This window comes from Mycobacterium hubeiense, from assembly GCF_002838065.1.
GTDB classification, from domain to species: Bacteria; Actinomycetota; Actinomycetes; order Mycobacteriales; family Mycobacteriaceae; genus Mycobacterium; species Mycobacterium hubeiense.
In genome coordinates this window covers 1-49632 of sequence record NZ_PIZU01000036.1, presented here as the reverse complement: position 1 = coordinate 49632, position 49632 = coordinate 1, and the positions used below count along the sequence as shown (strand labels likewise).

52 protein-coding genes and 4 pseudogenes are annotated in these 49632 nt (G+C 68.1%); 17 read left to right on the top strand and 39 right to left on the bottom strand.

The annotated features are described in order from the left end of the window. Positions 1 to 16: 16 nt before the first annotated feature. A pseudogene (locus CWS39_RS22480) lies at positions 17 to 828 on the bottom strand (alpha/beta fold hydrolase). Here CWS39_RS22480 and CWS39_RS29275 point away from each other — a divergent pair. From CWS39_RS29275 to CWS39_RS22470, 3 genes are all read left to right on the top strand, one after another. Further along, on the top strand, positions 739 to 933 hold the full coding sequence (locus CWS39_RS29275) for a hypothetical protein (protein WP_199178258.1): 195 nt from the start codon (positions 739 to 741) through the stop codon (positions 931 to 933). The pseudogene CWS39_RS22480 and the gene CWS39_RS29275 sit on opposite strands and share 90 nt — an antisense overlap. A gap of 384 nt (positions 934 to 1317) precedes the next feature. Continuing rightward, positions 1318 to 1701 carry an ABC transporter permease gene (locus tag CWS39_RS22475; RefSeq protein ID WP_348535342.1) on the top strand — a complete coding sequence of 128 codons (384 nt, stop codon included), beginning with the start codon at positions 1318 to 1320 and terminating at the stop codon, positions 1699 to 1701. Next, positions 1698 to 2546, top strand: a complete 849-nt coding sequence (locus CWS39_RS22470; protein ID WP_102145112.1) for an ABC transporter permease — start codon at positions 1698 to 1700, stop codon at positions 2544 to 2546. The genes CWS39_RS22475 and CWS39_RS22470 overlap by 4 nt, the downstream gene beginning before the upstream one ends. On the opposite strand, the gene CWS39_RS22465 is transcribed toward CWS39_RS22470, so the two are convergent. From CWS39_RS22465 to CWS39_RS22455, 3 genes are all read right to left on the bottom strand, one after another. Then, the gene (locus CWS39_RS22465; RefSeq protein ID WP_102145111.1) at positions 2543 to 2893 is read right to left on the bottom strand and encodes a hypothetical protein; all 351 of its coding nucleotides are present in this window, start codon (positions 2891 to 2893) and stop codon (positions 2543 to 2545) included. The two genes, CWS39_RS22470 and CWS39_RS22465, sit on opposite strands and share 4 nt — an antisense overlap. A 55-nt stretch (positions 2894 to 2948) precedes the next feature. Then, complete coding sequence (locus CWS39_RS22460; RefSeq protein WP_199178256.1) at positions 2949 to 3812, bottom strand: EamA family transporter; 864 nt, start codon at positions 3810 to 3812, stop codon at positions 2949 to 2951. Between the two features lie 75 nt (positions 3813 to 3887). Further along, positions 3888 to 4718, bottom strand: a complete 831-nt coding sequence (locus tag CWS39_RS22455; protein ID WP_102145117.1) for an acyl-CoA thioesterase domain-containing protein — start codon at positions 4716 to 4718, stop codon at positions 3888 to 3890. Between the two features lie 30 nt (positions 4719 to 4748). On the opposite strand from CWS39_RS22455, the gene CWS39_RS22450 reads away from it, so the two are divergent. After that, entirely contained in the window at positions 4749 to 5660 is a 912-nt protein-coding gene (locus tag CWS39_RS22450) for a LysR family transcriptional regulator (protein WP_102145109.1), read from the top strand. Between the two features lie 203 nt (positions 5661 to 5863). On the opposite strand, the gene CWS39_RS22440 is transcribed toward CWS39_RS22450, so the two are convergent. The 3 genes from CWS39_RS22440 to xylB all read right to left on the bottom strand — a co-directional run bounded on the left by CWS39_RS22440 (position 5864) and on the right by xylB (position 8237). Further along, complete coding sequence (locus CWS39_RS22440; protein ID WP_102145107.1) at positions 5864 to 6094, bottom strand: DUF6400 family protein; 231 nt, start codon at positions 6092 to 6094, stop codon at positions 5864 to 5866. A 68-nt stretch (positions 6095 to 6162) separates the two neighbouring features. Beyond that, positions 6163 to 6843 (bottom strand): MBL fold metallo-hydrolase, encoded by a 681-nt coding sequence (locus CWS39_RS22435; protein ID WP_102145106.1) that lies wholly within the window; start codon positions 6841 to 6843, stop codon positions 6163 to 6165. After that, a complete protein-coding gene (xylB, locus tag CWS39_RS22430) occupies positions 6840 to 8237 on the bottom strand; it encodes a xylulokinase (protein WP_102145105.1) in 1398 nt (465 codons plus the stop codon). Before xylB ends, CWS39_RS22435 begins: the two co-directional genes overlap by 4 nt. Before the next feature lie 105 nt (positions 8238 to 8342). Here xylB and CWS39_RS22425 point away from each other — a divergent pair. Further along, positions 8343 to 8546, top strand: a pseudogene (locus CWS39_RS22425) (DUF6328 family protein); the annotation flags it as partial. A gap of 40 nt (positions 8547 to 8586) precedes the next feature. Here CWS39_RS22425 and CWS39_RS22420 read toward each other — a convergent pair. Continuing rightward, on the bottom strand, positions 8587 to 9294 hold the full coding sequence (locus CWS39_RS22420; protein ID WP_102145104.1) for a FadR/GntR family transcriptional regulator: 708 nt from the start codon (positions 9292 to 9294) through the stop codon (positions 8587 to 8589). Positions 9295 to 9418: 124 nt separating this feature from the next. On the opposite strand from CWS39_RS22420, the gene CWS39_RS22415 reads away from it, so the two are divergent. Further along, on the top strand, positions 9419 to 9928 hold the full coding sequence (locus tag CWS39_RS22415; RefSeq protein WP_102145103.1) for a gluconokinase: 510 nt from the start codon (positions 9419 to 9421) through the stop codon (positions 9926 to 9928). Between the two features lie 33 nt (positions 9929 to 9961). Then, on the top strand, positions 9962 to 11398 hold the full coding sequence (locus CWS39_RS22410; RefSeq protein ID WP_102145102.1) for a GntP family permease: 1437 nt from the start codon (positions 9962 to 9964) through the stop codon (positions 11396 to 11398). 7 nt (positions 11399 to 11405) lie between these two features. Here CWS39_RS22410 and CWS39_RS22405 read toward each other — a convergent pair whose 3' ends face one another. From CWS39_RS22405 to CWS39_RS22380, 7 genes and pseudogenes are all read right to left on the bottom strand, one after another. Then, positions 11406 to 11903 carry an RDD family protein gene (locus CWS39_RS22405; protein ID WP_102145101.1) on the bottom strand — a complete coding sequence of 166 codons (498 nt, stop codon included), beginning with the start codon at positions 11901 to 11903 and terminating at the stop codon, positions 11406 to 11408. 32 nt (positions 11904 to 11935) lie between these two features. Continuing rightward, the gene (locus CWS39_RS29750; protein WP_233213630.1) at positions 11936 to 12463 is read right to left on the bottom strand and encodes a hypothetical protein; all 528 of its coding nucleotides are present in this window, start codon (positions 12461 to 12463) and stop codon (positions 11936 to 11938) included. Continuing rightward, positions 12450 to 12722, bottom strand: coding sequence for a DoxX family membrane protein (locus CWS39_RS29745; RefSeq protein WP_233213629.1), 273 nt, complete (start codon positions 12720 to 12722; stop codon positions 12450 to 12452). Before CWS39_RS29745 ends, CWS39_RS29750 begins: the two co-directional genes overlap by 14 nt. Before the next feature lie 66 nt (positions 12723 to 12788). Then, the gene (locus CWS39_RS29740) at positions 12789 to 13028 is read right to left on the bottom strand and encodes a DUF6328 family protein (RefSeq protein ID WP_233213632.1); all 240 of its coding nucleotides are present in this window, start codon (positions 13026 to 13028) and stop codon (positions 12789 to 12791) included. 55 nt (positions 13029 to 13083) lie between these two features. After that, positions 13084 to 14445 (bottom strand): annotated as a pseudogene (locus CWS39_RS22390) (DUF7064 domain-containing protein); the annotation flags it as partial. Further along, on the bottom strand, positions 14432 to 16351 hold the full coding sequence (locus CWS39_RS22385; protein ID WP_102145099.1) for a primary-amine oxidase: 1920 nt from the start codon (positions 16349 to 16351) through the stop codon (positions 14432 to 14434). The pseudogene CWS39_RS22390 and the gene CWS39_RS22385, both read right to left, overlap by 14 nt. A gap of 47 nt (positions 16352 to 16398) precedes the next feature. Next, positions 16399 to 17907, bottom strand: coding sequence for a carboxylesterase/lipase family protein (locus CWS39_RS22380; protein ID WP_102145098.1), 1509 nt, complete (start codon positions 17905 to 17907; stop codon positions 16399 to 16401). A gap of 88 nt (positions 17908 to 17995) precedes the next feature. On the opposite strand from CWS39_RS22380, the gene CWS39_RS22375 reads away from it, so the two are divergent. Beyond that, positions 17996 to 18676, top strand: a complete 681-nt coding sequence (locus CWS39_RS22375; protein WP_102145097.1) for a hypothetical protein — start codon at positions 17996 to 17998, stop codon at positions 18674 to 18676. Here the strand turns inward: CWS39_RS22375 and CWS39_RS22370 are convergent. The 6 genes and pseudogenes from CWS39_RS22370 to CWS39_RS22345 form a co-directional block, all read right to left on the bottom strand. After that, positions 18666 to 19568: a cation diffusion facilitator family transporter gene (locus tag CWS39_RS22370; protein ID WP_102145096.1), complete on the bottom strand. Its 903-nt coding sequence runs from the start codon at positions 19566 to 19568 to the stop codon at positions 18666 to 18668. The two genes, CWS39_RS22375 and CWS39_RS22370, sit on opposite strands and share 11 nt — an antisense overlap. After that, positions 19568 to 19951, bottom strand: a complete 384-nt coding sequence (locus CWS39_RS22365) for an ArsR/SmtB family transcription factor (RefSeq protein ID WP_102145095.1) — start codon at positions 19949 to 19951, stop codon at positions 19568 to 19570. Before CWS39_RS22365 ends, CWS39_RS22370 begins: the two co-directional genes overlap by 1 nt. Positions 19952 to 19965: 14 nt before the next feature. Continuing rightward, positions 19966 to 20319: pseudogene (locus CWS39_RS22360) on the bottom strand (LLM class flavin-dependent oxidoreductase); the annotation flags it as partial. 163 nt (positions 20320 to 20482) lie between these two features. Next, positions 20483 to 21184, bottom strand: a complete 702-nt coding sequence (locus tag CWS39_RS22355) for a hypothetical protein (protein WP_102145094.1) — start codon at positions 21182 to 21184, stop codon at positions 20483 to 20485. 77 nt (positions 21185 to 21261) lie between these two features. Then, positions 21262 to 22455, bottom strand: a complete 1194-nt coding sequence (locus CWS39_RS22350; protein ID WP_199178255.1) for an alpha/beta hydrolase — start codon at positions 22453 to 22455, stop codon at positions 21262 to 21264. Positions 22456 to 22470: 15 nt separating this feature from the next. Next, on the bottom strand, positions 22471 to 22800 hold the full coding sequence (locus CWS39_RS22345) for a hypothetical protein (protein ID WP_102145093.1): 330 nt from the start codon (positions 22798 to 22800) through the stop codon (positions 22471 to 22473). 121 nt (positions 22801 to 22921) lie between these two features. Between CWS39_RS22345 and rbpA the strand changes: the two genes are divergently transcribed. After that, a complete protein-coding gene (gene rbpA, locus CWS39_RS22340) occupies positions 22922 to 23260 on the top strand; it encodes an RNA polymerase-binding protein RbpA (RefSeq protein WP_102145092.1) in 339 nt (112 codons plus the stop codon). Between the two features lie 4 nt (positions 23261 to 23264). Here rbpA and CWS39_RS22335 read toward each other — a convergent pair whose 3' ends face one another. The 6 genes from CWS39_RS22335 to cobN form a co-directional block, all read right to left on the bottom strand. Then, entirely contained in the window at positions 23265 to 24014 is a 750-nt protein-coding gene (locus CWS39_RS22335) for a polyprenol monophosphomannose synthase (protein ID WP_102145091.1), read from the bottom strand. Continuing rightward, positions 24011 to 25732, bottom strand: a complete 1722-nt coding sequence (lnt, locus tag CWS39_RS22330; RefSeq protein ID WP_102145090.1) for an apolipoprotein N-acyltransferase — start codon at positions 25730 to 25732, stop codon at positions 24011 to 24013. Before lnt ends, CWS39_RS22335 begins: the two co-directional genes overlap by 4 nt. Further along, the gene (locus CWS39_RS22325; protein WP_102145089.1) at positions 25725 to 27326 is read right to left on the bottom strand and encodes an amidohydrolase; all 1602 of its coding nucleotides are present in this window, start codon (positions 27324 to 27326) and stop codon (positions 25725 to 25727) included. The genes lnt and CWS39_RS22325 overlap by 8 nt, the downstream gene beginning before the upstream one ends. Then, positions 27323 to 27811, bottom strand: a complete 489-nt coding sequence (locus tag CWS39_RS22320) for an FxsA family protein (protein ID WP_102145088.1) — start codon at positions 27809 to 27811, stop codon at positions 27323 to 27325. The genes CWS39_RS22325 and CWS39_RS22320 overlap by 4 nt, the downstream gene beginning before the upstream one ends. Before the next feature lie 79 nt (positions 27812 to 27890). Continuing rightward, positions 27891 to 28274, bottom strand: a complete 384-nt coding sequence (locus tag CWS39_RS22315) for a PPOX class F420-dependent oxidoreductase (RefSeq protein ID WP_102145087.1) — start codon at positions 28272 to 28274, stop codon at positions 27891 to 27893. A gap of 83 nt (positions 28275 to 28357) precedes the next feature. After that, the gene (gene cobN / locus CWS39_RS22310; protein ID WP_102145115.1) at positions 28358 to 31924 is read right to left on the bottom strand and encodes a cobaltochelatase subunit CobN; all 3567 of its coding nucleotides are present in this window, start codon (positions 31922 to 31924) and stop codon (positions 28358 to 28360) included. A gap of 51 nt (positions 31925 to 31975) precedes the next feature. On the opposite strand from cobN, the gene CWS39_RS22305 reads away from it, so the two are divergent. After that, positions 31976 to 32800: an AraC family transcriptional regulator gene (locus tag CWS39_RS22305; RefSeq protein WP_142386908.1), complete on the top strand. Its 825-nt coding sequence runs from the start codon at positions 31976 to 31978 to the stop codon at positions 32798 to 32800. 10 nt (positions 32801 to 32810) lie between these two features. Then, a complete protein-coding gene (locus tag CWS39_RS22300; RefSeq protein ID WP_199178254.1) occupies positions 32811 to 33215 on the top strand; it encodes a VOC family protein in 405 nt (134 codons plus the stop codon). Positions 33216 to 33454: 239 nt separating this feature from the next. Here the strand turns inward: CWS39_RS22300 and CWS39_RS22295 are convergent, their stop codons facing one another. The 7 genes from CWS39_RS22295 to CWS39_RS22265 all read right to left on the bottom strand — a co-directional run bounded on the left by CWS39_RS22295 (position 33455) and on the right by CWS39_RS22265 (position 39466). Continuing rightward, positions 33455 to 33889 (bottom strand): hypothetical protein, encoded by a 435-nt coding sequence (locus tag CWS39_RS22295; protein WP_102145085.1) that lies wholly within the window; start codon positions 33887 to 33889, stop codon positions 33455 to 33457. After that, positions 33886 to 35148, bottom strand: a complete 1263-nt coding sequence (locus CWS39_RS22290) for a DUF58 domain-containing protein (RefSeq protein WP_102145084.1) — start codon at positions 35146 to 35148, stop codon at positions 33886 to 33888. The genes CWS39_RS22295 and CWS39_RS22290 overlap by 4 nt, the downstream gene beginning before the upstream one ends. Beyond that, positions 35145 to 36107 carry an AAA family ATPase gene (locus tag CWS39_RS22285; protein WP_102145083.1) on the bottom strand — a complete coding sequence of 321 codons (963 nt, stop codon included), beginning with the start codon at positions 36105 to 36107 and terminating at the stop codon, positions 35145 to 35147. Before CWS39_RS22285 ends, CWS39_RS22290 begins: the two co-directional genes overlap by 4 nt. A 2-nt stretch (positions 36108 to 36109) precedes the next feature. Then, complete coding sequence (locus CWS39_RS22280; protein ID WP_102145082.1) at positions 36110 to 36595, bottom strand: hypothetical protein; 486 nt, start codon at positions 36593 to 36595, stop codon at positions 36110 to 36112. Next, complete coding sequence (locus CWS39_RS22275; protein ID WP_102145081.1) at positions 36592 to 37542, bottom strand: DUF4129 domain-containing protein; 951 nt, start codon at positions 37540 to 37542, stop codon at positions 36592 to 36594. Before CWS39_RS22275 ends, CWS39_RS22280 begins: the two co-directional genes overlap by 4 nt. Before the next feature lie 150 nt (positions 37543 to 37692). Then, positions 37693 to 39156, bottom strand: coding sequence for a flavin-containing monooxygenase (locus CWS39_RS22270; protein WP_431306169.1), 1464 nt, complete (start codon positions 39154 to 39156; stop codon positions 37693 to 37695). A 16-nt stretch (positions 39157 to 39172) separates the two neighbouring features. Next, positions 39173 to 39466, bottom strand: a complete 294-nt coding sequence (locus CWS39_RS22265) for a hypothetical protein (protein WP_102145079.1) — start codon at positions 39464 to 39466, stop codon at positions 39173 to 39175. 224 nt (positions 39467 to 39690) lie between these two features. On the opposite strand from CWS39_RS22265, the gene cobG reads away from it, so the two are divergent. The 5 genes from cobG (at position 39691) to CWS39_RS22240 (ending at position 44641) form a co-directional block, all read left to right on the top strand. Next, positions 39691 to 40812: a precorrin-3B synthase gene (gene cobG / locus CWS39_RS22260; protein WP_102145078.1), complete on the top strand. Its 1122-nt coding sequence runs from the start codon at positions 39691 to 39693 to the stop codon at positions 40810 to 40812. A 9-nt stretch (positions 40813 to 40821) separates the two neighbouring features. Continuing rightward, entirely contained in the window at positions 40822 to 41448 is a 627-nt protein-coding gene (locus CWS39_RS22255; RefSeq protein WP_102145077.1) for a precorrin-8X methylmutase, read from the top strand. Then, complete coding sequence (locus CWS39_RS22250) at positions 41445 to 42911, top strand: precorrin-2 C(20)-methyltransferase (RefSeq protein ID WP_102145076.1); 1467 nt, start codon at positions 41445 to 41447, stop codon at positions 42909 to 42911. Before CWS39_RS22255 ends, CWS39_RS22250 begins: the two co-directional genes overlap by 4 nt. Before the next feature lie 66 nt (positions 42912 to 42977). Then, complete coding sequence (locus CWS39_RS22245; RefSeq protein WP_102145113.1) at positions 42978 to 43595, top strand: TetR/AcrR family transcriptional regulator; 618 nt, start codon at positions 42978 to 42980, stop codon at positions 43593 to 43595. Then, a complete protein-coding gene (locus CWS39_RS22240; protein ID WP_102145075.1) occupies positions 43592 to 44641 on the top strand; it encodes a phosphotransferase family protein in 1050 nt (349 codons plus the stop codon). The genes CWS39_RS22245 and CWS39_RS22240 overlap by 4 nt, the downstream gene beginning before the upstream one ends. On the opposite strand, the gene CWS39_RS22235 is transcribed toward CWS39_RS22240, so the two are convergent. Genes CWS39_RS22235 through dprE2 form a run of 4 tightly spaced genes read right to left on the bottom strand, consistent with a single transcriptional unit; the run spans position 44604 to position 48035 of the window. Beyond that, positions 44604 to 45350: a cobalt-precorrin-6A reductase gene (locus tag CWS39_RS22235; protein ID WP_102145074.1), complete on the bottom strand. Its 747-nt coding sequence runs from the start codon at positions 45348 to 45350 to the stop codon at positions 44604 to 44606. The two genes, CWS39_RS22240 and CWS39_RS22235, sit on opposite strands and share 38 nt — an antisense overlap. Next, positions 45350 to 46105, bottom strand: coding sequence for a precorrin-4 C(11)-methyltransferase (gene cobM, locus CWS39_RS22230; RefSeq protein WP_102145073.1), 756 nt, complete (start codon positions 46103 to 46105; stop codon positions 45350 to 45352). Before cobM ends, CWS39_RS22235 begins: the two co-directional genes overlap by 1 nt. Next, positions 46102 to 47289: a precorrin-6y C5,15-methyltransferase (decarboxylating) subunit CbiE gene (cbiE, locus tag CWS39_RS22225; protein ID WP_102145072.1), complete on the bottom strand. Its 1188-nt coding sequence runs from the start codon at positions 47287 to 47289 to the stop codon at positions 46102 to 46104. The genes cobM and cbiE overlap by 4 nt, the downstream gene beginning before the upstream one ends. Then, positions 47286 to 48035, bottom strand: a complete 750-nt coding sequence (dprE2, locus tag CWS39_RS22220) for a decaprenylphospho-beta-D-erythro-pentofuranosid-2-ulose 2-reductase (RefSeq protein WP_102145071.1) — start codon at positions 48033 to 48035, stop codon at positions 47286 to 47288. The genes cbiE and dprE2 overlap by 4 nt, the downstream gene beginning before the upstream one ends. 35 nt (positions 48036 to 48070) lie before the next feature. Between dprE2 and CWS39_RS22215 the strand changes: the two genes are divergently transcribed. Further along, positions 48071 to 48484, top strand: a complete 414-nt coding sequence (locus tag CWS39_RS22215; protein ID WP_102145070.1) for a F420-dependent biliverdin reductase — start codon at positions 48071 to 48073, stop codon at positions 48482 to 48484. Here the strand turns inward: CWS39_RS22215 and CWS39_RS22210 are convergent. After that, the gene (locus CWS39_RS22210; RefSeq protein ID WP_102145069.1) at positions 48481 to 49599 is read right to left on the bottom strand and encodes a M24 family metallopeptidase; all 1119 of its coding nucleotides are present in this window, start codon (positions 49597 to 49599) and stop codon (positions 48481 to 48483) included. The two genes, CWS39_RS22215 and CWS39_RS22210, sit on opposite strands and share 4 nt — an antisense overlap. Positions 49600 to 49632: the final 33 nt, after the last annotated feature.

Here is a 49632-nt window from a genome sequence, read left to right as displayed (position 1 = left end):
AACGCCGCCATCATGCTCATCCTGAGTGCCGGTCAACAGTGTCGGGTTGCTCATCGGGCATCCAGTGCGATACACCGTGGAGGGCCTCGAAGCGATATTCGCCGCTGACGTAACGTTCGCAGCTTTGGGCGGCCTTGCGAAGGATGTACTTGTCGGCGTCGCTCCACACAAACATCGTCGGAACAGTCACGTGCCCAACTCGGCCTGACAAAAGGACAGCCCGATACCAGTTGAGCGCTGCTGCATACGCTCCCGGTTGCGCCATGGCGTGGGCGTCGCGGTCAGCACGCTCTATCGTCTGACCGCCGGCTTGCAACATTCTGGACAACCTCGTGCCGTTGCCGTCTCGGCCCAGATAGAACAGCTCGGGAAGGACCGGCAGTTGATAGAAATACAGGTACCACGACGCCAATGCTTGCCGGCTTGTCAGCATTGATCTTTGCAGCGCGCTGGGATGCGGACCCGACAGCGCCGAGAGCGTCCTGAGACGGTCGCCACGACTGGCCGCGAAACTCCATGCCACCAACGCACCCAGTCGTGCCCGACAAGATGGACCCGCTCTGCGCCGCTTTCGTCGATCAGGGCGTCGACATCGGCTACGAGCTCAGACATTCGATAGTCCCAGCGACGCGCCGGGCGGGCGCCGGGTGAGTGGCCGCGCTGGTTTGGGGCCAAGCAACGATACCCATGCTCTGTTAGACGAGGGATGACGGCGTCCCAGGCCGAATTGCTCTGTGGGTGCCCATGCAACAGGACGACCACCTGCCCATCGGCTGGCCCGGCGTCGCTCACCTCGAACACGTGCTGGCCGTGTCGGAACTGCTCCACGGCTTCATCATCGGTCACACGCCCCGCCGCTGGCGCGGATTGGTCGTCGGCGCCCGATTTGCGCAGGTGATGGGCCGGCGGGAAGCCGGCGCGCCGATAAGGTGACCGTATCGTCCCGTTCCACGGGATAGACGTCGGCGCCGCTTCAGCGCGGACTGCTAACCAACACGCATCTGTTGAACACGCACCGTTACCAGTTGAAGGTAGCGAGTGGTATTTGATGAGAGAACCTGCACCCCTTGGCGATTGGCTGATTTTCTCGGCGGATCTGCTGCCGCTGCAACCCGCCGGGCCAGCACAGAGCAGCATAGCTGAGGAAGGATACGAGAGATCCTGCCGGGAGGTGAAACCTTGAGCGAACCATGGCTTTCTGACCAATGCGTTGAGTGGACCGTTAGGTCCCCAACGGATCCGAAGGCGCCCGCTGGCTGGCCTTTGGAACCACCCACCCCTCTCGTCCCGGACCCCGATAATACGTCACAGTGACGAATTGCACTGAGTTGCAAGGGCTATTCATTAGCACGTCAGGCGCTCTACGTCAGCCTGGAGAAGATCGACCCGCGGCTGATCGAGGCGTCCAAAGACCTCTACTCCTCCAATACGCGCAGCTTCACGAAAGTGATTCTGCCGCTGTCGATGCCCGGCGTGCTGGCGGGCAGCCTGCTGGTGTTCATCCCGGCATCCGGCGATTTCATCAACGCCGAGTATCTCGGAAGTACGCAGACCACGATGATCGGCAACGTGATTCAGCAGCAGTTCCTGGTGGTGAAGGACTATCCGGCCGCCGCAGCGCTAAGCCTGGTGTTGATGGCGATCATCCTCGTCGGCGTGCTGCTCTACACGCGGGCCCTGGGCACGGAGGACCTGGTATGACGACCCAGGCCATGATCGAGACGGCGATCGAGCCCACGAAACCCAAGCGCGTCAAGGGCTTTCCCCGGTACGGGGATCTGGTACTGCGGATCATCGCCGGACTGGTGTTGTTGTACCTGTTCTTGCCGATCTTCGTGATCGTGTTGTTCTCGTTCAACGCACCCAAAGGCAAGTTCAACTACACCTGGCAGGGCTTCACCCTCGACAACTGGGCCGACCCGTTCAAATATCCGGCGCTGACAGACGCGATGAAATTGAGCCTCAACATCGCGGCGGTCTCGACGGCCATCGCCGTGGTGTTGGGTTCGCTGGTCGCGATAGCACTGGTGCGGCAACGGTTTCGGGGCGATCGAGCCGTCGACACGTTTCTGATACTGCCGCTGACGGCACCCGAGGTGGTGATGGGCGCGTCGCTGCTGGTGCTGTTCCTGGACCTGGGCTGGGCGACGGGCTATACCACCATCTTGATCGCCCACGTGGCGTTCGAGATCAGTTTCATCGCCATGACCGTACGGGCCCGGGTGCGCGGATTCGACTGGACATTGGAAGACGCGTCGATGGACCTGGGCGCCAGCCCCACCCGCACCTTCTTCAAAGTGACGCTGCCGCTTATCGTTCCGGGCATTGTCGCGGCGGCAATGCTGTCGTTCGCGCTGTCGCTGGACGACTTCATCATCACCTATTTCGTCAGCGGGTCGACGGTCACCTACCCGCTGTATGTGAACGCAGCCGTCAAGGCCGCGGTGCCGCCGCAGATCAATGTGCTGGCGACCGCGATACTCGTCGTCAGCCTGATCCTGCTGGCGGCGGGAACGCTGTACCGGCGCAAGCGAATTGCGGTCTAGTCCAGCTTGACCCTTACCGACACGCGACCTCGGTCGTCGCGGTTGGCGACAGCATGGCCGCTGCGGTCCTGTCCGTCCAGGTCCACCAGCGTGATCGGCGCACCGGCGCCGAGGAAGTTACGCCACCAGTTCTTGGAGTCGGGCGCCATCACGTGGATGGTGACGTCCTTGCCCGAACGCTTGATACTGACCGGCGTTTCGAACGTCTGCCCGGACCGGCGGCCGACGTAACGCACGACGACCAAGCTGTCGGCGATGAACCGGCCCAGCACCGGCGCGTTGCGCAGTCCGACCGCTGCGGCGTTGAACCATCGAACGAACGGTGTACCGAATATTCCGCGTGCCATTTCCGCGAGGATAGCGGTGTCGGCGGCGCTTCACCTGGCGCAGAAATGCGCAGGCTCAGCCGACCTCGACGGGCACCGGCGTGGCGCGGGCACCGGTGCGGGCCGCGCCGATGCCTGCGGCGACCACGAAGCAGATGCCGACCACGCCGAACGGACCCGGCACCTGCTGCAGCATGACCAGGCCGACGAGCAATGCGAAGGCCGGTTCCAGCGCCATCAGCGTGCCGAACGCGGCCGTCGTCAACCGCCGTAGCGCCATCATCTCCAGCGCGAACGGCACCATCGGCAACAGGATCCCCAGCCCGATCCCGATGAGCAGGATCTCGGGCGTCATTCGAGGCAACACCAGCGGGCCGACGACGACGGTGGCGAGCAGACCGGCGACGGGCATCGACACCGCCAGCCCGTTGATCCCGGCCACTTCGTCGCCGACGCGCTGGGTGAGCAGGATGTAGCTCGCCCAGCAGACCGCCGCGGCGAGGGCGTACGCCACCCCGATCGGGTCGACGGCACCGGCCCACGGCTGCGTCAACAACACGACACCCACCGCGGCGAGTCCGGGCCACACCACGCGGTGGCAACCCTTACCGTGCGCGACGGCGACTCCGAGCGGGCCCAGGAACTCCAGCGCGCTGGCCGTGCCCAGCGGGATGCGCGCGACCGCGGCCATGAACAACAGCGTGATGGCCGCGGTGACCACACCGAGCAGCACGCACACCGCGAAGGTTCTCTTGGTGAACGCCGTGGCCCGCGGCCGGACCAGCACCAGGAACAACAGGCCCGCCCAGGCCAATCGCAGCCACGCCGCGCCCTCGACGCCGATGTCGTCGATCAAACCGATGGCCACCGCGAGACCGGTCTGCACACACAACATGGACGCCATCGCCATGATTGCTCCGGTGCGCGCCTGCGAGGTCATCCCTGCATTGAACGGCAGTCAATCGTTCGCGTCCACGTGATATCTATGGACATACCGTTCAGGAATACCGAACAGTCAGTCGAACTGTCCGCGGTCCGGCGAGCGGTCGGGAAACGGGTCGTTGGAGAAGTCGATCTGCGCGGCCGGGTTGCTGATGGCCGTGACCAGACCCGATCCGAAGGCGCCGGCGTGATCGAACAAGGTCGCGGCGCCCACCGCGATGCCGTCGGCCACCCAGTGCGCATCGGCCTGCACGCCGATCCACTCGTCGAGCGGTAAGCGGGCCAGCGCCACGGTGAGATCGCCGTTGATGTAGCCGACGCCGGCGGTGCCCAGGTTGGTCACCAGGCTGGTGCCCTCGGCGGCCATCGCGGCCCGCACGAACGGCGAGTTGTCCTGACCGTCGATGACGTCGACGGTGCGGTTGATGAATCGCTTGCGGGTGGTGTTCTGGTGGTCGACGATGGCGCTGCTCCAGCCCGCGCCGTCGCTGCCGATGTAGACCCGATGCGACTCTTCAAGGTTGGCCGGCGGCGTGAAATCCGTTGTGGATACCCATTCTTCGCCGCGAGGCGGTTCGGCGCGCCGGTACTGCACCAGCGTGGCGCGGGCCACCGTCACACCGTCCTGCACAATCTCGCATTCGGAATTGCGGACCCGCCGGCCGTCGCGCGCCAGCCCGGTCTTGACCGTCGTCGGCACTCCCCTGGCCGCCTTGAACAGGTCGACGGTCAGGCGGGCCGGCATGAACTCGGGCAGCCCGTACGCCGTCTCCAGGGTGCGGGCGGCGAGACCCACCACCGCCGGACCGTTGAGATGGTCCTCACCCCAGTGGCTCTGCGCGTATCGCGTCGGCAGGAAGCGATCCTCGTCGATCTGGGTGAAATGCGCAGGACGTGCGGTCATCCGCGCATCGTCGCACAGCACAATCGAGGGGTGGACACCCGACGGCTGCAGTTGCTGCTCTCCCTCTCCCGACTGGGTTCGATGCGCGCGGTCGCCGAAGCGCACCACCTGACCACGTCGACGGTCTCGCAGCAGATCGCCGCGCTGGCCGCCGAGACCGGGACCCGGCTGATCGAACCGGACGGCCGACGGGTGCGGCTGACACCGGCCGGGCGTCGGCTGGCCGATCACGCGGTGACGATCTTGGCCGCCGTCGACGCGGCCCGCCTCGACCTGGATCCGGATGCCGAGCCGGCGGGCACGGTGCGGGTCGGTGGTTTCGCGACGGGCATCCGGGTGTCGCTGCTGCCGAACGTCGCCGAACTGTCGCGGCGCTATCCGAAGGTCGATTTCGTCATCAGCGAGTACGAACCGCTGGAGGCCTTCGCCCTGCTGACCGATGACGATTTGGACCTCGCGCTGACCTACGACTACAACCTGGCGCCGGCCGCGCCCGGGCCGGTGCTCGAAACCGTTGCGCTGTGGTCGATTCCGTGGGGTCTTGGCGTTCCGGCGGACACGGCCGACGGGCCCGTCCATGTCGCGTCGTACACCGAAGCGACGTGGATTGTCAACTACCGCAACACCGCCGACGAAGACGCGGTTCGCACACTGGCCGCGATGGCGGGCTTCACCCCGCGGATCGCCCATCAGATCGACAGCCTGGATCTGGTCGAGGATTTGATTCTCGCGGGCTACGGGGTCGGGTTGTTGCCGATCGGCCGACCGACCTGCCGAGGGGTGAAGGTGCTACCGCTGGCCGACGCCAATCCGGTGCTGACCGCTTACGCGGTGACCCGCAAGGGCCGCTCGACGTGGCCGCCGCTACGGGTAGTGCTGGATCAACTGCGGCCGCCGACGACCACCTTGCCACACCCCGAGTGGCCGCGACCGGTTCCATAGATCAAGCGATGCGAGCGCGGGTATCCGTCGACCAGAGGTACGCGCAGTCCGGGCATTGCAGGTGTAGCAAAGTGCCGGTATTGCTCAGCAGGTACTGCCAGTGAGTGCCGCAATTGCGGCGATTCTGGCAATGGGAGCAACGACGGTGGTGCTCACACGCCGGACACGCGAGCCAGGCCCGGCGAGCGCGGTCTGCGGTGGGATCAATCGGTAGCACGTGTCGCCGTCCGATCGGGCAGCACGCCGGCGCTGACCAGCTCGTCGTAGATGCGCTGCTGCTCGGCGTCCAGACCGGAATACAGCAGGTCGTACGCCTTTTCCTCGTCGGCCAACACCGCGATCGGATCCCACTCATCGCCGAGGGCCGCCAGCACTGCGCTGCGGCGGCGCTGTTCATCCAGCGTCAGGTCGTAGGCGAGCTCGAGATCGGACATCGCGTAAGGGTGCCCTAACTCGGCAGGTCCGAACAATGACCTACGTCACGTTCTCCACCGGACATTCGTCACATTCGGCCGGCCAACCACTGCTGTTGGCGCCGAACGAATCCGGCGTCGACGACCGCGCCGTGTCCGGGTACGTACACCGCGTCCGCTCCGCCGAATTCCAGCACCGCGTCCAGCGTGGCGGGCCAAGCCGCCACGTCGGAGTCGTCGTCGATCACCGGATCTCCGGACTCCTCGACTAAATCGCCGCAGAGCACCACACGCGCATCCGGCACCACGACGATCAGATCGTGGTTGGTGTGCCCGCGTCCGGGGTGGACGACGTTGACGGAGCGGTCGCCGAGATCGATCACGGCGTGGCGGATCAGGTGCTCGGGTGTACGCAGCGCGGCGATCGCACGGTCGATCTCGGCGGCGTCCGCGCCGTGCCGTATCGCGTCCGCGCGCAGGTGCTCCTTTTTCGTGGCCGCGACTTCCGGTGCACCGTAGACCACCGCCTCGTCGAACGCCGAGCTGCCGAGAATGTGGTCGAAGTGGTTGTGCGTCAACACGATATGGCTGACTGCATGGCCCGCCAGCTCGCCGACGTCGCGGTCGATAGCTCTAGCTTCGGCCAACGTGGTGCCCGTATCGACCAACAGCACTCCGGCGGCGCCCTGCACCAACCCGACGGTGACGTCGAGAAACGGCAGACGACAGCGGAACACCCCGTCGCCCAACCGTTCCCAGTCGACGTTCACTGCCCGAGCGTCAATGGTTGCGCGGCCCGATACTGCTCCAGCACCTGCGGCGTCGGGTCTGCTTCGTACGTCGCCGTCACGCCGAAAGACCACGGCGGCGGCGAATCCCGTTGTGACAGCGTCCACGCCGCCTGCCGGGCAGCGCCCAGTGCCACGTACTCGGCGGGGATCGGCACATGCACCGCCTTGATCCAGATAGCCGGGGCGATCCGGCGCACCGCTTCCGAGCGGGCGCCTCCGCCGACGAGGATGACGCGTTCGACGTCAATGCCCTGCGCGGAGATTGCCTCCATGCAGTAAGCCATCGAGGCCAGCAGTCCCTCGACGGCCGCCCGGGCCACGTTGGCGGAGGTGAGGTTTCGCGTCGTCACGCCGTGCAGCGCGCCGACCGCCTCGGGCAGATTCGGTGAGCGCTCCCCCTCGAAATAGGGCACCACCGTGAGCCCTTCGGCCCCTGCGGGCGCCGACAGCGCCAACCGGTCCAGCTCGTCGAAGTCCACCGACAGCATGCGAGCCACCGCCGCGAGCACGGGCGCCCCGTTGAGTGTGCACACCAACGGCAACTGCCGGCCGGTGGCGTCGGCGAAGCCGGCGACGAGGCCCTCGGGATCATGCGGCGCCGTATCCCCAACCGCGCTCACCACGCCGGAGGTGCCCAGCGAGACGATGCAGTCGCCCGGGCCGGCGCCCAGGCCCAACGCTGCGGCCGCGTTGTCCCCTGCCCCAGGACCGAGCACCGCGCCCGCCGCGGTCTGTCCCGCCGCCTCGTGCGGACCGAGCACCGTCGGCAGCAGCGGTCGCCGGCCCCGCATCGCCAGCTCCAGCAGGTCCGGTTGGTAGGTATCGGTCGCCGACGAGAAGTATCCGGTGCCGCTGGCGTCGCTGCGGTCGGTGCGCAGCTCGGCGATGTCGGTCGAGCCGGCCAACCGCCACGTCAACCAGTCGTGCGGCAGGCACACCGCCGCCGTCGCGTCGGCATGTGCCGGCTCCTCGTCAGCCAGCCAGCGCAGTTTCGTTGCGGTGATGGACGCGACGGGCACCACCCCGATCCGGTCGGCCCACGCGCCGGGGCCGCCTAACTCCGCGACGAGCTGCGCCGCGGCACTGCTGGAGCGAGTGTCGTTCCACAGCAACGCATCTCGCACAACGCTGCCCGCAGCGTCGAGGCACACCATGCCGTGTTGCTGGGCACCCACCGCCACCGCCGCGACGTCGTCGAACCCACCCGCGGAGGATATGCTCGTCTCCAGCGCGCTCCACCAGTGCCGTGGGTCGACCTCGGTGCCGTCCGGATGGGGCGTCGACCCCGAGCGGATGATCTCACCGGTATCCGCCTCGCAAACGAGGACCTTGCACGACTGGGTGGACGAGTCGATGCCCGCAACGAGCGCCACTCTCCCAGCCTATTCGCGATGAGTTCGCCGCCGCGATCGTTTCGCCGCGGCATCACGTTGCTGAAGTACTCGGCGGGATAATGCGACTGCTGTAAGAATCGGTGGGTGGACGACGAGCGCCCTGCGGCGCCCAAACGCTGGGATCCGGACCGCAACGAAACGGAAACCGAACGGCTGGACCGTAATTGGGCGAGCCTGCTGCAGGAGCTTCGGGTCGCGCAAACCGGCGTCACACTGCTCACCGGGTTTCTGTTGACCCTGCCGTTCACGGATGGCTTCGAGGAGATCGACAACGTCATGCGCGTGGTCTAGCGGCGTGCCAGCGATGGTTGTCTGCCCATGCGGGCAGTTAATCAAGGCCGCCCGACACCGCTGCGGCCGCCTCGTCGATGATGGCGCGCATGGCGCGCTCAGCGGCGGCTTCATCGCGGAGCCGGATCGCGCGGGCGACCTCGTCGTGCAACTCGATCGCCTCCGGATTCGGCGTCTCCGGCATCATGCCGTGGTGCGTGCGTCCGGCCAGCACCTCGGCGACCACGCCGTTGAGTGCCCGGAACATCTCGTTACCGCTGGCCTCCAGCAGAGTTTGGTGAAAGACCTTGTCGGCCAGCAGGTAGGCCTCTAGATCGCCGGAGCGGCCGTGCATCACCATGTCCGACACGGCAGCGGCCAGAATGCGGCACTGGTGCGGGTCGGCGCGTCGGGCGGCCAACGCTGCGGCCGCCGGTTCGAATCCGCGTCGCAGCTCCGATAGCGACGCCAATTGTGCTGCGCGGTCGCCGGATTCGAGCCGCCACCGAATCAGCCTGGGGTCGAACACGTTCCACTTCTCGGGCGGCTGAATCGTGATGCCGACGCGACGGCGCGACGCGAGCATGCCCATGGACTCGAGTACGCGAATCGCCTCACGCGCGACACTGCGCGACACGCCGTGTGCCGCACTGACGCCCTCCAGGTTGAGCACGTGTCCGGGCGCGTATTCGCCCGACACGATGGCGGTGCCGAGCGCGGTGAGCAGATTCTCGTGCAAGGCGCCGACGATTGGTTCCGCAACCACCTATACATCTTGTCATAGCTTTGCCGACACCACGTAAAACCAGATCTTTGCGCTATACGGTTGCAATAATATGACTTTTAATGAATGATGTGTGACGGCAGACACAACTGGTTAGGTGGAATGAATGGGGTCACCAATCGTCGTCATGGGCGTTTCGGGGTCTGGGAAGTCGACGGTGGGCGCGGCGCTGGCGCAGCGGCTGCGTGTCCCGTTCGGTGACGCCGACGACTTCCATCCGCCCGCCAACATCGCGAAGATGACCGCGGGGGAGCCGCTCAACGATGACGACCGCTATCCCTGGCTGGAGGCGATCGGGGAGTGGCTCGCCGAGCATCACGACGGCGGAGTGATGAGTTGCTCTGCGCTCAAACGCCCGTACCGCGACCAATTGCGCCGCCACTGTCCCGACGTCGAATTCCTGCACCTGTCCGGCTCGATGGACGTGATCGCCCGCCGACAGGCCAGTCGCCCAGGACATTTCATGCCGGCCTCACTGCTGAAGTCGCAATTCGACACCCTCGAACCGCTCGATGCCGATGAACACGGTGTCGTCGTCGACGTCGACCAGAACATCGACGCGATCGTCGAGGCGTACCTATCCGCCACAGGCACAACCGAACAGGAGAACCGATGACAACGGGCCGAGCACTGACCGCAAGGAGCTCTCGTGGAAGCAATTGAGCCGGCATATGGCGCAGGCACCCTGCTGCTGATCGCAGCGGCGGCAGTCGCAGTTCTTCTGTTCCTGATCATGAAGGTGAAGATGCACGCCTTCGTGGCGCTCGTGCTGGTGAGCGTGCTGACGGCATTGGCCGCCGGCATCCCCGTCGGTGACGTGCCGGAAGCGCTGGCCTTCGGATTCTCCAACACGATCGGCGCGGTCGCGCTGCTCGTCGGCTTCGGCGTCATGATCGGCCGACTGCTTGAGGTCACCGGCGGCGCCCAGGTGCTCGCCGACACCCTCATCGGCAGGTTCGGCGAGAAACGGGCGCCGTTCGCGCTTGGCGTTGCCGCGCTGCTTTTCGGCTTCCCGATCTTCTTCGACGCCGGGCTGGTCGTGTTCCTGCCGATCATCATGACGGTCGCGCGGCGCTTCGGCGGATCTCTCCTGCTGTATGCGCTGCCGGCCGCCGGAGCGTTCGCCGCCATGCACGCGTTGGTGCCGCCGCACCCTGGACCTGTCGCCGCTGCCGAAGCACTCGAGGGCAGTATCGGCCTCACCCTGCTCGTCGGCGTCCCGATTGCGGTGGTGTCGTGGTACGTGGGTGCGTTTCTCGTCTCACAGGTGTTGGGCCGCCGCGTCCACGTCGACATCCCCGAAGCATTGTTCGGTCACATCAACGGTGGGCGCGACAGCGAAACGGAGGCGACCGAGGAAGCCGACGGCGCCGGCGGTGCGGCACGCACCGTCACTCGCACCGCGCCATCCTTCGCGACGGTCCTTGGTGTGCTGCTTCTGCCGTTCGTGTTGATCTCGTTCAACACTGTGCTCGGCACCCTCATCGCCGCAGGCGTCATCGGAGAGGACGCCACCTGGGCGCAGTACTTCATGCTGCTCGGAAACACCAGCGTCGCACTGCTTATCACAGTGCTCGTGGCCACTGTTGTGTTGGGGTTGAGAGATCGCTCGCTGGCCGACGTGACCACCATTCTCGACCAAGCACTGGGCCCGATCTGCTCGATCATCCTGATCACCGGTGCCGGTGGCATGTTCGGTGGTGTGTTGCGGTTGAGCGGCATCGGGGATGCGCTCAGCGATTCACTGGCAAATCTCGGAATGTCTTTGATAGTGCAGGCTTTCATCATCGCCACCGTGCTTCGCGTCGCGCAGGGTTCGGCCACCGTCGCGTTGACGACGACCGCCGGCCTGCTCAGCGCCGCCGCCGCCGAAGCTGCCCTGAGCAATTTCCAGATCACCCTTCTGGTGATCGCGATCGCCGCCGGCGCGACCGTACTCTCACATGTCAATGACTCCGGGTTCTGGCTCGTCAGCCGGTTTTTCGGGATGGACGTGAAGACGACGCTCAAGACCTGGACGGTCATGGAGACGACGCTCGGCCTCACCGCATTCGTGATCAGCCTGGCCTTGTGGGCCGTCGCTTGACCGGTCGCTAACCCTTGATCACCTGGGTGCCGCCGGCAAGTTCGTCGTGCTTGCCCTGTTTGGTCGGACTGCCGCTGATCGTCACGGCGATGACGATGTAGGCGATGAAGGCCAGCAGGCCGCCGACGTAGGGCACGATCGACAACAGCGTGAAGGCGTTGCGAATCGCGGACTGCTTGGCGGTGGGCCGGGGCGCTCCGCCGGGGCCGAGGACTCGCATGCCCAACAACTTCTTGCCGGGCGTCCACCCCTGGGCCACCTCGAACGCGACGAAGTAAATGAACATCAGCAGACCGGAGAACAGGCCCGTCACCCAGATGTTGGTCAGGACGTCGAGGAAGAAGGCGAGAAAGAAGCCGACGATTCCGACGATGACGCCGTCGATGAGTCGCGCGAAAAATCGCAGGCCGAGGCCGCCGGGTTCCTGGTGACCGAACGGTGGCGGCGGATAACCGCCGGGTTGACCGTACGGTCCAGGTTGAGGTGGGTAATCGCCCGTTGTCATGACGCCGAATCTACCGGCCGACCCCGATTCCCTCAGCTGAACAAACGGCGACGCTGTTTCACTTGTGCCCGTGCGGTACCCGCGACATGTTCGGCGCGTTCTCGCGCGGCTTCGGCCAGCACCGGTGCGCGTTCACGAGCCACCTCGGCGAGCTCCACGCCGCGTTCGCGCGCCACTTCGGCCAGTTCGGCGCCGCGCTCACGGGCGGCCTCGGCGAGCACAGGGGCGCGTTCCCGCGCGATCTCAGCGAACTCGGCGCCGCGTTCGCGGGCCACGTGCGCGAGTTCACGACCGCGCTCGGCGCCGATGTGCAGGCCATGGCCCACTTTCTCGGCGAGTGCGGTGTCGGTGAGCGTGCCGCCCGTGGCCGCGCCGATGGGCAGTGCGGCGGTGACGGCCTCGGCCGCCTTGTGCGCCGCCCGGCGACCGCGCCACCCCAGCGACGGCTTGCCCTCCGTGTCGACGGCGGCGATGATCAACCCGCCGATGAGGCTGACGTCGGTCAGGAAGGCGCGCCGTTCGTCGGCTTTGCGCGCGGGGTCGGATTCATTCCAAAACATATGGCCGCCAAGGCACGACGCTCAACGCCAACGCCGCCGAAGCGACTCGCGGCAGCTTGCCGGTGGCCAGCAGCAGGCCGCCACCGATCTGCACCGCGGCGTTGACCCTCGCGACGGTCTCCGCGTTGGACGGAACCTTGGTGCCGACCGGATCGGGCAGCTTGCTCAGGCCCTCGAGCGCCGGACGGGCCGCATCCGCCGCGGGTTTGGGGCTGCGCAGCGCATCCACGCCTCGTCCGATGAAGACCGCTGACAACATGGGGCGCGCAATTCTTCGGATCAACATGGACGCTGTGTTCCCGCGCCGACGTCGGCGCAAACCCGATTACGCGCGGTCGTCGGTGAAACGTTCGCGCAACGGCAGCACGACCCAGAACGTCGCCAGTGCGACCAGCGTGGCACCGCCGGCGACCCAGGCCGCGAGTTGTCCCACCACCATGCCGAAGATCAACGTCGCCACACCGGCCAGCGCCATTCCGAGCAGCAGCAGTCCGGCGAGGGTGTGAGAGTGCGACGCCGCCACCAGCGGGCCGAGGCGATGCCGGCGAAACAGCAGTCGGTGCATTCCGACTGGCGCGATCAGCAACACCGTCGAGCCGATCGAGCATGCGACGGTGACGCGCCTGCCCGCGGCCGCGCACCTCGACACGGTAGGCCTGCAGCGGTTCGACCGGGTCGAGATCGAGCTCGACGCTGTCGGTGCCGTCGAAGTCAAGCACCGCGACCGTGGGCATGTCCGGCCCGCACAGCAGCGCGGTGATCCAGGTGGTGTCCTCGTTCGGCATCAGCCCGAGCCGGATCCAGCCGCCGAGCCGCTGCTGCGGGTCGACGAAGTCGAAGTACCAGCTCTCGTTCCACAACGGTTCGTCGGTGGCCGCGTGGGCGCCCTCGTCGTCGAGCGACGGCTGAAGTGGTTCGGGTGCAAGGGCTTCCGGCAAGATCGCCAGCGCGTCAGTGTCCAGTACATGCCGGCAGTGCCGCTCCAGCATGGTCATGAACATCTGGTCGCCGCGCTCGGTGCGTTCCACCAGCATCGAGGAGACGATCGCCATCATCACGCCGAAGAAGCTCTGCCGACGGACCCCCTCGCGCACATCGTCGAGGCTCAGCGGCGTATCCGGCCCGAGGGCGTCGTGATAGGCGCGCAACAGCGCGTCATAGTGGCCGCGGCGCCGCTGCACCGGTAGCGCGCAGCCCAGGAAGTACGCGACGTCGGTCAGCGCCGGGCCCCACGTGACGGTCTGCCAATCCACCACGGTCAGCGGGCGGTCGGCACCGGGTTCGCCGAACAACATGTTGTCCAGCCGGTAATCGCCGTGCACGAGGCCGTGTATCCGCTCGGACGCCCCTTCGGCGGCCAGATAGGCATCGAAGCTGCCCACCAGCCGCTCGCAGACCTCACGCTGCTCGGGGGTGATCAGATCGGCGTAGCGCTCGGCGAATCCCGCGGAGAGCCCGGCGACGAGTGCCTGGTTCAGCGGCGCCTCGCGGTTGAGCCACTCCGCCTGCGCCATCGCGGCGTTGCCCAGCAACGGGCCGTGCACCCGGCCGAGCTGTGACAGTGCGAGCGTGGCCTGTTCCACTGTGGCACCGCGGATCTCGTCGCCCACGACCGCCGGTGCCGCGTCGCCGAGCAGCAGGTCGAACGCCCCGGTCTCGGGGTCAAACGCGGCGTGATAGCACGGCGCGACGGGGCCTTGCAAACCAGGTGCCACATCGGTGTAGAACCGGACCTCGCGTTCGTAGAGCCCCAGCGCCAGCCCGGTCTGCCGGCTGCTCGGATCGGTGGCAGCGACCTTGAGCACCACCGACTTCGGCCCCTGCCCGCCGTCGGCATAGGTGAGTGTGACGCGGTAGCACTCGCTCATTTGCCCGGTGCCGATGCGTTCGAAAGCGAAGTCGCTGACCGTGGTATCCAGCGCGGTGGTCAGCCATTCGGCGGTCAGATCCGACGGCCGCTCGATCACGTCAGTGGTGCGCACTGGTCGCCGGTGTATGTGCCCCGGGGACATCCAGGGAGGGGTTGCGGTCGAAGAAGCCAAAGGGCTTGAGCCAGAACGACACGATGTCCACGGGCATCACGGGCCAGTCCTCGGGCCGGGTGATGTGGTGGATGCCGAACACGTACCACAGCACCACATCGGTGTTCTCGATTGACCTGTTGGCCTTGGTCCATTGCGCCAAGCCGGTGTCGGTCGCCGACTGGTTGACGAATTCGCCTGCCGGCCAGCGTTCGTCCGGGTGGTTCGGCGTCACCCATAAGGTGTGCTCGATGACGTTGGCGCGCTGCACCACCGGGGACGCGGAATCGAACATCGCCGGAATCGCGCCCGAGGGAACCAATTTGTACGACGGATGCGTGCCCAACCCGTTGACGGTGTTGGTGTTCACCACCTTCCACGACCGCTGGGTCTGGTAACTCACGTCCTGCTTACCCTCCTGCTCGGTGCGCAGCGGGACATTGCGCACCACCAGCGACAGCCCGTGCGGGTTGTCCGGACCCATCGGCTCGGCGTACGACTCGGTCATGTACACCGTGTTATCACGTCCGTCGACATCCAAGTCGAGGCGGGCCACCAGAAAGTGTTGGTGGAACGGCGCATACGTGCGTTCGTCGACCAGGGTGCCGTTGGGGTGCGGTTGGCCCTCGGCCAGCGGCGTGGTCACCATGATGCCTGTGGCCCGGATCTCGCATTCGATGTTGCCGTCCTGATAGAACCGCCAGTAGATGAGGTACTCGTAATTGGCGACGGTGACGTGCGAGGACACCGTCAGCCGCCGCATCCGGCGCACTTCGGCACCGATGTCATGGTCGACGTGCTTCCACAGCACCGCGTTGTCTTCCTCGTGGATGCACACGGCGTTGGGAATGGTGTACGGCTCGCCCTTGCTGTTATGCAATACCGCGTCCAGATAACGGATTTCGCCGAGGCAATCGCACCCGAGCTCCAGCGAGGTGGTCATGAACCCCAGGCCCCACTCACCGATGTCGAAGGCGGTGCGCCGGTAGTGATCCTCGGTCGGGTCCCGGTAGGGCACGATCATCTCCGCGAGCGAAATCCGGTGCGCCACCGAACGTGTGCGCTCACCGCCGCGATAGGTGATCGTGTGCAGGGTCATCCCCTCGCGGTGGTTGAAACCTATTCGGACAGACCAGTTCTGCCATTGCAGCAGGTTGCCGTCCAGCGTGAACGACGGGCCGTGGGGCTGGGTGATGTGCAAGGGCGTGAGCTGATCGCGCCGCCACCCCGCCCGGATCCGTTCGGGAATGTGCTTGGGCACATACTCGCCCATGACATTCGGCGGCTCGATGCCACCGTTGTCCTCGATCCGCAGCAGCTCCATGGTGTTCAAATCCACGACGCAGTGCAGACCGCTGATCGGATGCGCGTAGGGATTGGTGCCGGGCCCCTCCTTGAGCCAGGTGTCCGACCAGCCGAGGCGACGGTCGCGAAACTCCGGCGGTGCCACCGCATCACCGTAGGTCCAGGTGTCCATGAACACGCGGTCGATGTCGGTGATGCCGCGTTTCGCCAGCGCGGCAATGACATCCGGGTGCGCACGCAGCAGCTGGTCGCATTCGACGAACTCGTCGACGGTGAAGTTGGCCTGCACCCCGGGAACGTGCTCGAACGATTCGACACCGTTGTCGGTCAACGACACCACGCCCTTGTAGGTGGCATTGGTGTCGCGGTGCAGACAGATGACGGCCGCGCGCCGCGGCGGCGTCGCTCCCCCGTCGTCGAACGCGGCGAGTTCGGCCTTGCCGGGCTCCAACAGTTCGACCGAGGCGTACCGCCATCCCTCGCCCACACCGTGGTCGCGCCGGAGAATGGCCGCCACCGTCGTGAATTCGTCGGCTGACAGCGGATCCAGCGGGTAGCTCACCCGATTACGCAATCACATCCGCCGCCGCCGCGCAGGCGATTTCGGTGCTACCGGGAGGCCAGCGTGAACCCTTCCCAGGCGCGTCGACGCTCGGCCCGCGGATCGAGTTCGAGGCGCGGATGGCGATCGAACACCATCACCACGCGCTGCTCCTCGGCGTAGGGCGGCCAGCCTTCGCCAGGCACCCCGGTCCGGCTGAACGCCCGCCACCGCGACTGCACATCGTTGCTGACCCGCCGCGCCGAGCGGCGGTCGGCCGCCGCGGTGAGCACCGCGCCCAATCCGGTGCGGTAGGTGTCGAAGACCGCCAAGAGTTCCATCGCGTGGGTCGCGCCCAGCCCCGACCAGCGCAGCGTGCGCGGGGCGTAGTCATACCGGTACATGTAGGTCGGGGCGTGGCGGCTGTGCGCCTCGGCGATCTGCCAGGCGGCGGTGCCGAAAGCGAAGTCGCCGCCGAGTTGCAGGCACGCGTCGCGGCTCGGGTAGCCCGGGTAGGCCCCGGTGATCCGGTCGCGGGCGTCGGCGTCGGCGGCCGCCAGCAGCGGCTCGATCTTGTCCTCGGTCATCGGCAGGAGCGGCAGGAACCGGGTGAACAACCGGCCCTCTTCGTCGTTGTTGCCGACGATCAACGGCACCCGGTGCGCTTTGCCTTCGCGCATCGCCTCGACGGGGTCGGTGGGCAGGTACTCGGTGCCGTACGCGGGGCCGACCGCGAAGGCGCCAGGCATTTCCGTCGCGCCCCGATACAGCAGCCGGTCCACCGCGTTGACCAGGTCCGCCGGCCGCGCCGACATCAGCGCGGCGGCACCGTCTTGCGGTCGGGCGCCCAACAGTTCGACGAAACGGGTGGCGAACTCCGCGGCAAGTTCCGCGGGACGGACCAGCCCGCTGGCGGGGCTCTGCGAAATGGCCTGCGCGAACAGGCCCTTGGCCTGCGGCACCGCGAGCAGCGTGGCCACCGCGTGCGCACCGGCGCTTTCGCCGAAGATCGTCACGTTGTGCGGATCCCCGCCGAACACCTCGATGTTGTCGCGCACCCACTGCAGAGCCAGCACCAGGTCCTGCAGGAACAGGTTGCCGTCGATCGGGTGCTCCGGCGTGGACAGCGAGGACAGGTCCATACAGCCCAGCGCGCCGAGCCGATAGTTCACCGAGACGTACACGCAGCCGCGCCGCGCCAGGGCGGCGCCGTCGTAAATCGGTGTCGCCGAGCTGCCGAGGATGTAACCGCCGCCGTGGATGAAGAACATCACCGGCAGCGGCCCCGGCGGCGGCGACTCCGGTGTGACGACATTGAGGGTGAGGCAGTCCTCGCTCATCGGCTGGTACTTGCCGACACCCAGGATGGTGTACTTGCGCTGCTGGGGTGCGCAGTTGCCGACGCTGTGGCAGTAGCGAACGCCGGGCCAGGGCTCCGCGGGGCGCGGCGAACGGAACCGCAGCGGGCCCACGGGCGGACGGGCGTACGGGATGGAGCGCCATCGGTGCACGCCGTCGCGGGTGAACCCTTCGATCGTTCCCGTGCTGATGGTCGCGCGGACGGTACGTTCGTGCATCTTCCGACGGTAACGAACCTCAGCGAACATCGGTGTCACCGGCCGCGCCTGGCCGGGCCTCGCGTGTCGGGCGGCTAGCCTGGCCGGTATGCGGATTGCTGTGCTGATCGCGGCGTCTGTCCTGGTGGCGGGGTGTTCGCAAACCACGGGTGGGGATGCCGAGCAGACCGGCCCGACGCTGACCGTGCCCCCTACGACGCGTACCCTGCCTGCCACGCCGACTGCGACCTCTGCCACGCCGACGCGGCCTCCCCAGGCCGGCGCGCCGATGCGCGCCGTCATCGACTGGGTGGAGGCGGGCGCCCCCGCCGAGGTCGGCAACTACCACGTCGCGATGCGCGAGGGCACGACCACGCAGCTGGGTGACGACGTCGCGTTTCGCACCGAGGCCGGCACCAACTGCATGACCGATTCCGATGCCGGCGGCGCGCTGGCCTGCCTGGTGGATTTGACCAATCCGCCGCCGCGGCCGGCCGACGTGTACGGCGAATGGAAGGGCGGCTGGGTCGACTTCGCCGGCCCGACGCTGGAAGTGGGCTCCGCCCATGGTGATCCGGGCCGGTTCACCGCGGGCACCGGTGAAGAGCTGCCGTACGGGCAGGCGCTGGCGTTCGGTGACTACCGCTGCCGCGCCGACCCGTCGGGCCTGATTTGTGTGAACTACGCCCACCAGTCCGGGGCCCGCTTCACCGATGCCGGCATCCAGCCCTTCGGGTGCCTGCAAAGCGTGACGCCGCCGCCGGGCATCGGCAAGAAGTTCAGCTGCTGACCGTCGCCTCGTGGCCCGGGTAGGCGTGCACAATCGCCGAGCCCAGCTTCGGAACTGCATGCGCGAGTTCATGTTCGGCACTGTGCGCAACCCTGTGCGCGTCGGCAAGACTCAGGTCCGGATCGACGTCGAGCTCGGCGTCTGCCTCGAGGCGATGCCCGACCCAGCGCATCCGCACCCGCCGCACCGCCCGCACGCCGGGCTGACGGGCCAGCACCTGGTGCGCCGTGTCCACCAGTTCCGGGTCGACGCGATCCAGCAGCCTGCCGAACACGTCGCGGGCCGCGACCACCAGCACCACACCGATGGCCCCCGCGATCAGCAGACCGACGATCGGGTCGGCCATCGGGAAGCCCGCTGCCACTCCGACGGCACCGGCCACCACCGCCAGCGACGTCAAACCGTCTGCGCGGGCGTGCATTCCGTCGGCCCGCAGTGCCGCCGAGCCGATGCGTTTGCCGACCCGGATGCGGTATACCGCGACGATCTCGTTGCCGATGAAGCCCAGAATCCCGGCCGCCGCGACCCAGCTCAGGTGTGACAGCGGGACGGGGTCGACGAGCCTGCGCACTGCTTCGACGGCCGCGATCACCGCGGACAGCGCGATCACCGCCACGACGAACAGCCCGGCCAGATCTTCCACCCGGCCGAAGCCGTAGGTGTAGCGGCGGGTCGCCGCGCGGCGGCTCACCACGAACGCGATCCACAGCGGCACCGCCGTCAACGCGTCGGAGAAGTTGTGCACGGTGTCGGCGAACAGCGCCACCGAACCCGACAGGGCCACGACGATCAGCTGGGCAGCTGCGGTGATCCCGAGCACCACCAGGCTGATCTTGACGGCGCGGATGCCCTCGGCGCTGTCGTCATAAACGTCATGGTGGAATCCGCCCATCAGCCCACCTCCTCGTGCAGCACCCGCAGCTCGTTGTCATCCAGGTGGTGGGCCGGGACCCCGCCGGCGGCGTGCTCGGCGTTGTACACGGCGTCGGTGACAAGTTGGCGCACGTGGTCGTTCTCCAGCCGGTAAAACACTTGGGTGCCGTCGCGGCGGGTGCGAACCAGCCGCGCCATCCGCAGTTTGGCCAGGTGTTGGGACACCGACGGCGCCGGCTTGCCGACCCGGGCGGCCAGGTCGTTGACCGACATTTCGCGGTCGGCCAGCGCCCAGAGCAGCTGCACGCGCGTCGCGTCGGCCAGCATCCGAAACACCTCGACAACCAGGTCGGCCTGATCGTCGGCGAGCCGCCGGCCGCAAACCTGCTTATCTGCATTCATACGCAGATAGTAGCTCAGGCGACGCCATTCTGCTTCAGCAGCGGCAGCACCCCCTCGACGAACCAGTACGCCTCCTCCAGGTGCGGGTAGCCCGACAGGATGAACTCGTCGAACCCCAGCGAGTGGTACTCGTAGATCAGGTTGGCGACTTCCTCGTGGCTGCCGACCAGCGCGGTGCCCGCCCCGCCGCGGATCAGTCCGACACCGGCCCACAGGTTGGGGTAGATCTCCAGCTGATCTGTCCGCCCGCCGTGCAACGCGGTCATCCGGCGCTGCCCTTCGGATTCCGACTTCTTGTGCAGCTCCGTGACTTTCGCGATCTGTTCAGGCGTCAGCTCGGCCAGCAGCTCGTCGGCGACCGCCCACGCCGGGTGTTGGAGGCCGGCACCGCGACGAGAGTGGTCACGGTGAGCTGACGTTACGGACGGCGCCGTCGTCGATGAAGGGTTTGGCTCCCGCTGGGAAAAAAACGAAGACCCCGCCGGGGTGACGACCGAAATCGTCACCCCGGCAGGGCCGTTGAGCGAGGTGTCAGAGGCGGAAGTTGCCGTTGACGACGACCAGCGTCACCGGGTGGCCGTTGATGGTGGAGGTGAACCCGCGGTCCTGAAGCCGGACGATCTGCTGGGCCTGCTGCAGCTGGCGCTTGTTGCGCACCTCGTTGCGGAACTGATCGTCGCGCAGCTGCTGCAGTTCGGCTTGGGTGATGTCGCTGCCGCGCAGGCCGTTGTTCTGCACGCCGGTGGCCGACCCGTCCGCACGCATCACCCACGATGCGCGCACGCCCTCGAACTCCGCGGTGTACATACCCGCGGGAGCCGGGACCGCGGGCGCGGTGAAGTGGTACGGCACGCCGTTCATGGTGAGGTCGCCGACGACGTCCTTGCCGTTGAAGGACGCCTTAAGGGTGTCGCGGAAGCGTCCGGTGATGTCGATCGTGCCGTCGCTCTGGTTGCCGAAGAACCAGGCCTCGTCGTCGATGCCGTTGCACGCGTAGGCGGCGACTTCGGTGCCGTCGACGGCGATGCCGATGGTCATCGTCTTGCCGTTGGGCGACGGCATATCGGCGATGTATTTGGCCGACTGCGGGAACGGCGCCGCGGTCGCGGTCGTCGGCGCGGTTTCGGGGGCGGGCGTCGTCTCGGTGGACGTGCCGCCGTTGCAGGCTGACAGAGTGCCCAGGGTGATCAAGGCGCTGATACCCACGAGCAGGGTGCGGGTGTGCTTTCTCATGTGACCAGCATGAATGCCCGAACGGGCGCGCACATGAAGAATGTGTGGAGATTGCGTGGAGAACTCGGGTGCCTGGTTCACTCGGCCAGAAAGGCGCGGACTTCCTCGAGGAACACCTGCCACGCGGGTTCGGTGGCGGTCAGCAGGTGGTTGTTGCTGGACAGTGCCACCAGCCGGGAGTCCGGGATCAGGGTCGCCAGCTCCTCACCGAATCGCATCGGCACCCGGTGGTCGTCGCGCGAGTGCATGATCAGCGTCGGGCATACGACGTCGCGCGCCTGCTCGCGCACATCGATGCGGCCGAACTCATCGAGGAAGCGCACCGCGTTCTCCGGCGAGGTCGTGCGGCGCTGCAGCTGGTCGAAGGCCGCCCAGTCGGCGCGGGTGCCGTCGGGCAGGAACTGTGCGGCGAACACCTGGCGAAACACTGGGTCGTCGCGGCCCCAACCGACCCGGGCCAGCTCCAGATCCAGTGCGGCAGCGCGCTTTTCCTCCTCGCCGACCGCACGCACCGCGCGTCCACGCGCGTACGCGCCGCACAGCACCAGCCGGCTCACCCGATCCGGATGACGGGCGGCGTAGGCGACGGCGACGGCCCCGCCCTGCGATACTCCGAGCAGCGGGAAACGCTTCAGCCCGAGTGCCTCGACCACCGACTCGAGATCTGCCACCCAGTCGTCGAATGTGAAATCGCCTGCCTCCCAGTCGGAAAGACCGCAGCCGCGCTCGTCGTAGCGGATGAAGGTGTAGTCGCGTGAGAGGTCGCGCACCCAATGCCGCCACACCGGGCTTTCGATGTCATAGCCGAGGTGGGTCATCCAGTTCGCGGCCCGCACCAGCGGCGGTCCCTCCCCCGCCACCGCGTAGGCGAGCCGAACGCCGTCACCGGCACGACAGAACGCGATGTGTTGGCGCGGCACGGGAGGTTCGGGCAGCGCTGGCGGCTCGGGGGCGGCCACCTCGTCGATGACGGTTCCGACGAATTGGTATCCGCGGCCGCGGACGGTCCTGATGTAGCGCTGCGACTCGCCGTCGTCGCGAAGTGCCTTGCGCGCGGCCTTGATCCGGCTCGTCAGCGCCGCCTCACCGACGAAGCGTCCGCCCCACACCGAGTCGAACAGCTCTTCTTTGGTGACGACCCGGTCGTGATTGCCGACCAAGTGGGTGAGCACATCGAATACCTGCGGTTCGACACGGATCACGTCGACGCCGTCGCGCAACTCGTATCGCCCCGTATCCAGCACGAAATCGTCGAAGCGCCACACAGGCATGGGCAATGGTAAGGCCTAGCGCCAGCCGTCGGCCGCCTTCGCCGCACGCATCAGCGCGTCGCACAACTGCCGCAGCTCGGCGGCGTCGGCGCCCTCTTCCACGGCGGTCGCGACGTCCTCGGCGGCGCATCTGACTTGGTAGACGCGGTCGGACAGCTGGGCGGCCTCGTCGGCGGACAACACCACCGCATCGGGTGCCAGCGAGGTGCCCTTGACCATCGCCCGCTGCTCATAGGCGCGCTGGCGGCAGGACTGGCGGCAGTACTGGCGGCGCCGGCCCATCTCGGTATCGGCCACCTCGCGGCCGCACCACCTGCAGGGTTGAGGAGTCTTACGCCGTGCCACGGATGCGACTCTAAACCGCGATGCGCCCGATCCCCGGTATCATCAGCGGTCGAGTCGGGAACTGCGCGCGGGTTTGCCGCGTTGTTACTCCGGCAAGATTTTCTGATGAGGAGTGTTGACGATGGCTGATCGCGTCCTGAGAGGCAGTCGCCTCGGAGCCGTGAGCTACGAGACCGACCGCAACCACGACTTGGCGCCGCGTCAGGTCGCTCGCTACCGCACGGAGAACGGCGAGGAATTCGACGTCCCGTTCGCCGACGACGCCGAGATCCCCGGCACCTGGCTGTGCCGCAACGGCATGGAAGGCACCCTGATCGAGGGTGACGTGCCGGAGCCCAAGAAGGTCAAGCCGCCGCGCACCCACTGGGACATGCTGCTGGAGCGTCGTTCGATCGAGGAACTCGAGGAGCTTCTCAAAGAGCGCCTCGAGCTCATCAAGTCGAAGCGTCGCGGCAGCTGACGCCTTAGCGCACCACGCCGCGGGCGCGATCCAGGCGCCCGCGGAAACCCCATTCCGCGACCTTGTACATGGCTTCGCGGATGTTGGAGCCGCTCATCTTGGAGACGCCCAGCTCCCGCTCGGTGAACGTGATCGGCACCTCGACGACGGTGAAGCCATTGTTGATCGCGCGCCAGGTCAGGTCGATCTGGAAGCAGTAGCCCTTCGACTCGACCGCGGCCAGGTCGATCTTCTCCAGCACTTCGCGGCGGTACGCGCGGTAGCCGGCGGTGATGTCGTGAATGCCCACGCCCAGCAGCAGCCGTGAGTAGGTGTTGGCCGTCTTCGACAGCACCAGGCGCCGCCACGGCCAGTTGCGGACCGTCCCACCCTCGACGTAGCGCGACCCGATGGCCAGATCGGCCCCGGCGTCGACGGCGTCGAGCAGACGGTGCAGTTGCTCGGGTGCGTGGCTACCGTCGGCGTCCATTTCCACCAGCACCGAATACTCGCGATTCAGGCCCCAGGCAAAGGCGGCGAGGTAGGCCGCACCGAGTCCGTCCTTGCTTGTGCGGTGCATGACGTGCACGCGGTCGGGGTCGGCCAGCGCCAGCTCGTTAGCCAGTTCTCCGGTGCCGTCGGGGCTGCCGTCGTCGACGATCAGCACGTGCACGTCGGGGCGCGCGGCATGCACGCGTCCGAGGATCAACGGCAGGTTCTCCCGCTCGTTGTAGGTCGGGATGATGACCAGAGTGCGCTCACTCGGGCTACTCATGTGGCTCCTTTGTGTCGGTCGCCGGTCCTGACTCGCCGACCCCTAAATGATCTTGGCACGAACCCTCCATTGTGCATGATCGCGGCGACTACCGCCGCAACGCCGAGGGCGACCAGCAAACCCTGCACAATCGGACCCCATCGCGTCGCGGGGGTCAGCTGCGTTTTCAGTCGGATCTGGGCGTCGAGGTAGGCCGGTTCGAAGAAGCCGGTGCGGGCCAGCGTGCGGCCGTCCGGTGCGATCACCGCGCTGATCCCGGTGGTGCCCGCCACCACGACATAGCGGTTGTGCTCCACGGCACGCAGTTTGGCGAACATCAGGTGCTGGCTGCTCATATGCTCGCCAAACGTGGCGTTGTTCGTCGGGACCGCCAACATTTGCGCGCCGCTGCGCACCGACTCGCGGGCCGCCCGGTCGAAGATCACCTCCCAGCACGTGGTGACGCCGACGGGTACGCCTGCGACGTCGACCACGCCGTCGCCGGTGCCCGGCACGAAGTATCCGGCCCGCTCCGCGTAGGGCGAGAGGTGTTGGAAGAAGCTGCGCCACGGCAGGTATTCGCCGAACGGCTGCACGATCTGCTTGTCGTGCCGGTCGCCGGGCCCGTCGGCGGGATCCCAGACGATCACCGAGTTGGTGGAAACGGGGTTGTCGCGGCTGTAGCCGGGCCCGGCGAGGACGGCGCCGACGAGAATGGGCGCATTGATCGCCCGCGCCGCGGCGGTGATCTGTTCGGCCGCGTCCGGGTTGGCCAAGGGATCGATGTCGGACGAGTTCTCCGGCCAGATCACGAACAGCGGTTGCGCGGCTTTGCCCGCGCGCACGTCCTCGGCGAGGCGCATGGTCTCGCGCACGTGGTTGTCGAGTACGGCGCGGCGCTGGGCGTTGAAGTCCAGGCCGAGCCGCGGCACGTTGCCCTGCACGACGGCGACGGTGACGGCCGGGTCGTCCTCGGCACCCAGGCCCGAATGCCGGACCTGCGGCCAGATCACCGCCGTGCCCAACAGCACTGCGGTGATGCACAGCCCGGGGATCACGACGGCAGGCGGCCTACCGGTGTCTTCGCCGTTTCGCCACCACTTCAGCGTTTCCACCGCGATTGCCGCCAGGCTGAATCCGGTGAGCACCACCGCGAACGACAGCAGCGGCTCTCCTCCCAGCTTCGCGATGGCCAGCAGCGGCCCGTCGACCTGCCCGAAACCGACGTTGCCCCAAGGGAATCCACCAAATGGCACGGTGGACTTGGCCCACTCGACGGCAATCCAGACAGCGGCGAAGGCGATCGGCCAGCCCGGCAGCCGTCGTACCACGACCGCCAGCAGGCCGAACAGCGCCGGGAAAACCGACTCGACGGCCACCAGCACCAGATACGGAAAGGTGCCGACGAACTCGCCGGTCCACGGCAACAGCGGGACGTAGAACGTCAGGCCGAACAGGTATCCGTAGCCGAATCCGCCTGCCAGCGTGGTGGATTCGCGCGTCAGCACCCAGGCGAGCAAGGCGAACGCCGCGATCGCGGCGTACCACCAGCCGAACGGCGGGAAACTCGCGCACAGGAGTATTCCGGCGACGATCGTCGCACTCAGTTGGGGCAGCCGGTCCACTAAAGCCTGCCCGAAGCGGCCGGCCCGTGAAGGTTGGGGCTCCGAGTCGGCCGACTCCTCGTCGTCGATGACGGCGGGAATGATCTCGGTGTCGTCGGCACGCCGTTTAGCCATGGAGCACGACACCTCGGTGGACCGTCTGCCGGCATCGCGGCAGCGGTGCGCCGGGCTCGAGCCGCGGCAGCGCCGGCACCCTCGAACGCGGGTCGGTCGACCAGCGCTGCACCGAGTCGGCCGGCGCGCTGACCTCGACTTCATCGGCATCCCAGATCGCGTACGAGGCCGGTGCGCCCGGCACGAGGGTCCCCGTCTCGCCGTCGCGGATCCCTCCGGCCCGCCATCCGCCACGAGTTGCCGCGGCGAAGGCCGCGCGCACCGACAGAGAACTGCCCGGGGTGTGATGGTGGCTGGCCGCCCGCACGGTCTCCCACGGGTTCATGCTGGTCACCGGCGTATCCGAGCCGAATGCGAGTGGCACGCCTGCCGATGCTAACAGCGAGAACGGGTTGAGCTGCCCGGCTCGGTCAGGCCCGAGGCGCTGCGCGTACATCCCGTCCGGGCCGCCCCACAGCGCGTCGAAGGTGGGCTGCATGCTCGCGACCACGCCCCAGGAGCCGAGGCGGGCGGCCTGCTCGGCGGTGATCATCTCGACGTGCTCGAGCCGGTGGCCGCAGCGGGCGAGGGCGGGCGCGCCGAATCGCTCGACGGTATCGGCCATGGCGTCGACGACCGCGGTGACGGCGGCGTCGCCGATGACGTGGAAACCCGCGGGGACGCCCGCCTCGGTGCAGGCGTGCAGGTGGCCGGCGATGGCGTCGGGGTCGAGATAGGTGGCGCCGCAGGTGTGGGGCGCGTCGGTGTAGGGCTCGTGCAGCCACGCGGTGCGCGACCCGAGTGCACCGTCGACGAACAGGTCGCCGGCCAACCCGCGGGCGCCGGTGGTGGCGATCAGGTCGCGGGCTTGGTGAGCGGTTGTGACGGGTTGGCCCCAGTAGCCGATGACGTCGACGCCGTGGTCGATGCGGTTGATCGCCAGCCAGTCGTCGAGGCCGCCGATGTCGGGGCCTGCGCATTCGTGGACCGCGACGATGCCCAGGCTCGCGGCCTTGTCCAGGGCGCCGAGGCGGGCCTGCTGAAGTTGCTTGGGGGTCAGTCTGTTTCGCGCCGCGGCGCGGATCAGGTGGTGGGCGTCGGCGGTGAGGGGCCGCTGCGGGTCGAATCCCGCGGCGTTGGTGAGGCCCGCCGTGTCCCGGCGCAACGCGGTGGAGGCCGCCGCCGAGTGCACGTCGATGCGGGCCAGGTAGGCGGGCCGGTTGCCGAGCACGCGGTCGAGGTCGTCGGTGGTGGGCGGGGTGTTTTCCGGCCAGGCGGACTCGTCCCAGCCGTGCGCCCAGATCGGGCCGTCGGGGTGGTTCTGTGCGAAGTCGGCGAGAAGTTGCAGGCAGTGCTGGAGCGAGGTGGCCTGTCGCAGGTCGAGTCCGGTGAGGCTGAGCCCGGTGGCGGTGAGGTGGACGTGGCTGTCGACGAACGCGGGGGCGACGAAGCCGCCGTCGAGGTCGACGATCTGCGCGTCGGGATACTGGGCGCGCCCGACGGTGTCACTGCCGAGCCAGGTCACGACGCTGTCGGGGCCTTCGCTGACCGCCATCGCGGTGGCGTCGGGCATGGCCGGGCTGTGCACCCGGCCATTGAGCAGGAGCGTCGTCAAGCGTGGTCGGGGTGTCGCGGCAGCCGCTGGGGTTCCACATCCGTCACGTCTGTCACGTCCATGACTTCACCGTCGATGTAATCGCCACGCCCCGCACGGTAGCGGGTGGCTCCGGCGGCAGCGACGGTGATCACCGGAACCCGTCGGGCAACCAGCACGGTGAGCAGCGGCCGGGCAGCGGCCCGCGACGGCGGCAGCAACAGCAGCGCGCCGAGCACGGAGCTGGCGATGCCGGGTATGACGACGAGCACGGTCCCCAGCGCGACGAGCGCGCTGTCGGTGATCGCACCGTGCGCCGTCGCGGCGGTCAACCCGGTCCGCAGCTGGCGGATATGGCGCTTGACCTGCGATCCCGCCAGCACGATGCCCACCACGAACGTCGCCATCACGGCCAGCACCGTCCAGCCGACGCCGACGGTGGACACCAGCGCGACGAGCACGGCGAGCTCGATCACGGCGTAGAGCAGAAACAGCCGCATAGCCATGTGATGCCAACGCGTCGCAGCCCGCTTGGGTTCCGCGTCAACTTCTGCGCCCACGTGAAACTGAGCCTGACGGGTTGACTTAGGCGGGCTTCAACTCGAGGCCGACGTTGTTCTTCATGCCGCCGCGCAGCTTGCTGAACAGATTGAACGTCTTGCCGATCAATCCGTACCGCTTACCGATCGCGTCGTAGACGGCGCCGTTGTGGGATTTGTCGAGGACCGTCGCGATCGCCTCGACGGCCTCCCCTTTCGGGTTGCCCCGCATATCGCATTCGGCGATCGTCACGCGCGGGGTGTTGCGAATCCGCTTGACCTTCCACGATTTCTCCTGGGTGATCACCAGCAGACGTCCGTCCCCGTCGGGTGCAGCCCAAATCGGCGTGGGCTTGGGCCGGCCGTCTTTGGTGAATGTGGTCAGCAGGATGTACTCGGACTTGGCGACGTCGGCGAAGGTGACAGGCACATGGTCAATCTACTTGCCGTTGACTCTGCATCCATGGCGCAAAAGTTCGAGTACCCAACGCCCTCAGCGCAGAGTCAACGCGTCTAACCCTCGAGTTCGCCTTCGGTCTCCAGCAGCACCTGGCGCAGCCCGTCCAGCGTCGCCGTCTCGGGTTGCGCCCACATTCCGCGACCGGCCGCCTCGAGCAACCGCTCGGCCATCCCGTGCAATGCCCAGGGATTCGACTCGGCCATGAACTTGCGGTTCTCGTCGTCGAGGACGTACTCCTGCGACAGCCGCTCGTACATCCAATCGGCCATCACACCGGCGGTCGCGTCGTAACCGAACAGATAGTCCACCGTGGCGGCCATTTCGAAGGCGCCCTTGTAGCCGTGCCGCCGCATCGCCGCCATCCAGCGCGGGTTGACCACGCGCGCCCGGAACACCCGATTGGTCTCCTCGGACAGCGTGCGCGTGCGCACCGCATCGGGGCGGGTGTTGTCACCGATGTAGGCCGCCGGCGCCTTACCGGTCAGCGCCCGCACGGTGGCCACCATGCCGCCGTGGTACTGGAAGTAGTCGTCGGAATCGGCGATGTCGTGTTCACGGGTGTCGGTGTTCTTGGCTGCCACCGCGATTCGGCGGTACTGACGGTTCATATCGTCGGCGGCCGGCGCGCCGTCCAACCCGCGGCCGTAGGCGAAACCGCCCCACGCGGTGTACACCTGCGCCAGATCGGCGTCGTCCCGCCAGTTGCGGCTGTCGATCAGCTGCAACAACCCCGCCCCGTACGTCCCCGGCTTCGAGCCGAAAATCCTTGTGGTGGCTCGTCGTTCATCGCCATGCTGGGCCAGATCGGCCTGCGCGTGGGCGCGCACGTAGTTGTCGTCGGCGGGTTCGTCCAGTCCCGCGACGAGGCGCACCGCATCGTCGAGCATGGTGACCACGTGCGGGAACGCGTCGCGGAAGAACCCGGAGATCCGCACCGTGACATCGATCCGGGGCCGGCCCAGCTCCGACAGTGAGATGGGCTCCAGGTTGACGACGCGCCGCGACGCGTCGTCCCAGACCGGCCGAACACCCAGCAGCGCAAGAACTTCGGCGATATCGTCGCCGGCGGTGCGCATCGCCGAGGTCCCCCACACCGACAGCCCGACCGACTGCGGCCAGCGACCGTAATCGGCGCGGTAGCGCTCCAGCAGCGAGTCCGCCATCGCCACGCCGGTTTCCCAGGCCAACCGTGACGGCACCGCCTTGGGGTCGACGGAGTAGAAGTTGCGCCCGGTGGGCAACACGTTGACCAGCCCCCGCAGCGGCGACCCGGACGGGCCCGCCGCGATGAACCGGCCGTCCAGCGCCCGCAGAATCTGGTCGATCTCCGAGGAGGTGCCCGCCAGCCGCGGCACCACTTCGGTCGCGGCGAATCGCAGAATGGCCGCCACGTCGGCATTTTCGGTGAGCCGCTCCACCGCAGCGGGATCCCACCCGGTTTCCTGCAGCGCCGCGACCAATTGGCGCGCAGCGGATTCCGCGGCGTCAACGGCGTCGCGTTCGTCGGGACCGTCCTCGGCCAGACCGAGGGCTTGGCGCAACCCGGGCACCGTCTGCTCGCCGCCGAACAGCTGGCGTGCCCGCAGGATGGCCAGCACCAGATCGAGTTCACCTTCGCCGGTGGGCTTTTGGCCCAGCACGTGCAACCCGTCGCGGATCTGCACATCCTTGATCTCGCACAGCCATCCGTCGACGTGCAGCAGCATGTCGTCGAACGAGTCTTCGTCGGGCCGCTCTGAAAGGCCGAGGTCGTGATCCATCTTCGCCGCCCGCATCAACGTCCAGATCTGCTGGCGGATCGCCGGCAGCTTGCCGGGATCGAGCGCGGCGACGTTCGCGTGCTCGTCGAGAAGCTGCTCCAACCGCGCGATGTCGCCGTACGTTTCGGCGCGCGCCATCGGCGGAATCAGATGGTCGACGAGCGTGGCGTGGGCTCGGCGTTTGGCTTGCGTGCCCTCCCCCGGGTCGTTGACTAGAAACGGGTAGATCAGCGGTATATCGCCCAGCGCGGCGTCGGGGCCGCAGGCCGCCGACATGCCCAGCGTTTTTCCGGGCAGCCATTCGAGGTTGCCGTGCTTTCCGAGGTGGACCACCGCGTCGGCCCGAAAACCGTTACGCAGCCAGTGATATGCCGCCAGATAGTGGTGGCTGGGCGGTAGGTCCGGGTCGTGGTAGATGGCCACGGGATTCTCGCCGAAGCCCCGCGGCGGCTGCACCATCAGCACCAGGTTGCCGGCTTGTATTGCGGCGATGACGATGTCGCCGTCGTCCACGAAAAGCTCGCCCGGCGGCGGACCCCAGTGCTTGACCACCGCGTCCGTCAACGACGACGGCAGCGTGGCGAACCAGGCCCGATACTCCGCGGCGGACACCCGAATCGGATTGCCCGCGAGCTGCCCGTCGGTCAGCCAGTCGGGGTCCTGCCCGCCCCGTTCGATCAGCGCGTGCACCAGCGCGTCACCGTCACCCGCGTCCACTCCCGGTATGTCACCGATCGCATAACCCGCGTCGCGCATCGCACGCAGCAGCGCGACGGCGCTGGCCGGCGTGTCCAAGCCGACGGCGTTGCCGATGCGGGCGTGTTTGGTCGGATACGCGGAAAACACCACGGCGACCCGTTTTTCGGCGGCGGGCACCGCCCGCAGGCGGGCGTGGCGCACCGCGAGCCCGGCGACGCGGGCACAGCGCTCCGCATCGGGCACATACGAGATCAGGCCTTCGGAGTCAATCTCCTTGAACGAGAACGGAACCGTGATGATGCGGCCGTCGAACTCCGGCACCGCCACCTGGCTGGCCACGTCGAGCGGTGAGAGCCCATCGTCGTTGTCCACCCACTGGGAACGCGAGCTCGTCAGGCACAGGCCCTGCAGGATCGGGATGTCCAAAGCGGCCAGATGCGCGACGTTCCAGGTGTCGTCGCTGCCGCCCGCCGTCGCCGTGGACGGGACCGCGCCGCCCGCGGCGAGCACGGTGGTCACCATCGCGTCGGCGGACTCGAGCAGCTTGAGCATCGCGGGTTCGGCGGTGCGCAGCGACGCGCAGAACACCGGCAGCGGCCGCCCGCCGGCATCCTCGATCGCCCTGCACAACCCCTCCACGTAGCCGGTGTTGCCGGCCAGCTGCTGGGCCCGGTAGTACAGCACCGCGATCGTCGGACCGTCGACGTCGGCCGCCGCGCGGTCCAAGACACCCCAGCTCGGCGTGGACACCGGCGGCGCGAACCCGAACCCCGTCATCAGCAGGGTGTCGGACAGAAACGCGTACAGGTTCCGCAGATTCTCGACGCCCCCCTGCGCCAGATAGATATGCGTCTGCAGGGCCACCCCGGCCGGCGTCGTGGAATGCCCCATCAGCTCGGCGTCGGGCGTGAGCTCGCCGCTGACCACCACGGCCGGCACGCCGCGCGCGACGACGGTGTCGATGCCGTCCTGCCAGGCGCGGTAGCCGCCGAGGATGCGGACCACGGCGACGTCGGCGCCGTCCAGCAGCTCGTCGAGCTCGCCGGGAACCAGTCGCGACGGGTTCGCCCACCGATAGCCCGCCCCGCTGGCGCGCGCGGTGATCAGGTCGGTGTCGGATGTCGACAGAAGCAGAACGGAGGGACGAGAGGACGAAGCCACCCACCATTCGTACCGCACGCGCGATGCGGCGGACGGACTAGCGTGGTCACTGTGGGCGCCACGTTCGTGACCGGCTCGCCGCACCCGTCCCTGCGCGGCGTGGTGCTGCGCTACGAGGGATTCGCCCAAAAGACGCCCGGACCCGTCGTCATCCGCGAATTGCCCGGCACCTTTGTGCCGGTGATCATCGACCTGGACGCGGGCTGGACGGTCGCCGACGGCCGCCGGCCGCAGTCGCAGATCAGGCTCGATTCGTTTGTCGCGGGGCTGACCGACGGGCCGGTCCTCGTCGGGCACGGCGGGTCGGCGCGCTGTCTGCAGATCGACTTGACCGTGCTCGGGGCGCGGCGGCTGCTCGGCGTCCCGATGAACGAGTTGGCCAATCTGTCGGTGCCCTTGGAGGACGTGCTCGGCCGGACGGCGGTGCAGTTCGTGCAGCGAGTCGGCGAGGCACCCGATTGGCCGACGCGCTTCTCGCTCATCGACGAGGCGATCCAGAGCCGTCTCGCGCAGGCACCGATCGTCGAGCCCGACATTGCGTGGTCGATTCGGCAGGTGGTGGACAGCGGTGGCACGACACCGATCGCGCATCTGGCCGACGAACTCGGGTGGAGTCACCGCAAGCTGATCGCGCGTTTCCGCGATGTGGTGGGACTACCGCCGAAGCGGGTCGCGCGGATCGCCCGCTTCGAGCGGCTGACGGCGATGCTGGCCGACGGCGCGGCGCTCGACTGGGCTGGCGCGGCCACGGAATGCGGCTATTTCGACCAGGCGCACCTGGCGCGGGAAGTGCGCGACCTCGCCGGCCTCACCCCCACCGAACTGCGGGCGGCCGGCGTAAATTTCGTCCAAGACGAGGCCATGCTCCCCGCCTAGCATCGGGCGTATGACCGAGACGATGACTATCAACGGGGCGTTTCCGATCGTCCCCTACAAGAACCCGCGCGAAGGGATCGCTTGGCTCGAGCGGACTTTCGGTGCGGTGGCGACCGCCGTGCACCCGCCGGATCCGGAGCTGCCGCTGGAGCATGCCGAGGTGAAGGTCGGCACCGGGCTGGTGATGATCAACGACGCCGAACGCGACGGCGGCAGCCCCTTCAACATGCCCGACCCGGTGCTGCTGTACGTGGTGGTCGACGATCCCGATGCGCTGCACGACCGCGCGGTCTCGGCCGGCGCCGACATCGTGATGGGGCTGACCGACCAGGATTACGGCTCACGCGACTTCGCGGTCCGCGATCCGCACGGCAACGTGTGGAGTTTCGGGACGTACCGACCCAGCCTGGGCTGAGGCGCGTGGCCTACCGGGTGTGGGGCCCCCAATTGCCGTACCAGCTGGCCGGATAGGACGGGGCCACCGCTGCGATGAGCAGCAGCGCCAGGGTCAGTGCGATCAGTGCGAACATCGTCGTTTCCTTTCGTGATGCCCGGCTGTTGTACATACGTGCAACAATCGCAATGTACGACCGAATGTGCCCCGCGCGAACAACTTGTGCGTGACGGAACACTGCCCGGATCCTGTGACCGCGGTCACATCCGACTGGTCAGGTACGGCCGCAGCGCCAGCAGGTAGATCGCAACCGCCGCGAGTGGTGCCGCCAACGGCAGCCACGGCAGCTGCACGGGCACCGCCGCGACGATCAGCGTCACGGTGGTGAAGCCAACGGCGCCAACCACACTCGGCCACGTCGTGGTGTCGACCGCCGAGGCGCCGACGGCGTGGCGCACCAGGATGTATGCCGCGGCCGACAGCCCGGACACCGCGACCAGCAGCGGCGATGGGTCCGATATCGCGATCGCCAGGACGGTGAGCAACACCGCGAGCGTGGCCGCTGACCGAACCCGCAGGCCGGCGATCACCGCGATCCCCGCCGACGCGGTCACCACCAGCCCGGCCCCGTCCGCCGGGGCAGCGACCGCGGCCACCATCAGCAGGCCGAACACCGTCGAGAACACGAGTGTCATGCCCGGCGCCTCCGCACCCGCCGACGGCGATCCGGCACCAACTGCATCGGTTGGTCCAACGGCGTGTCGGACCGCCACGACACCACGTCGACGCCGATCGTGCTCATATCGCGGTACATCGCCGACCGCTGCAGCGCCCACATCCTCGCGATGAGCGGATCGGGCTGGTTCTCGAAAGGTGCGCTGTCGAGGACGTCGACAGCGACCACGGTGTGCCCGCGCCGGCACAGGTCGATCAGCGCGAGCGCGAACTCGGTGGACAGCAATGTCGAGAACGCGATCACCACCGCACCGGGCGGGACGGCAGCGCGGGGCGCCAATGTGCCTGTGGTGGTTTCGAATCCGCTGCCGGCGCCCAGCACGGCGTCCAGCACCCGGTAGAACTGCCGTCGGCCGATGTCGACGCCCAGCCAGCGGGGCGCTCGGCCGCCGAGTGCGACGATGCCGGCACGGTCGCCGGCGCGCAGTGCGCTCTGCACCACCTGGGCGGCGCCGCGCGCGGTGCGCTCGGTGGCCGCTGTGGCCGGACCCGGCGGCTGTTCGCTGATGTCGATCAACACCACGACGTCGGCACCGCGGTCGGTCAACCGCTCGGTCACGTGCAGGCGGCCGCGGCGCGCGCTGACCGGCCAATTGATGGTGCGCAGTTGGTCGCCGGGCACGTAGGACCGCACGTCGGCGTACTCGACACCGGGCCCGATGTGACGAGTGAGATGGGTGCCGAGCCGATCAGGCAGCTCGGTGCGCGGTATCGCTGTCGATTGCGGTGCGGCCAAAGGAAATACGTACACCTCGGCGGCATCCACCGTCGCCGTCCCGGTCAGCAGTCCGCCGTAGGCCAGCGCCTCGACGCGGGCCCGGACCGGGTAGCGGCCCCACCGTGGCGCAGACGCCGTCACCGATTTGCGCAGCCGCGCACCGTCGTCGGCAACGTCGAGCTGCATGCCCTCTACGGCGGTGACCGTGAGGTCAAGGCCCACATCGCCGGCCTCGGCGGTGGCCCAGACGCATAGTTGCACCTGCTCGGATTCGAAGCACCGCACCGCGGCGGGCTCCCCGTGTACCTCGACTTTCGATGGCGGTCGCTGCCAGCCGATCGAACACAGCACACCGAGCAGCGGTGCCGCAAAGATGACGAGCTGCCAGCGCGATCCGATCAAGCCGGCCGCCAGCGCCGCCGCCGCGCACGTCGCGATCGCCGCCGTGAGATGCGATGGCCGCCAGGTGAATTCGGCCTGCACGCACCTGTTCTCGATCATTTCGCTCGCGGAACCGGCAGGCGGCGCAACAGTTCCGCCATGACGTCCGAACCGTGGATGCTGCGCACCCACATCTCGGGCCGCAGGCTGATCCGGTGCGCCATCGCCGCGACCGCCAGCGTCTTGACGTCCTCGGGGATGACGTAGTCGCGGCCCTGCAAAAGCGCACGCGCCCTTGCGAGTTGAACCAGGTCGAGTTCGGCTCGCGGGCTCGCGCCGACCGCCACCTGCGGATGGTGGCGAGTGGCCGTCGCCAGCGACACCACGTAATGCAGGACATCCTCGTGCACGGTCACCTGTTCGACCGATTCGCGCATGGCCAGGAAATCCTGCGCGTCCACCACCTGGTGCACGACCGGCTCGGCCGAACCGCGCTCAAGGCGCCGGCGCAGCATCGCCGTTTCATCCTGCTCCGAGAGGTAGTTGAGCTCCAGCCTGATCGCGAAGCGATCCAGTTGCGCTTCCGGCAGCGGATAGGTGCCCTCGTACTCGATCGGGTTGTCGGTGGCCAGCACCACAAAAGGCTCGGGCAGCCGGTGGGTTTCACCGTCGATGCTCACCTGGCGCTCGGCCATTGCCTCGAGCAACGCCGCCTGGGTTTTCGGTGGGGTGCGGTTGATCTCGTCTGCCATCAGTAGATTGGTGAAGATCGGCCCGGGCCGGAACTCGAAACGACCCGACTGCATGTCGTAGACGGTCGAGCCCAGCAGATCGGCGGGCAGCAGGTCCGGCGTGAACTGCACACGAGTGAATTTCAGCCCGAGCGCCGCGGCGAACGACCGCGCGATCAGGGTTTTACCCAGGCCGGGAAGATCCTCGATCAGCACGTGGCCGCGGGCAAGCAGGGTGATCAGAATGAGCGTGAGCGCGGAGCGTTTCCCGACCACCACCCGCTCGATCTCGTCGAGTACCGCCTCGGCGTGGGCCGTGGTGGTGGTGGCCGGCAGCCCGGCCGGCATCGTCATAGGAGCTCCAGTCGCCGCAGAATCTCGTTGAGTACCTCTCGCCCCGGTCCGGGGACGTTGCCGCCCTTGCGCGCGACGTTGTTCGGATCAACCCACTGCCACAGCTGCGGGCCGAACAGCATCCGGCCGGTGGCGTCGAATGCGGCCGGATCCTTGTGCTGCCGTTGGCCCGTCGCCGACGCGAATTCGCGTGCCAGCCGCGGCCGCAGGTGCCGATCCCAGTCGGTGCGGGTGGACTCGGCTCGGCTGACCAGTGTTTCGGTGTGAGACACCCAGCGCTGTAACAGCTCTGCGGGGTCGTTGGACTTCGGCTCGTCCGGCTCGCCGGTGTCGGCGCTGCTCAGAAACCAGCGCACACCCAGCAGCAGCATCGCCACCGCGGCGCCGGACGCCCACAGCACCGCCCGACGGTCGGGCGCGAAGATCGCGCAGACTTCTACGACCACCACCAGCAGGATCCCCGCAACCACGCGTTTGTTCATGCGACACTTCGCAATTCCGTGAGAACTCGCTCGAGGACACGCACCGCGACGTCGCGGTGTCCCTCGTTCATCACATGCGGGCTGAACCGGGCCTCGGCGAATAGATCGACCAATTCGGTGGCGCTGTCGGCGTGCAGCGCATGGTGTTCGACGGCGCGGGCCAGTACCTCTGAGGGCGTGTCGGAGTCCTGCGGCACGGCTCCCGGCGCGTTGGCGAGTGCGCGTTCCATCGCGGCGTAACACGCGATGATCGCCTCGCGCGGCTCCCTGCTCAGGTCGCCGATCTCAGCGAGGCCCAGTTCAGCTGCGCGCGCGAGCGATTCGGATGCGGGTTTGGCAGGCTCGGCCCGGAAGCGATTGTCGACGGGCGTATTGTGCGGGCGCGCAAGCCACTTCCTGCGAGCGTCGAGAACCGCTCCGACGGCAATCAACAACACCATGACGACGGTGGCCACGGCCAGGTAGATGAATGCATCCCCGCTCTGTTCCGGCGGGGGTTCGGGCATCTCTTCCGGCGCCGTGGCGGGGGCATCGCGGGGCGTCGTCGGACTCGCCGGCCTCGCCGCCTCGGGGTCGTCCATGGGTAACGGCACGTTGAACCGGGACAGCACCATGACCAGCAGCAGCCATGCGAGCAGGGCGCCGAGCCCGATCAGCAGGATGCGCCAGCCGGGCCGGCCAAGTTCGCGGCGCAGCGACGCGGGTGCCTCGTGCACGGCAGCGGGCCTGGGCGCCGTGCGACGCGATGTGAGGGCGGCGAACACAACGATCGACAACGACACGATCAGCAACGCCAGCACCGCGATTGAGCTGCCCGGCGAGCTTGTCGTTTCCTCGGCGGGCTCGCGGGCGGCCGGCGGCAGGTAACCGCGCAGCGCGATGCCCGCCACGACCAAGAGCACGACCACGGCGACCACACGCCCTGTCGCCTTGTCGATACTGGGCATCGCACACCACTCGATACGGCCGCGCGCCGCGGATGCGACGTCCGCGCTTGATTTCATCCTCGCACGAATCCCCGGGCCCAAGCGGCTAAGTGGAGGATTGAAGCCACCATTTGACTCGAATCCTCCATCTACGCGGCCGCGGCCGTCTCCTCAGGCGCTGCGGACGTCGAAGTGGGCCGGCTCGGGGTTGCGCAGCAATTCGCGGTGGCGTTCCGGAGTCCAGGGAAACAACTCGGGCAGACCGTCGCGACCGATATACCAGCTCGAACAGCCTGTCACCCAAATAGTCTGCGGCATAGCCGCTTTCATCTGCTCGTTATAGTCCTTGGTGGCCGCTTCGGTGGGCGCGGCGGCGGTGATTCGACCGTCGCGGATCTGGTTGATCCACCAGATCGCGTAATCGGCCTGATCCTCGGCGATCGTTATCAACGACTGATTGCCGATCGGCGAATGCGGGCCCATCAGCATGAACAGGTTCGGGAATCCCGGCACTGCGACCGACCGATACGCCGTCGGGCCGTCGGCCCAGGCCTCCTCCAACGTCAGCCCGTTCTCCCCGATGATCTGCATCGGCCGCACGTAGGCGCGGGCGTCGAAACCGGTTGCCAGCACCAGCACGTCCAGCTCGTGCAGGGTGCCGTCGGCGGTGACGACCCCGCGCGGTTCAACCGCCTCGATCGCGTCGGTGATCACCTCGACGCCGGGCCGCTGGACGGCTGGGTAGAAGTGCCCGGCCAGCACTTGGCGCTTACACATCGCCTGGTAATTCGGGGTGAGTTTGCGGCGCAACTCGGCGTCGCGCACCGAAAGCCGCAGATTCCATCGGCATGCCGTCTGGACCAGCCGCCGTTGCCAGCACGGCTGCACAGTGGCCCTGCCGAGTAACTGGCGGATGTAGAACCCCCAGCCGCGGTAGCCCACCTCGTTCAGTTTCGGCCACCGCCGCAACGCGGCCCGCGTCAGCGGCGAGTACCGCAGGTTGGGCGTCGGGAAGATCCACTGCGCGGTGCGCTGAAAGACCTTGAGCGCGCGGACCTTTCCGCCCAGCTCTGCGGTGATCTGAACGCCGGTCGAGCCGGTGCCGATCAGCCCGATTCGCTTGTCCGGCAATGAGACTGAGTGATCCCAGCGGGCCGAGTGGAACATCGGCCCGGCGAACGTCTCCAGCCCGGGGATGTCGGGATACCGCGGTAGCCGCAGCACACCCGTCGCTGTGATGAGGACGTCGAACGACTCCTCCTCGCCGGATCCGGTGTCGATAAACCAGCGCCCGTCGACGAACCGCGCCGCACGCACTTCGGTGCCGAACCTGATGTGGGGCCTGATGCCGAGGTCCTCGGCGACCCGGCGGAAGTACGCCTGGATCTCCGGGCCGGGCGACAACAGCCGCGACCATTCCGGATTCGGCCGGAACGAATACGTGTAGTAGCGCGACGGCACGTCGCAGGTCAGCCCCGGATAGGTGTTGTCCCGCCAGGTGCCGCCGACATCATCGGCCTGCTCGAATACGGTGTAGTTTTCGATGCCGGCGTCCTGCAGCTTGGCCGCCATGCACAGCCCGGACATCCCGGCGCCGATGACGGCGATCTGCAGTTGCCTCCGCTGTGCAGTCACCGGCACCTCCGAACGCTCAGAGCCGACCCATCTCCCGTGACATCGCTGAATGCTCAAGATAGGCCAGCCGTGACGGCTTATCGTGGCGAATCGGCTTATCCGCCGTCGGCGTCACGAACACGTCGTGCACGGACTGCGCGACCGCGGTGAGCGCGTCGGACAGGCGCCGGGTAACGGTCTTGCGTGGCAACGGAATGGCCGCCGCGGTGGCAAAGCGCACCTGCTGCTCGGTGATGACCACCGGTGTCGACGTCGTGGCGGGCGTGAGCGCCGCTTTCTGGGCTGTCGATGCCGAAATCAGTTCGGTCATATCAACTCTCCTCTGTCCGGCCCCGGCTAACCTGGGACCGCCATGGGGAGAAGTTACGGCCGGCCACCGGCTATCTCACGCGTAGTGCACTACCTGTTTCTGTGGCTAACACGCACACCTTTTGACGACCAAGTCAGCCCGCAGAAGTGCAGATCTGGCAAACAAGCACCTGAGTGCCGCCGGGCGACGCCATGCCTGTCGGCCCTAGACTTGCCGACGGACCGATGACCCGTACCCGAGACCACGACGCCTGCCCCGGCGCGCTCACCGTGCACCGGGCCGCTGATGGCGCGCTCGCCAGGATTCGGCTCCCCGGAGGGGTCCTCACCGCGGATCAGCTCGGGGCCCTCGCCCGCGTAGCAGCCGAATTCGGTTCCGGCACAATGGAATTGACATCCCGAGCCAATGTGCAGATCCGGGGCATCGGCGGTGACGAGGCCGCGAGTGCCGTCGCCGACGCCATCGCCGCTGCCGGTCTGCTGCCGTCCGCGACGCACGAACGTGTCCGCAACATCGTGGCGTCGCCGCTGTCGGGCCGCGCCGGTGGCGTCGCCGACATCCGCGACTGGGTGCATCGCCTCGACGCCGCGATCCAAGCCGGGCCGGCGCTCGCCCAACTGCCCGGCCGGTTCTGGTTCGGCATCGACGACGGCCGCGGCGACGTCTCCGGCCTGGCTGCCGACGTCGGCGTTCACGTGCTCGACGACGACACGGTCGCCCTGCTGCTCGCCGGCCGCGACACCGGCGTCCGCCTGCAGCCAGCCGACGTGGTGGCAGCCATGACGTCCGTCGCGGCGCGGTTCGCCGCCATCCGCGGAAAAGCTTGGCGGATAGCCGAACTCACCGACACCGGCCCGTTGCTGACAGGCCTGGCACGCACAGCAGATGCCGGGTCGACGTGGCCGCCTGTTACCCACCCACCCGTCGGCTGGATACCGCAGGCCGACGGACGGGTGGCGCTGGGCGCCGCCATGCCGCTCGGGCTGTTGCCGGCCCGCGTGGCGGAGTACCTCGCGGCGATCGAGGCGCCGATGGTGATCACGCCCTGGCGTTCGGTGCTGGTGTGCGACCTCGCCGAGGGCGTCGCCGACGCCGCGCTGCGGGTGCTGGCGCCGATGGGCTTGGTGTTCGACGAGACCTCGCCGTGGCTGGGCATCAGCGCGTGCACCGGCAGTCCCGGCTGCGAGCATTCGATGGCCGACGTGCGGGCCGACGCCGCCCGCGCGGTAACGACACCGGCCGCTGCGCACCGGCATTTCGTCGGGTGCGAACGGGCCTGCGGCAGCCCGCGCGGCGCCCAGGTGCTGATCGCGACCGGCGACGGTTACCGGCTGCGCACGCCGTAGGGTTATCGCGTGCTGGACTACGTGCGCGACGCCGCCGAGATCTATCGGCAGTCGTTTGCGACGATCCGCGCCGAGGCGGATCTGTCACGCTTCCCCGCCGACGTCGCTCGCGTGGTGGTGCGGCTGATCCACACCTGCGGGCAGGTCGACGTCGCCGAATACGTCGCCTACAGCGAGGACGTCGTCGCCAAGACCCACGCCGCCCTGGCCGCCGGAGCACCCGTGCTGTGTGACTCGTCGATGGTCGCCGCGGGCATCACCCGCTCACGGCTGCCCGCCGCAAACGAGGTGGTGTCGCTGGTTGCCGACGAGCGCGCGCCCGAACTGGCCGCCCGTCGCGAGACGACGCGGTCCGCGGCCGCTGTCGAACTGTGGGCCGACCGGCTGGGCGGTGCGGTGCTGGCCATCGGCAACGCACCCACCGCGTTGTTCCGGCTGCTGGAGCTTGTCGACGACGGCGTGCCCGCGCCCGCCGCGGTGCTCGGCGGCCCCGTCGGGTTCGTGGGCTCCGCGCAGTCCAAACAGGAACTGATCGACCGGCCGCGAGGCATGAGCTACCTGGTGGTGACGGGCCGGCGCGGCGGCAGCGCGATGGCGGCGGCCGCGGTCAATGCGATCGCGAGCGCGGCCGAATGAGGGGCACGCTCTACGGTGTCGGGCTCGGGCCCGGTGATCCCGAACTGGTCACCGTCAAGGCCGCCCGGGTGATCGGCGAGGCCGACGTGGTCGCCTACCACAGCGCCCGGCACGGCCGCAGCATCGCACGCAGCATCGCCGAACCGTACTTGCGGCCCGGGCAGATCGAAGAGCACCTGGTGTATCCGGTGACCACCGAGACCACCGACCATCCCCGCGGGTACGCAGGCGCCATCGAGGACTTCTACCGCGAGTCGGCCGAGCGCATCGCCGCCCACCTCGAGGCGGGTCGCGACGTCGCGCTGCTGGCCGAGGGCGACCCACTGTTCTACAGCTCGTATATGCATATGCACACCCGGCTGACGGAACGCTTCAACGCCGTCACCGTGCCCGGTGTGACGTCGGTGAGCGCGGCCTCGGCGGCCACCGGCACCCCGCTGGTGCAGGGCGACGAAGTGCTGACCATCCTGCCGGGAACCTTGCCCGTCGACGAGCTCAAGCGCCGGCTCGCCGACACCGACGCCGCCGTGGTGCTCAAGCTGGGGCGCTCGTATCCCGCTGTGCGGGAAGCGCTTTCGTCGACCGGTCGGCTGGATGAGGCGTTCTATGTGGAACGGGCCAGCACCCCGCAGCAACGGGTGCTGGCGGCCGGCGACGTCGACGACGCGAAGGTGCCGTACTTCTCGCTGGCGATGATCCCCGGCACCCGGCGCGCCGCAGCGCCCGCCGGCAGCGTCGCGGTCGTGGGGCTGGGGCCGGGCGACACCGACTGGATGACGCCGCAGAGCCGCCGCGAGCTGGCCGCGGCCACCGACCTGATCGGTTACGGGCCCTACCTGGACCGCATCGGCGTCCGGGACGGGCAGCGCCGTCATCCCAGCGACAACACCGACGAACCCGCCCGCGCCCGGCTGGCCTGCACGCTGGCCGAACAGGGCCGCGCAGTCGCGGTGGTGTCCTCGGGCGACCCCGGCGTGTTCGCGATGGCCACCGCCGTGCTCGAGGAGGCCAAGCAGTGGCCCGGCGTGGCGGTGCGGGTGATCCCCGCAATGACGGCGGCCCAGGCCGTCGCCAGCCGGGTCGGCGCGCCGCTCGGCCACGACTACGCGGTGATCTCGCTGTCCGACCGGCTCAAGCCGTGGGACGTCATCGCGAAACGGCTGACCGCCGCGGCACAGGCCGATCTGGTGCTGGCGATCTACAACCCCGCATCGAAGACGCGGACATGGCAGGTCGGCGCGATGCGCGATCTGCTGCTCGAGCATCGGGACCCGGGCACTCCGGTGGTGATCGGCCGTGACGTGTCGGGCCCGCGTGAACAGGTCAAGGTGGTGCGGCTGGCCGACCTGGAACCCGGCGAGGTCGACATGCGGTGCCTGCTCATCATCGGGTCATCGCAGACGCAGTGGTACTCCGCGGACTCGACGGACCGAGTCTTCACGCCGCGGCGCTACCCGGGGTAGCCTTCTGACTGCTGTCGATGAGCGTTGACAGCTGTCAGCTCGAGCGGAGGTCGCGTGGCGCAGGCAATGCCGGTTCGATCCCCCACCGACCGTCGCCAACCCCAGCGCAGCGACCAGCGCCGCACCGCCATCCTCGAGGCGCTCAACGAGCATCTGAGGAATACGGGATTCGACGCGCTGAACATCGCCGAGGTGGCGCGACAGGCCGGCGTCGGACGGTCGGCCTTCTACTTCTATTTCGAGAACAAGGCCGCCGCGGTGGCCGCCCTGCTCGAACCCATGCACGACGCGGTGTTCGCGGCCAACGAGATTCTGGCCGACACCGGCGAGCCACCGCGCAAGCGGATCCGTGACACGCTCGAGGCGGTGCTGCGGACCGGCGAGCAGCATCGCTACCTGTTCCAAGCCATGCTCGAGGCGCGCGGCGCCAGCAGTGCGGTGCGAGACATGTGGGACAACGCGCGAGAGTCCTTCGTCCCGGCGGTGTCGGCTGTGATCGCCGCCGAACGCGCCAGCGGGCGCGCACCGGATGGACCGCATCCGGATGTACTCGCAAGCCTGCTACTGGAATTCAACGATCGACTGCTGGAGCGGTTCATCCTCGGTGGACCACTGGACCGCGATCAGCTGCTGGAAGGTGCGGAGGCGGTGTGGATGGGAACGATCTACGGGGCGACGGCATGAGTATCCCGCGCCGGCCCGCCGATGTGACGCCGCAGTGGCTGGGGTCGGTGCTGGATCGCGACATCCGAGAGGTCACCGTGCAACCGATCGGCACCGGGCAGACCGGAGCGACGTATCGCGTATCGGTGACCTACGCGGACGATTCAGCAGACCTGCCTGCCACATTCGCGCTCAAACTGCCCGCGCAGGACGACGCCGTGCGCGAGCGAGTGGCACTCGGATACCGCTCGGAAGTCGAGTTCTACACCGTTGTCGCCGATCGGATGCGCATCCCCGTACCGCGCTGCTTTCACAGCGAGATCTCCGACGACGGCGCCGATTTCGCGTTGCTGCTGGCCGATATGGCGCCCGCGGTGCAGGGCGATCAAATCGCGGGCTGCAGTCCGGCCGAGGCCCGGCTGGCGGTGGACGCGCTGGCCGGACTTCACGGGCCCAGCTGGTGCGATCCGGCCTGGATGCAGTTGCCCTGCATCGTGATGCCGAAACCGGGTGACGAAGCCGCGGCGAAGGGGCTTGGTGACGTCGCACGGATGGCAGCGGAGATCACCGTCGACAAACTCGGTGAGGCCATCAGTGTCGAAGACCGCGAAACCCTCACCGCCGCAATGGGGATGGTGACGCCGTGGCTGATGGCCGAACCGGACAGGTTCGCACTGATGCACGGCGACTATCGGCTCGACAACATGCTGTTCGATCCGGATCGCACCCGAATCACCGTGGTGGACTGGCAGACGCTCGGGGTCGGCCTTGCCGGCCGGGATCTCGCATACTTCACCGCCACCAGCCTGCTCCCGGAAGTGCGGTCGACGATCGAGAAGGATCTGGTGGGGCACTACCACCGCGCGCTGTCCACGTACGTCGCGGACTACGACGCCGAAACGTGTTGGCGCGACTACCGCCTTGGTGTCCTGCAGGCTCCGCTGCTCACCACTCTGGGTTTCGCATTCGCATCGTCCACCGAGCGGGGTGACGAAATGATCGCGACCATGGTTCACCGAGGCTGCCGGGCTATCCGCGAGTTGGGCTCCCTGGACATGATCGCCTGACCCAGTCGGCGGCCTCCTCGACCGTGTGCACCGTGTGCACACCGGGCGGCAGGGGCGGGCGGTCCACCATCACCACCGGCACGCCCAGCGTCGCGGCGGCCTGCAGTTTCGGCTGGGTCATCTCGCCGCCGCTGTTCTTGGTGACCAGCGCGTTGATCCTGTGCTCGCGCAACAGGTTCAGCTCGCCGTCGTAGTGATAGGGCCCCCGCGACAGCAAAAGTTCGTGCCGCGGCGGCAGGGCGTCGCTGTCGGGCTCGGTGACCGCGCGTATCAGGAACCAGGCGTCGACGTCCTTGAACACACTGACACCGGATCGACCGGTGGTGAGAAAAACCCGCGAATACCCGTGGCGTGCCACGGTTTCGGCGGCCTCCACATCCGAACGCACCACGATCGCGTCCCCGGACGGCCAGGCCGGACGGGCCAGCACCAGGTGCGGCAGACCTAGCTCGGCGCAGATCTGCGCTCCATGCGTGGTGATGGTGGCCGCGAACGGGTGGGTGGCATCGACAACGGCGTCAATGCGGTTGTCGCGCAACCATCGCCGCATGCCGTCGACTCCACCGAATCCGCCGATCCGTACCTCGCCCACCGGAAGAGCCGGATCGGGTACCCGCCCGGCCAGCGAACTGACCACATCCACCTCGGGATGCAGTGCCGCCGCCAAGGCGCGCGCCTCGCCGGTGCCGCCGAGCAGCAGGACGCGCATCAGTGCCGGCTTCCGCGGCGTCGCCCCGATGAATACAGGTAGCTGTCCGAAAAGCCTTCCGCGGCGAGCACCTCGCCGACGACGATGACGGCGGTGCGGGTGATATCGGCGGCACCCATCTCTTCCGCCAGGTCGGTGAGCGTGCAGCGCAGCACCTGTTGTTGCGGCCAGCTGGCGAATGCGACCACGGCGCAGGGCGTTTCGGGCCGATACCCGCCGGAGAGCAGCTGCGGCACGATCGCGTCGACCTGCGCCGCGGCCAGATGCAGCACCAGCGTGGCCCCCGGCGCGGCCAACTTCTCCAGTTCCTCGCCGGGTGGCATCGCGGTCGACAGCGTCGCCACCCGGGTCAGCGTGACGGTCTGCGCGACACCGGGAACGGTCAGTTCCCGCCCGAGCGCCGCGGCGGCGGCCGCGAATGCCGGTACCCCCGGCACGATGTCGTAGTCGATGCCGAGGACGTCCAGACGGCGGCACTGTTCGGCCAGCGCACTGTAGAGCGACGGGTCACCGGAGTGCAGCCGGGCCACATCCAGGCCGGCGGCGTGGGCATCTGCGATTTCGGTGACGATCTGGTCCAGCGTCAGCGGTCCGGTGTCGACGACGCGGGCATCCGGCGGGCACAGCGCCAGCAGATCGTCGGGCATGATCGAGCCGGCATACAGGCAGACCGGGCAACGGCTCAGCAACCGCTGCCCGCGCACGGTGATCAGATCGGCGGCGCCCGGGCCGGCACCGATGAAGTAGACGGTCACGGCTTGACCACGATCCATTGCGTGACCGGCATCGCCGGTCGCCAACCGGTGAACCCGCCCAAAGGTTCGCCGCGGTAGTGCTGGTAGCGCCGCAGTTCACCGGTGATCCGCGTATTCCACTGCATCAACACCATTTCCGATTCTGCGGTGACGGCATTGGCGACCAGGCGGCCACCGGCGGGTAACCGCTCGAAGCATCGCTCGACGAGGTCGGGCTGAGTCACACCGCCCCCGATGAAAACCACATCAGGGACAGAAGCCCCGTCGAAGCACTCCGGCGCCGATCCGCGCACGTCGATGTCCACACCGAAAGCCCTTGCGTTGGCCGCGATCCTGGCGCGGCGCTGCTCGTCACGTTCGAAAGCGACCGCGGCACAGCCTGACCCGCTGCGGCACCATTCGACCGCGATGCTGCCCGAGCCGGCCCCGACGTCCCACAGCAGCGCACCGGGCCGGGGCGCCAACGCCGCCAACGTGACCGCGCGCATCGGCTGTTTGGTGAGCTGCCCGTCGTGGGCCAGTGCGTCGTCGGGCAGCGTCTGCAGCATCCGGTCGTCCGGCAGGTACTCGACCGCGATGACGTTGAGGGCGTCGACGTCGTCGGGCGGGTTGGCCGCCCAGTCTCTGGCGATGCCGTCGCGGCGGCGCTCACGAGGCCCGCCCAGCTGTTCGAGCACGCTGAGCCGGGAGTCGCCGCGGTCGGTCTCGAGCAGCAGCCGCGCCAGCTCAGCAGGGGTAGAACTATTGCGGGACAACACGATTGCTCGACCACCGCGGCGTACGGCGAGATGCGGGGCGCGGGTCACCACGCTGATCACCTCGGTGTCCGGCACGGACCACCCCAGCCGCGCGCACGCCAGCGTCACACACGACACGTGCGGCAGCACCGTCACGGCGGCGGCACCGAACAGCCGCACCAACGTGGCGCCGATGCCGTGCATCATCGGATCGCCCGACGCGACGACGTGCACGGTGCCGGTCGCCTGACGCAGCGCGATCTCGAGGTCGGGCAGCATCGGTGACGGGAACTCGACACGCTGCGCGGTGACGGTGTCGTCGAGCAGGTCGAGTTGGCGCTTCGATCCGTAAACGGTTGTGGCAGAGACGAGTTCGTCTCGCGACGTCTGCGCCAGCCCCGCCATGCCGTCGGCCCCGATCCCGACCACCACGATGCGCGGGCTCATCGCGGCATCCTGCGCCAGACGAACTGTGGCATCAACCGTGCCGCGAACGCGACCGCCCCCAGCCGCCGCGGCACCCACACGCTGCGTCGCTGGCGAGCCAGCGCCCGAGCCGTGGCCTCGGCCACCCGCGCCGGCGTGATCGACATGGGCGCAGGCGCCATACCTTGCGTCATCCGGCCGATGACGAATCCGGGTCGCACGATGAGCAGCCGCACACCCGAGCCGTGCAGCGCGTCGGCCAGCCCGCTGGCGAAGCCGTCCAGCCCGGCCTTGGCCGAGCCGTACACGTAGTTGGCGCGACGGACCCGCGCCCCCGCGATCGACGAGAAGACCACGATCGCGCCGCGGCCGGCCGTGCGCATGGTGGACGCCAGCACGGTCAGCAGGCTGACCTGCGCGACGTAGTCGGTGTGCACGATCGCCACGGCGTGGGCCGGATCGGTTTCGGCGCGGGCCTGATCGCCGAGGATGCCGAACGCCAGCACCGCGGTGCTGATCGGCCCGTGCTCGGCGACGATCGACTCGACCAGCGGGCCGTGCGAGGCGAGGTCGTCGGCGTCGAACTCATAGGTATGCACGGCGGCGGCCCCGGCCGCGCGGACTGCGGCGACCTGCTCGTCGAGCCGATCGGCGCCGCGGGCCGCGAGCAGCACCGTCGCACCGGGAGCCAGGCGCGTGGCGAGCTCGGTGCCGATTTCGCTGCGGCCGCCGAAAATCACGACGAGCCCGCCGTCCGTGTCCTTCACGGCTGCGATTATTCACTGCGCTACCGTGTGCACTGATGGCGAAGGCAACCACCCGGCTCACCAACGATGCGTTGGCGTTTCTGACCGAGCGGCATCTGGCCATGCTCACCACCCTGCGCGGCGACGGCTCTCCGCATGTGGTGGCCGTCGGATTCACGTTCGATCCGAAGACCCACATCGCGCGGGTGATCACCACCGGGGGTTCGCAGAAGGCGGTGAACGCGCAGGAACGCGGGATCGCGGTGCTGAGCCAGGTCGACGGCGCGCGCTGGTTGTCGCTGGAAGGCAAGGCGACGGTGGACACCGATGCCGACGCGGTCCGTGACGCCGAGCTGCGCTACGCCCAGCGCTACCGCACGCCGCGGGTGAATCCCCGCCGCGTGGTGATCGAGGTGCGCGTCGAGCGGGTGCTCGGGTCGTCGGATCTGCTGGACCGCGGCGAGGATTAGACCACCATCAGCTCGTGCGGGCGGTTGTTGACGGGCAATGCGCCGTCGGCGGTCACGATGACGATGTCCTCGATGCGGGCACCCCACCGACCCGGAAAGTAGATCCCCGGCTCGATGCTGAACGCCATCCCTTCCTCGAGCGGCAGATCGTTGCCCGCGACGATGTAGGGCTCCTCGTGCACCGACAGCCCGATGCCGTGTCCGGTGCGATGCACGAACGCGTCGGCCAGCCCCTCGGCGGCCAGCACGTCGCGCGCGGCGGCGTCCACCTGCGCGGCTGTGACGCCCGGGCGCACCGCCTCGACCGCGGCCCGTTGCGCCCGCTGCAGCACCGAGTAGCGGTGCGCCACCTGTAGGTCCGGCTCGCCGATGCTGTACGTGCGCGTCGAATCGGAGTGGTAGCCAGGCTCATAGGCCCCGCCGATGTCCACCACGACGATGTCGCCGGCGCGCAGCTCGCGGTCGGAGCACTCATGATGCGGGTCGGCGCCGTGCGGGCCAGAGCCGACGATGATGAACGCGACCTCCGAATGCCCTTCGGCGACAATTGCTTCGGCGATGTCGGCGGCGACATCGGCCTCGGTGCGACCCGGCACCAGGAACTCCGGCACCCGCTGATGCACCCGGTCGATCGCCTCGCCCGCCTTGCGCAAAGCGTCGATCTCGGCGGCGTCCTTGATCATGCGCAGCCGCCGCAGCACGTCGGTGGCCAGCACCGGGACCGCCCCGAGCACATCGGCCAAGGGCAGCAGGTGCAACGCGGGCATGGAGTCGGTCACCGCGGTCTTGTTCACCCCGCCGCCCAGCGCAGCGGCCACCAACCGGTACGGGTCGTCACCGTCCACCCAATCCCGCACGGCCACACCCAGTTCGGTGATCGCCGACTCTTTCAGCGACGCCAACTCCAGCCGTGGCACGACGATGGCCGGATCACCTTCTGCGGGCAGCACCAGCGCGGTCAGCCGTTCGAAGGTCTGCGCTCGCGACCCGACCAGGTAGCGCAGGTCGTATCCGGGTGTGATCACCAACCCGGCCAGCCCGGCCTGCGCGGTGGCCGTTGCGGCCGCCTGCAACCGCCGGGCATAGACATCGGTGCTGAATCGGCTGGGACTCATTGGTAGTCAGGGGCGCGGTGTCGGCAAGGCAGA

Coding starts and splice junctions, on each gene's coding strand:
- CWS39_RS22470 (WP_102145112.1), top strand. CDS start 1,698: ATGACGACCCAGGCCATGATCGAGACGGCGATCGAGCCCACGAAACCC.
- CWS39_RS22465 (WP_102145111.1), bottom strand. CDS start 2,893: ATGGCACGCGGAATATTCGGTACACCGTTCGTTCGATGGTTCAACGCC.
- CWS39_RS22460 (WP_199178256.1), bottom strand. CDS start 3,812: ATGACCTCGCAGGCGCGCACCGGAGCAATCATGGCGATGGCGTCCATG.
- CWS39_RS22455 (WP_102145117.1), bottom strand. CDS start 4,718: ATGACCGCACGTCCTGCGCATTTCACCCAGATCGACGAGGATCGCTTC.
- CWS39_RS22440 (WP_102145107.1), bottom strand. CDS start 6,094: ATGTCCGATCTCGAGCTCGCCTACGACCTGACGCTGGATGAACAGCGC.
- CWS39_RS22415 (WP_102145103.1), top strand. CDS start 9,419: ATGGGGTCACCAATCGTCGTCATGGGCGTTTCGGGGTCTGGGAAGTCG.
- CWS39_RS22405 (WP_102145101.1), bottom strand. CDS start 11,903: ATGACAACGGGCGATTACCCACCTCAACCTGGACCGTACGGTCAACCC.
- CWS39_RS29750 (WP_233213630.1), bottom strand. CDS start 12,463: ATGTTTTGGAATGAATCCGACCCCGCGCGCAAAGCCGACGAACGGCGC.
- CWS39_RS29745 (WP_233213629.1), bottom strand. CDS start 12,722: ATGTTGTCAGCGGTCTTCATCGGACGAGGCGTGGATGCGCTGCGCAGC.
- CWS39_RS29740 (WP_233213632.1), bottom strand. CDS start 13,028: ATGCACCGACTGCTGTTTCGCCGGCATCGCCTCGGCCCGCTGGTGGCG.
- CWS39_RS22380 (WP_102145098.1), bottom strand. CDS start 17,907: ATGCACGAACGTACCGTCCGCGCGACCATCAGCACGGGAACGATCGAA.
- CWS39_RS22375 (WP_102145097.1), top strand. CDS start 17,996: ATGCGGATTGCTGTGCTGATCGCGGCGTCTGTCCTGGTGGCGGGGTGT.
- CWS39_RS22370 (WP_102145096.1), bottom strand. CDS start 19,568: ATGGGCGGATTCCACCATGACGTTTATGACGACAGCGCCGAGGGCATC.
- CWS39_RS22365 (WP_102145095.1), bottom strand. CDS start 19,951: ATGAATGCAGATAAGCAGGTTTGCGGCCGGCGGCTCGCCGACGATCAG.
- CWS39_RS22355 (WP_102145094.1), bottom strand. CDS start 21,184: ATGAGAAAGCACACCCGCACCCTGCTCGTGGGTATCAGCGCCTTGATC.
- CWS39_RS22350 (WP_199178255.1), bottom strand. CDS start 22,455: ATGCCTGTGTGGCGCTTCGACGATTTCGTGCTGGATACGGGGCGATAC.
- rbpA (WP_102145092.1), top strand. CDS start 22,922: ATGGCTGATCGCGTCCTGAGAGGCAGTCGCCTCGGAGCCGTGAGCTAC.
- CWS39_RS22335 (WP_102145091.1), bottom strand. CDS start 24,014: ATGAGTAGCCCGAGTGAGCGCACTCTGGTCATCATCCCGACCTACAAC.
- lnt (WP_102145090.1), bottom strand. CDS start 25,732: ATGGCTAAACGGCGTGCCGACGACACCGAGATCATTCCCGCCGTCATC.
- CWS39_RS22320 (WP_102145088.1), bottom strand. CDS start 27,811: ATGGCTATGCGGCTGTTTCTGCTCTACGCCGTGATCGAGCTCGCCGTG.
- CWS39_RS22300 (WP_199178254.1), top strand. CDS start 32,811: ATGACCGAGACGATGACTATCAACGGGGCGTTTCCGATCGTCCCCTAC.
- CWS39_RS22295 (WP_102145085.1), bottom strand. CDS start 33,889: ATGACACTCGTGTTCTCGACGGTGTTCGGCCTGCTGATGGTGGCCGCG.
- CWS39_RS22290 (WP_102145084.1), bottom strand. CDS start 35,148: ATGATCGAGAACAGGTGCGTGCAGGCCGAATTCACCTGGCGGCCATCG.
- CWS39_RS22285 (WP_102145083.1), bottom strand. CDS start 36,107: ATGCCGGCCGGGCTGCCGGCCACCACCACCACGGCCCACGCCGAGGCG.
- CWS39_RS22280 (WP_102145082.1), bottom strand. CDS start 36,595: ATGAACAAACGCGTGGTTGCGGGGATCCTGCTGGTGGTGGTCGTAGAA.
- CWS39_RS22275 (WP_102145081.1), bottom strand. CDS start 37,542: ATGCCCAGTATCGACAAGGCGACAGGGCGTGTGGTCGCCGTGGTCGTG.
- CWS39_RS22265 (WP_102145079.1), bottom strand. CDS start 39,466: ATGACCGAACTGATTTCGGCATCGACAGCCCAGAAAGCGGCGCTCACG.
- cobG (WP_102145078.1), top strand. CDS start 39,691: ATGACCCGTACCCGAGACCACGACGCCTGCCCCGGCGCGCTCACCGTG.
- CWS39_RS22250 (WP_102145076.1), top strand. CDS start 41,445: ATGAGGGGCACGCTCTACGGTGTCGGGCTCGGGCCCGGTGATCCCGAA.
- CWS39_RS22245 (WP_102145113.1), top strand. CDS start 42,978: ATGCCGGTTCGATCCCCCACCGACCGTCGCCAACCCCAGCGCAGCGAC.
- CWS39_RS22240 (WP_102145075.1), top strand. CDS start 43,592: ATGAGTATCCCGCGCCGGCCCGCCGATGTGACGCCGCAGTGGCTGGGG.
- CWS39_RS22235 (WP_102145074.1), bottom strand. CDS start 45,350: ATGCGCGTCCTGCTGCTCGGCGGCACCGGCGAGGCGCGCGCCTTGGCG.
- cbiE (WP_102145072.1), bottom strand. CDS start 47,289: ATGAGCCCGCGCATCGTGGTGGTCGGGATCGGGGCCGACGGCATGGCG.
- CWS39_RS22215 (WP_102145070.1), top strand. CDS start 48,071: ATGGCGAAGGCAACCACCCGGCTCACCAACGATGCGTTGGCGTTTCTG.
- CWS39_RS22210 (WP_102145069.1), bottom strand. CDS start 49,599: ATGAGTCCCAGCCGATTCAGCACCGATGTCTATGCCCGGCGGTTGCAG.